Genomic DNA, 57671 nt, shown 5'->3' with positions numbered 1-57671 from the left:
CTGCGCCCATGAACTTCGACGTGAAAGCCCCGGCCCTGTTCTACAGCCGCCCCAAGGACACGTACGCCGGCAAGGATGCCCAGAAAATCATGCTGGACTTTTACCTTGTGAACACTACCCTGGCCCCCGATGGCAACAAGGTGCGCGCCACCATCAACGGCACCGAGTTCATGCTCGACCAGTGGATGCCCTACATGATGGAAGGCTTGCCCGCCGGCCAGGCCACCATTAAGCTGGAGCTGCTCGATAGCAGCGGCACCCTCATCCCCGGTGCCTACAACTCGGTAACCCGCACGATTACGGTAGCCCCGTAACATTACGGTATGCCTGTAAACAGGCTGACAAAAAGAACGTCATGCTGAGCTTGTCGAAGCATCTCTACCACGCCAGTCGGGTTACTAATCCTTTCGGCGTGGTAGAGATGCTTCGACAAGCTCAGCATGACGTTCTTTTTTACTTTGTTCATTTACTCAACTCTTTGTCAATCAATTCTTTAACTTCTGGCAATTCGTAATCAGCTTCCGTCTGAATAAGCGGCATCACCCGGGTCATAATGGCCTCCTGGCGCTGGCCGGCGGCCCAGGCCTCGGCATAGGAGGTATCGGGCGAGAACGTTACCCGTGAGTAGAGCGGCACCCACTGGCCGGGATACTGGGCGGCGATTTTGCTTTCGATGCGCTTTTGCAGCAGAAAGCGGGGGTCGGCCACGCGGTCGCGCATCTCCACGAAGTTGTAGAGTGCGAGGTCGGCCATGGCGTCGGTGTTGGGTTTACGCTGGTGTTCAAACTCATCCATCACCCGGTCCCAGTTGGCTTCGCCGTGCTGCTCCAGTAATTGGTTGAGCACGGTGCAGTCCTCAAAACCGGCGTTCATCCCTTGTCCATAAAATGGTACTATGGCGTGGGCAGCGTCGCCGAGCAGCAGCACCGTGTCGTGGTAGGCCCACGGGAAGCAGCGAATGGTCACCAAGGAGCCCGTGGGGTGGTCAAAAAACTCCTCCGTGAGCTGCGGCATCAGCGGCACCGCGTCGGGAAAAGTGGCGGCGAAGAAAGTGGCCACGTCGGCCGGCGTCTGGAGCGCCGCAAACGACTTGTCGCCTTCATAAGGAAAAAACAGCGTGGCGTTGAATGACCCATCGAGGTTAGGCAGCGCAATCATCAGAAAGTTGCCCCGCGGCCAGATGTGGAGCGCGTTCTTCTCCAGCTGCCACGCGCCGGCCGGGCCGGCCGCGATGGTCAACTCCTTGTAGCCGTACTCCAGGTACTGCTGCGAGTAGTCGGTGCGGTCGGTGCGCTGCAAGGCCGCCCGCACCGCCGAAAACGCCCCATCGGCCCCAAACAAACGCTCATAAGCCACCTCGTGGGCCTGCCCACTAGCCACATCCTGCAAGTGCAGGCGCCGGGCGGGCAAGTCGAGCTGCGTGAGCTTCTGGCCGAAGGTCACCTGCACATTTGCTTCTTTTTCAACAATATCAAGCAATGTACAGTTCAGGTTACCCCGGTTCACGGAGTAAATGGCCTGGTTGTCCTGCCCGTAAGGCTGAAAGGTGAGCTGGCCTTGCCCGTCGTGCATCACGCGGCGGTACATCGGGATGCCCACCTGCCGAATATCGTCGGCCACGCCCACGCCGGCCAGCGCCCGCCAGCCCCGGTCGCTCAGCGCCAGGTTGATGGAGCGTCCACCCAGCAGGCCCTGCGTGCGCGGGTCGGGCAGGCGCTCGAACACCTGCACCGGGTGGCCCCGCCGCGTGAGGTATAAGGCTAGCAGCGAGCCCACTAGGCCCGCGCCCATCACTACGAGCGGCTCGGTGACGGTGGAGGAAGTGGCGTTGAAAGAAGATTCCATACGAGCGTAAAAAAGCAACTTGCCGGACCTAGCGCAGGCTGTCGATAGAATAGGTGATGGTGCGGGAATCGGTACTTGAAGCAACTAAATAATCGTGCTGCTTTACTAGTGTCACGGTCATTAGCTGGTAGTCTTTCGGATTGTTTATGTTAGCTACCAGCAAGTGGGCCAATTTACGGGCACGATGTACCACACTATCAGGAGCGGCAGGCTGGCCCTGAGGGTTAACTACCACTAGCTCTAGCCAGTTGATGGCGAAATCGGCGCTTACTTGTGTAGCGTGAATCGAAAAGCCTACCTCCTTGGCATTCAGAAGCTTTTCCTGCTGCTTGTAGGCCTCATCATACCGATGTTGTGGCTGTATGTTCGGCGGCATTTTTAGTTGCTTGCCACAACCCGCCGCCATTCCGCTCGTCAAGTACAGCAGCCACAATCGCTTCTTCTCCATATGTTTATTTATAAAACAAACCAATTACTGCGACCATCAACTGTTTCAGAGCGGCGTAATCGCCGTAGCTGAATCTAGTGACTATTTTTTCTTAGCGCAGGCTGGCTATCGAGTAAATAAAGACCTGGGAGCTGGCGCTGGCACCGCTACTTCGCGAGAAAAAACTGGTTTTAAACGTCGCCTGGGCACTTATGGCCTGGTACTGGCCGGGGCGGGCCAGGTCGGCCACCAGCAGGTGAGCCAGCTTATGCATACGCTGTTTCAGGGTATCGGGCTGCTGCTCGGGCGCGGGCTGGGGGTTGATTACTTCCAGTGTGAGCACGGGCAGGGCAGGGCCACCGGGCGTGGCGGCCGTGGCCATTACCCGCACTTGCTCAGCTTGCAGCAGCTCTATCTGCCGCTGCATGGCCGCATCGTACTTGTGTTTCAGGGGTATTTCGGGCGCTACGTCCAACTGCCGGCCGCAGCCGGCCACTACCATGCTCAGCAGGCCTAGCCGCCAGATTTTCAGTGCTTTCATACTCTTTAAAACCAAGTGGCGGCCAGCGCCATCAGCTGCTCCAGCGCCGCCTGGTCGTCGTGGTCGAAGTCGTTGAGTTGGTCGCTGTCCACATCGAGCACGGCCACTACCGCGCCGTCTTTCAGAATAGGCACCACGATTTCCGATTTCGAATCGGAGCTGCACGCAATGTGGCCCGGAAACACCTCCACATCAGGCACTAGCACGGTGCGCGCCTCAGCCCAACTGGTGCCGCACACGCCCCGCCCCCGCCGGATGCGGGTGCAGGCAATGGGCCCCTGAAACGGCCCCAGCACCAGCTCCTCGCCCTGCACCACGTAGAAGCCCACCCAAAAAAAGCCGAACGCCTGCCGCAGTGCGGCGGCCACGTTGGCCAGGTTAGCAATGCGGTCGGGTTCGTCGGCGGTGAGGGCTGCCACCTGCGGGTGCAACTCAGCGTAGCGGGCGGCTTTGGGCACGCCCGGCGTTAGAAAAAGGGTTTCGGACATGAGCGCAACTAACTAAAAAGGGCCCCGACAAGCAAGAAAATCCACTAGCGGACTGCTACTACCGGGGCCGGCTGGTTATAAGTACCAAGCCAGCCCCAGGGTTTGAATTGGCCCGCAAAAGTACCGGTATCCGGCGGCCTACGCGGGCGCTGTCGCCACCGGAGCAGCAATGGCAAAGCTACCCCCCTGATGCTCAGTTGCTTCCAGCAAGCGGTAGTTCAGCGACTCCTTCACGTCCAGGTATTCGTCGTAGCTGGTGGTTTCCACGAAGTACTGCACCGTCACCTCCTTGCCCGAGGGCGAGATGCTGTTGAACTTCATTTGCACGTCTTTGGTCACGAGCGGGTGCGCCTCCATAGCTTCCACCGCTTCCTTGATAATGGCTTGCAGCTGCTCGCTGGTCGTCTTCTGGTCGAAGATGAGCGTGAAGCCCACCCGCCGCGCCGTGCGCAGGCTCAGGTTATCCAACGGTTTGTCAATCATACTCTTATTAGGCACCGTGAGGTAGCTTTTTTCGGCCGTGCGCAGGCGCGTGCTCCGAAAGCCGATTTTCTCTACCGTGCCGCTCACCGTGCCAGCCGTTACGAGGTCGCCCACCCCAAAGGGCTGGTCCAGGAAGATGGTGAACGAGGCCAGCAGGTTTTCCAGGCTTTCCTTGGCCGCAAAGGCTACGGCCAGCCCGCCAATGCCCAGGCCGCCTATCAGGGCCGTCACATTCACCCCAAATACCTGCCCCAGCGCCACCAGCAGCCCAATAACCACGATAAAAACCTTGAGCAAGTCCTTGGCAAAGGGCAAAAACTGGTTGTCGAGCCGCCGCGCGCCGGGCGTGGTGGTGAGCTCGGCGCGGCGCTGCACCACCAGCAGCGCAAAATCGACCAGCCGCGTAATCACCCACACAATAGTGGTAATCACGCCCAGGTGAAACAGCCCCAGTACCAGCACCTTCGGCCAGGGCTCCACACCCGCCACCGCCAGCGGGGGCATGGGGTAACGCAATACACTGAAGGCCAAGTAGAAAGAAATTAGAAACAACAGCGCGCCCAGCGGCTGAATCAGCAGCTCGTGCAGTTCTTCTTCCGTTACGCCAGCCGTGTAGCGCTTGGTAAACCGGAATAGCGCCTTGCTCAGCAGCCGCGACAGCACCCGGTTGAGCACGCTGCCCAAAAACATAATCACCGCCGCGATTAGGTACTCAACTAACTCGTTACCCAGCACCTCGCGGCGCAAAAAAGCAGGAACCTCCATTGAACAGCAAGTGAGCCGGGAAATTGCCGCCCACCCGCGCAAGTACGCAAGGCGCTGGCGGGCTGTTGGTGCGAGCTACCTTTTAGTTAGCTCACCGGAACTCGCAGATTAATACGGGCGAGTGCCCCCGGTAATGAGTAGGTTTTCATTTTAGGTTCATTAGCAAGCCAATTAAAGAACCGTCATTATAAAAAAACTTTGAATAATATAAATTTAGAAAAAGTGCGAAATCAGGCCCGCAGGGCAACAAATTGCACTTAGCCAAGTACTATGCCCGAATTTTATATGCGCTCACAATAGTGTACAATAGTATTCTTGCGTTTACTTTGCATTACCAAAACCCTAGTAATAGGGTAGCGGTTTCATTCTTCTATTTTCCCTTCTACCATTTTTCAATTTATTAACGCCATGAAACCTTTGCACACTCGCGTGGAGGCTGAGCAGTTGGACCGCGCCGCGGCCATGCTCAAAGTACTTTCGCACCCCAAGCGCCTCGCCATTGTTGACCTGCTTGGCAAGAGCAAAACCAAGGACCACCAGATGTCGGTTACCGAAATCTACCAGGCCCTCGACATTCCACAGGCTATCGCTTCGCAGCACCTCATCACCCTCAAAGACCGGGGCGTGCTGAAGTCGAGCAAAGTGGGCACCAAGATTTACTACTCGCTGGCCGTACCCCAGTTGCTGAAAATCATCGATACGCTGGAAGACTATTCCGGCCGTATCTAACCAGCTGCTTTACGCAAGTGTGCGTTGCGCCCTAGCCACTTACACTTGCGTAGAGCGCCTAGTATGCTCATGCTAAATCGTTTACTCGCTTCATCTGGTGGCGGCCCTATTATGTAGTTGGGTTCCAAATCAGACCGTTTCGGGACGAGCTAGCCGAGCTGACTCCATTATAAAAATCCTTGCAAAATGCTGATTATCAGCATTTTGCAAGGATTTTGCCGTTTTAATCAAGTAGCCGGGGCCGGGCTAGGCCGGTTGCGATTGCCGCTCTAAGTCAAACAAGTCGGTGAGCAGCGGCAGCAGCTGGTCGGCTTCGTCGCGGCGGCAAGCGGCTTTGAGGTGCAGCACGTGCTGCTTCAGCACTTTTTGCATAAAGGCGCGCGTGGCCTCATCCAGCAGCTTTACTTCGGCGGGGGTAGCTTTTTTCTGGAAGCGGTCGAGCTCCTGCTGGCGCATTTGCTCCAAGCCAGCTTTCATGCGCTGAATGAGGGGCGACACGAGCATTTCGCGGCTCCAGTCGGCAAAGTCGAGCAGGCTTTCGGTGATGAGAGCCTGCACCTGGGGCACGGCGGCCAGGCGCATTTCCAGCGCCGCCGAAGCCTTGCTCTGAATAGCGTCCACGTTGTAGACCAGCACGCCGGGCACTTGCTCCACATCGGCGGCTACGGAGCGCGGCACGGCCAAGTCGATGAAGAACTTGTAGCTCAGTACGTCAAGATGCGCTACTAGCTCGCGGGTGAAAAAGGGCGTGTCGCGGCTGATGGAGGAAATAACCACGTCGGCATCGCGCAAGGCAGCGGCCAGGTTCTCAAAGTCAGCAATGCGGAGGCGGCCGGGCGCAAACTCGGCGGCCAGCTCCTCGGCGCGGGCGCGGGTGCGGTTGCACAATGTCACGCTGGCGAAGCTCTTGCTGTCGGCCAAATGGCGGCACACGTCGCTGCCAATTTCGCCCAGGCCTACTACCAGTACGCGGGGGCTGGCCACGTCGGCCGTGAGCTCCTCTACCAGCTCCAGGGCCGCGTAGCTCATGGAGGCAGCCCCATCGCGGAAGCTGGTTTCCTGCTGCACGCGCTTATTGGCGAAGAAGATGGTGTGCAGCAAACGGTGCAGGAAGGGCCCGGCCGCGTCGGCGTCGGCGGTCCACTGGTAGGCCTGCTTCACCTGGCTGATAATCTGCATATCACCAACCACTTGGGCATCAAGCCCCAAGGCTACTTCAAACAGGTGGCGGGTGGCCGCTTCGGCCTCGGTATAGAGGTCAAAGTACGGGGCGAAGCGCAGGGCATCGGGCCGGTTTTTGAGCTCCCCCAGCGCCTGGATGATGGCGGCCGAAAAGTCGTCGTCGTGGGCGTAGTAGATTTCGGTGCGGTTGCAGGTGCTTAGCACCAATACATCGGCCAAGTGCAGCTCGGTGCGCAATTGCTGCACAAAGCGACGGCAGGCAGCTTCGTCTAGCGCCAGCAGCTCGCGGATGGCGAGGGGCGCCTTGCGGAAGGATAAACTAACAGCCTTAAACGAATGGGACATAGCACGGGCCGACCCAGGGTCGGCCTGCAAAATTACGGTATAAACAGCTGCGATAGAAACAGACTGACAAGCTATTGGGTTCGGCCGACTCGATAAATGCCCCAACCCAGCCTTTTCCTCGTTAAATGCGGCAACTTGCGCTCTGGGCTGCCCGCCCGACCTTTACTTTCTTATGCTTCTTCCCTTTTCGGACCAAAAATCGCGCATCAAGCTCTTGGTCTTGCTCATGGCCCTGCTCATTGCCGGGGCTACGGTGGTGTACACCAACGTGCTAGTACAACGCCTTTCGGAGCGCGAGCAGCGGCAGATTGACCTGTACGCCAAAACCCTACGCTACCTGATTAGCACCGAAGACACCAAAAACCTGCAATTTTTGCAAGAGCAGATTATTGAGGCCAACACCACCATCCCCGTTATTCTAACGGATGGCGGCAACATCATTGACGCCAAAAACCTGAGCATTCCCCCGCGCCTGCCACTGGCCGACTCGCTGCGGCGCTTGCAGGCCGTGCTGCTCGATATGCAGCAGCGCCACCCCCCCATTGTGATTGAGCTGGCGGGCGGCACCCGCAACTACATTTTTTACCAGGATTCGCGCCTACTGCGGCAGCTGCGCACCTACCCGTTGGCGGCGCTGGCCGTTATCGCCTCGCTGGCCATGATGGCCTACATTGCCTTCAGCTACTCGCGGCGCGCCGAGCAAAACCGGGTGTGGGTGGGCCTGGCCAAGGAAACGGCCCACCAACTGGGCACGCCGCTGAGTTCACTCGTGGGCTGGCAGGAGTACCTGCGGCAGTCAGAACGCTTTCACGATGAGCCCATTGTGGAGGAGCTGGGCAAGGATATCAAGCGCCTGGAAATCATTACCGAGCGCTTTAGCAACATCGGCTCGGTACCGGTGCTCAAGGCCGAAAACCTCTACCTAACTACGCGCAACGCCATTGCCTACCTTGAGAGCCGGGTGTCGCGCAAGGTGAAATTCACCATCGAAACCGACCTGCCGCTCGACACGCCGGCCTGCCTCAACGTGCCGCTTTTCGACTGGGTGGTGGAGAACATCTGCAAAAACGCGGTGGACGCCATGGACGGCCGCGGCTCCATCACATTGCGCCTGCGGGCCGTGAAACCCCGCCGGCAGTGGTGGCGTCGCCGCACCCCGCGCCCCCAGGTGGCCATCGATATCACCGATACGGGCAAGGGCATTCCGCGCAACAAGCTCGAAAACGTGTTCACCCCCGGCTACACCACCAAAAAGCGCGGCTGGGGCCTGGGCCTGGCGCTGGCCCGCCGCATCATCGACAACTACCACGAGGGGCGACTATTTGTGAAGTGGAGCGAGGTGGGCAAAGGCACCACGTTCCGGCTCATACTCAATCAGTAAATGAGTAGGTGAGTAAATGAGTAATGTTCTCCTAGCAGAGACTTTACTCATTTACTCACCTACTCATTTACCGTTTACGCGCCCATTACCAGCTGGTCGGGCAGGTTCATCAGGTAATCGCCATAGCCGCTTTTGCGCAGCGGGCCGGCAATTTTGCGGAGCTGGTCGGCATCGATAAAACCTTGGCGATAAGCAGCTTCCTCAATGGAGCCCACTTTCAGGCCTTGGCGCTGCTCCAGCACCCGCACAAACTCGCCGGCCTGCATCAGGCTTTCGAAGGTGCCGGTGTCGAGCCAGGCCGTGCCGCGGCCCAGGATACCTACTTTGAGCTTGCCCTGGCTTAGATACTCGCGGTTCACGTCCGTGATTTCGTACTCGCCCCGCGGGCTCATTTCCAGGTTCTTGGCAATCTCAACTACTTCATTATCATAGAAGTACAGGCCGGGCACCGCGTAGTTGCTCTTGGGTTTGGTAGGCTTCTCTTCAATGCTGAGAGCCACCTTGTTTTCGTCGAACTCAACTACGCCATAGCGCTCGGGGTCGTGCACGTGGTAGGCGTAGACCACGCCGCCGTCGGGGTCGCTATTAGCTTTCAGCAACTCTTCCATGCCTTCGCCGTGGAAGATGTTGTCGCCCAGCACCAGCGCCACCTTATCCTGGCCAATAAAATCGGCCCCGAGCACAAAGGCCTGGGCCAAGCCATTGGGCACTTCCTGCACTACGTACTGGAAGTTGCAGCCCAGGTTTTGGCCATCGCCCAGCAGCTTCTTAAACTGCTCCTGGTCGTGGGGCGTGGTGATGATGAGGATTTCGCGAATACCCGCCATCATCAGTATCGACAGCGGATAATAAATCATCGGCTTGTCGTAGACGGGCATAAGCTGCTTCGAAACAGCCAGCGTGAGGGGGTGCAGCCGGGTGCCGGAGCCGCCGGCCAGAATAATACCTTTCATAGGGAGAGTTTAACTCAGCGTTTTGTATTTGACTTTGGTAAACCCTGTTATCAGCCGCTTATCACCGCCAGCAGTTTATCAAATGATTGTTTTATGACCAGCGGCCGCTCGGCTTTGTAGGCCGGGTCCGGGTCTAAATCGTCAATAGTAGCCAGCCACTCAGCTAGGACAATATCCCGGCAAGTAGCAACTAATTGAGGCGTGAGGGCGGCACTGGAATAGTACTTTCCTAGCAAGGTCAATATTTCCACTGCCACCATGCACTCCACCCACCCATCTTCGTCAGCTTCGGCCAATGAGGGGTTTCCGACGATAGCCGTTAGCTTTTCAACCAGCGGCTGGCAGATGGTGGCCAGGTAATCTAAGGCGTGGTCGTTGCCGAAATTATCACTTCCCCAAGTTCCCATACCAATTTAGCCTAAGTAACTACTAAGCAATTAATTGCGCTCAGCAATAAAGTCCTGGTTGGCTTTAAACCAGCTCAGCGTTTGCTGCAAGCCCTCCCGAATGCGCACCTGCGGAGCGTAGCCGAGCCGGGTTTCGGCCTTGGTAATGTCGGCCAGCGAATCGCGGATGTCGCCGGCGCGGTTGGGGCCAAACTTGGGCTCTAGGGTCGAGTGGGCTTCTTCGCGCAGGATGTCGTACATCTGCACCAGCGAGGTCCGGTCGCCCACAGCAATGTTGTAGACCTGGCCCAGCGCCTCGGGGTTGGTGGTGAGCGCGGCCCGCATGTTGGCCTGCACGCAGTTGGCCACGAAGGTGAAGTCGCGGGTTTGGCCGCCGTCGCCGTTCAAAGTAGGCGCGTTTTCCTCCAGAATTGCGTCGATAAATAGCGGAATAACCGCGGCATATGCCCCACCAGGGTCCTGGCGCGGGCCGAAGATGTTGAAGTAGCGCAGGCCGATAATCTCCATGCCGTAGGTGCGAGCAAACACGTCGGCGTACAGCTCGTTGGCGTACTTAGTCACGGCGTAGGGCGAGAGTGGCTTGCCAATGCGGTCCTCCACCTTGGGCAGGCCGGGGTGGTCGCCGTAGGTCGAGGACGAGGCCGCGTACACGAAGCGCTTCACGCCGGCCTCCTTGGCGGCAAACAGGACTTTCACGAAGCCGCCCACGTTCACCTCATCGGTCGTAACGGGGTCGTTGATGGAGCGCGGCACCGAGCCCAGCGCCGCCTGGTGCAGCACCACGTCCATGCCCTGCACGGCACGCGCGCAGGCCTCTCGGTCACGGATATCGCCTTCCTGCACCTCCAGCGCCGCGTGGCCCTCAAACAGGCGCAGGTTTTTGCGGAAGCCGTTGGAGAAGTTATCCAGCACCCGCACTTTTTTGGCACCGTGCTTCAACAGGTATTCTACCAGGTTGGAGCCGATGAAGCCGGCCCCGCCGGTTACCAGAAAGTTGAGCTCGCCCAGTGGCTGGTCGGTGAAAGGAGTTTCGTACATCGTGGGAGTATTCAATCAGAACGTCATGCTGACGAAGGAAGCATCTCTACTGCGTAACTAATCATTATCGATGCAACGAAGCGGTAGAGATGCTTCCTTCGTCAGCATGACGTTCTCAAAACAAGATATTAGCGGCCCGCGTACTGCTTGGCGTTGTAGTCCTGGTAGGTGCCGCTGGTCACGTTGTCCAGCCACTCCTGGTTGGCGAGGTACCAGTCAACCGTTTGGCTGAGGCCCTGCTCGAAAGTCACGCTCGGCTTCCAGCCCAGCTCGTTCATGATTTTGCTCGAGTCGATGGCGTAGCGCATGTCGTGGCCGGCGCGGTCGGTTACGAACGTGATGAGCTGGCGCGAGGTGCCGGCGGGCTGGCCGGTTTTCTCGTCCACCACATCGCACAGCAGCTCAATAAGTTTGAGGTTCTGCCACTCGTTTACGCCGCCGATATTGTAGGTGTCGCCCAGCTTGCCGTTGTGAAACACCGCGTCGATGGCCGTGGCGTGGTCTTTTACAAAAAGCCAGTCGCGCACGTTCTCACCTTTGCCGTACACGGGCACTTTCTGGCCGGTGCGCAGGCGGTGAATGGCCAGCGGAATCAGCTTCTCGGGGAAGTGGTTAGGGCCGTAGTTGTTCGAGCAGTTGCTGAGCTTGATGGGCAGGCCGTAGGTGTGGTGCCAGGCGCGCACAAAGTGGTCGGAGCTGGCCTTCGACGCCGAGTAGGGCGAGCGCGGGTCGTACGACGTTTCCTCGGTAAACATCTCGGGGCCAAAGTCCAGCGAGCCGTACACCTCATCGGTAGACACGTGGTAAAACGTGTGGCCTTCAAAGCCTTTGGGCTTCCACAGGTTCTTGGCGGCGTTGAGCAGATTTACCGTGCCAATCACGTTGGTTTTCACAAACGCCATGGGGTCGGTGATGCTGCGGTCCACGTGGCTTTCGGCGGCGAGGTGAATCACGGCATCCGGCTCTTCGTTGGCAAACAGCTGGTCGATAAACGACTGGTCGGCAATGTCACCCTTGATAAACTGGTAGTTAGCCGCGTTTTCGATGTCGCGCAGGTTCTCCAGGTTGCCCGCGTAGGTAAGAGCATCGAGGTTGAGAATCTGGTACGCGGGGTACTTATTGACGAACAGACGCACCACGTGCGAACCGATAAAGCCGGCACCACCGGTGATGAGGATTTTCATGGATGTGCGGTAAGCTTCAGCTTGCCGTTATAAATTCCAAATAAGTTAATGCATTAGTAATCAATTAGCTGCACACACGGCAAGCTAAAGCTTACCGCACAAGCGTAAGCTGCCATTTCCAGGAGCTGGCCAGCGAGTCGAAGAGCGAAGTACTTGTTTTAAAGCCCAGTACCTCAGCTGCTTTGGTGGCATCGGCGTAGATGGCGGGCACGTCGCCGGGGCGGCGGGGGCCGATGGCGTAGTTGAGCTTTTGGCCGGTGGCCTGCTCAAAGGTTTGCACTACTTCGAGCACCGAGTTGCCGTGGCCGGTACCCACGTTGAAGGTTTCGACGGTATCGCTGGCTTTGCGGTCGAGCAGGCGCTGCACGGCGGCGATGTGCGCCTGGGCCAGGTCCACCACGTGGATGTAGTCGCGCACGTTGGTGCCGTCCACGGTGTCGTAGTCGTTGCCGAAAATGGTCAGCTTTTCGCGAATGCCGGCGGCCGTTTGCGTGATGAAAGGCACCAGGTTGTTGGGCGTGCCCAAGGGCAGCTCACCAATTTTGGCTGACTCGTGCGCCCCGATGGGGTTGAAGTAGCGCAACAAGATGGTGTACAGCTTATTACCGGGGGCAGCGGCCAGGTCGTGCACAATGTCTTCGCACATTTGCTTGGTGCGGCCGTAGGGCGACGACGCGGGCTTGGTGGGCGTGGCCTCCGTCACGGGCAGCGCATCGGGCACGCCATACACCGTGCAGGACGACGAAAACACAAGACTCTCTACGCCAAACTCGGGTAGCACTTCCAGCAGCGTCAGCAGCGAGCCCACGTTGTTCTGAAAGTATTTGAGTGGCTGGGCCACCGACTCACCCACCGCTTTAAAAGCCGCGAAGTGAATGACACCCTGCACGTTGCCTTCCTGCTTGAGCACCCCACGCAGCGCCTCGGCGTCGCCGCAGTCGATGCGGTGGCACGGCACGTCGCGGCCCAAAATAGCGCGCAAGCCCGCCAACACCGACTCCTGCGAGTTGCTGAAGTTGTCGATAATAACCGGCTCGTAGCCCGCCTGGGCCAGCTCAACCACGGTGTGGGAGCCGATGTAGCCGGCCCCGCCAGTAACCAGAATCTTTTTCATAGTGATTAATTTTTTAATGATTAATAGTTAATGGCTGACAATCAACACTCCTTCTTACAGGTTACGTTAACCATTGACCATTAGTAGATTAACCATTACCCTATAGGCTCCAGTAATGCAGCTCCTGCATGGGCTTGGCCCGGTAGAGGCCTTTGATATCGACCAGCACGGCGTTGTCGGCGGTGATGGACTGGAAGTACGCCTCGTCCTTATCAACGTAAGGTAAGTGACTGACGGCCACAATCACAGCATCATAATCGGTGCGGATTTTGTCGGCTGGCGTGAGGCGGAAACCGTATTCGTGGTGCAGCTCGTTGGAGTCGGCGTGCGGGTCCACGATGTCCACGTTCACGGAGAAGTTTTTCAGCTCCTGAATGACGTCGGCCACCTTGGAATTGCGGATATCCTCCACGTTTTCCTTGAAGGTAGCGCCCATCACGAGCACGCGGCTTTTGGCCACGTCCTTGCCGCGTTTAATCATCATCTGCACCGTTTTGCGGGCGATGTAGGCCCCCATGTTATCATTGGTGGTGCGGCCGCTCAGGATAACTTTGGCGTCGTAGCCCAGCTCTTTGGCCTTGTAGGTCAGGTAGTACGGGTCTACGCCGATACAGTGGCCGCCCACCAGGCCGGGGCTGAACTTGAGGAAGTTCCACTTGGTACCGGCCGCTTCGAGCACTTCGTAGGTGTTGATGTTCATGCGGTCGAAAATCATCGACAGCTCGTTCATGAGCGCAATGTTGACGTCGCGCTGGGTGTTTTCGATAATTTTGGCAGCCTCGGCCACCCGGATGCTGCTGGCGCGGTGCACGCCGGCATCCACCACCAGCTCATACACTTTGGCAACGGTGTCGAGGCTTTCGGCGTCGCAGCCGCTCACCACCTTCACAATGCGGCGCAGCGTGTGCTCTTTGTCGCCGGGGTTAATGCGCTCGGGCGAGTAACCAACTTTGAAATCACCTTTCTCAAAGCTCAGGCCCGAGAACTTCTCCATCACCGGAATGCAGTCTTCCTCGGTGCAGCCAGGATACACGGTGCTCTCAAACACCACGTAATCACCCTTTTTCAGCACCTTGCCTACCGAGCCCGAGGCTCCGAGCAGCGGCCGCAGGTCGGGCTGGGCGTGCTCATCGATGGGCGTGGGCACGGCCACGATGAAGAACTGCGCCTCGCGCAACACGTCCAGCGAATCGGTGAAGGTGATGTCGCAGCCGTCGAACGCCGCGCCGTCGAGCTCGCCGCTGGGGTCTTGGTGGTTGCGCATCATCTCCACCCGGCCGGCGTTGATGTCGAAGCCGATAACCGAGAGTTGCTTGGCAAATTCGAGGGCGATGGGCAGGCCCACGTAGCCGAGGCCAATCACGGCCAGCTTGGCTTCTTTGCGGAGGAGTTCGTCGTACACTTCGTTTTTAATTATGAGTTATGAATTATGAATTATGAGTTGACGCTGAGTGGCTTATAAAGCTGAGCACACCGAGCTAATCCATAATTAACACTGTTTTTTTATCGGGACTCAATTGGTAGTTCTCACCGCTTTCGGGGCAGGTGGCGCGGCCAGCTTCATCAAACGTGAGGCGGTGGCCGTGGGCGCTCAGCCAGCCGTGCTGCCGCGCGGGGTTGCCATATACCAAGGCAAAAGCGGGCACATTCTTGGTCACCACACTACCCGCACCCACAAATGCGTAGCGCCCCAGCCGGATGCCGCAGACAAGCGTGGCATTGGCCCCGATGCTGGCACCGCGCGCTAAGTGAGTGGGTTGGTAGTGGCCCTCACCGCGGCGCGGCACGGCGGCGCGCGGATTTTTGACGTTGGTAAATACCACCGAGGGGCCCAGGAAAACGTCGTCTTCGCACACCACGCCGCCGTAGAGGCTCACGTTGTTTTGCACCTTCACGTTGCAACCCAGCGTTACGCCGTCGGCCACAAACACGTTTTGGCCCAGCGAGCAGTTTTCGCCCAGTACAGCGCCCGCCGCCAGGTGGCAGAAGTGCCAGATGCGGCTGCCGGCCCCCACGCGGCAGCCCGCGTCGAGCACGGCAGTAGGATGGGCGTAAAAGTCGGCTGCGGGTTCGGCCACGGGGCGGGGTACGGTTTTGCGCTCGCAAAGGTAACAGGCTAAGCGGGGTTAGGCCACCTAGCCAGTATCGGGCCACTTAGGGCGCGGGCGGGCCGATGAGCAGCAGGCGCGCGCCTTCGGTAGCAGTTTCGCCCGCCCAAATGGCCCGGATGGTTTCGGCCTGGCCAGCCTCGGTGGCCAGGTACCAGCCCTGCGGATAAGTGGCCAGCGACACGCCCCGCGCCCCGGCCGGCTGAAAGTAAGTGTCGGGGTCGAGCTGCCGGATGCGGGCCTGGGCGTAAATCAGCCAACGGCTGCGATAAGCCGAAGGCTGGTTACCATACCACGATATTTCATCGCGGCCCCACACGGTGGGCCATTGCCCCGGCTGGTCGGGCGTGCCGGTGGGGCCATTGTCAAACTCGGCCTGGGCAGGCAGGTGGCGGCACAGCCAGCCGCCCGGCGCCCGCCCGCCCTTGCTGCGGCAAAAAATAGCCCCTGTGGGCCGGGCTTCGGGGTCTACGGCCAGGTAGGCGGCGTGGGTGCCCGCGCGCAGGGTATCGGCCTCGAAGGGCCGCAACGGGCACGAGTGAAAGTCGAACAGTAGCTGCCGGAGCGAATCGGGCAGCGGGGCGGCCGGGTTGGGGTCGTAGTACTCGCCGTGGGTATGGGCATCGCAGAGCACGAAGCCCCGGTTGCGGGTGCGGGCGTAGCGGCGCACCCGTTGCAGCAGGCTCCAGGCGGCGCGGTGGCCGGGGTCACGGTCGCCGAGCAGCATAATCTGGCCAAAATGCAGGGCCTCGCAACCCGCATTGAGCTGTAATACGGCGCAGTAGTAGTACCAGAGCTGGGTTTCGGAGCGGCTCAGGTCGGGCACGCCGGGGGCCTGGCCGGGGGGGCGCCCATCCCAGCGGTAGTGGTGGGTGTCGGTGGCCGCGTAATAATCGGGGTACATCATCTCCGCGAAGCGGAAATGGCGGCTTGGCGCGGCCAGGGTGTCCTCCCCAAACTCGGTGCGCAGGCGGTTGGGCACGGTCAGGTTGCTGACGTGGGGCTCTATTATTTCAAAAATGCAGCCTTGCACCACAATATCCGGCTTCAACGCGTGCAGTCGTTTCGCGTTAACGCGCACTGTATCAACAATATTCCGCACGACTTCGTCTGACGATGGCGTGGCCCACCAGCCGCCCTGCCGCCCGGCCAGGCGCATACCCGCTGTGGTAGCCCAACGCATCAGGGCCATGCGCCGCGCCATGGTCAGGTTGGGGGCATTGAGCACGGGCACTGAGAGCGAGCGCGCCAGGTAGTACCGCACCATTGCCTCCGATACGGGGGCCAGTGTGTCGGCCGGCGCGGCGGGGCGAGCCGCACCCGAGTAGGCTATTAGGCTGAGTACCAGACAACCTAGCGCTGCCCAAATGCGGGGTAGCCCCCACCCTGCCCACCGCCCGGCAGCCTGCACCTTTTTCACTTGATACCGCATAACCTGCTGTTTTTAGCCCGTAAACGCCGAAAACTGCCGGCCAGTGCGCAGCTGCTAGGCCAGGGGCCGCATGGGTGGCGCGGGCAGATTGCCCTCCGAAACGATGTAGAGGGGGCGCTGGCGCACGTTGGCCCCGAGGCGCGCCAGGTACTCGCCAATGATACCGATGGCAATCAGCTGCACCCCACCCAGAAACAAGATGCTCACCATCAGCGAGGCCCAGCCCGGCTGGTACTGCCGCACCACAAACCGCTCGTAGAGGGTGTAGAGAATGACGACGAAGGCCAGGCCCGACACGAAAAAGCCGCCCACGGTGGCCGCCTTCAGCGGCACGTCGGAGAAGGCCGTGATGCCGTCGAGGGCAAAGCGCAGCATCTTGGAATAGGTGTAGCCCGTGACGCCGCCGGCCCGCTCGGCGCGGTCGTACTCCAGGAACGTCTGGCGGTAGCCAATCCAGGAAATCTGGCCGCGCAAAAACTTGTTTTGCTCGGGCATCTGGCGCAGGGCCAGCACCACTTTGCGCGAGATAATGCGAAAATCGCCGGTATCGACCGGAATCTCAACGTGCGTCATGGCCCGTAATATTCGATAGAACAGCTTGGCCGTCATCTTCTTAGCCACGCTTTCGCCCTGGCGCGAGCGGCGCTTGGCGTATACCACCTCGTAGCCTTCGCGCAGCTTGGCGTAGAGGCCCGGAATCAGCTCGGGGGGGTCTTGCAGGTCGGCATCGATAATAACCACCGCATCGCCTTCGGCCCGGTCGAGGCCAGCCGTGACGGCAATCTGGTGGCCAAAATTGCGGCTGAAGCTAAGATAGCGCACGTGGCCGGGGTCGTGCTCGGCCAGCTGCATTAGCTGCGGCAGGGATGCATCGCGCGAGCCGTCGTTGACGAAAATAAGCTCGTAGCCGCCGGGCAGCGCCATGGGGGCCAGCAGGGCCGACAGCCGGCGGTGCAGCTCGCCAATGTTGGCTTCTTCGTTGTAGATGGGAATAACTACGGATAAGTCCATGCGGGTGCAAATAAACGAAAGGGCGGGTGGGAAGGCCGCCGCAGACTGGGCGGTGGGCCACTACTGACCAGCAGCAGCGGCCTTGACAACGCCAACCTCCCAGGCGTCGTTGGTAAAAATCACTTGTCGGGGCAGGCTGCCGTACTCGTTCTTGCGCGACAGGTAACCGTAGGCGCGGCCGGGCGGCAGCTCGGCGGCGGTGAACGCGTACCGGCCAAAGCGCCGCACCTGGTAGGTACCTCCGCTAACCTGCACCTTTACCTCGCGCTGAAACTGAGCCGGGGGATAGCGCAAATAAAACAAGGCGTAGACGTAGGGCAGGGGAATCTGGTCGGTGATGCGCACCTGGTCGAGGCCCCACATGCCCTCTACCGCGCCAAAGGCTTCGGCCAGGCCGTCGTTGAACTGTGCTTTGATGGGGCCATTGGGGTACTCGGTGAAATAGTACCGCACCGCCAGCCCGCCTTCCAGCAGCACCCAGGCCACTACGGCCAGGCGCAGGGCCGGCCGGGGCACACTGGGCAAAAAGCTATTGATGGTTAAGGAGATAGCCCAAACGGCCAGCGCCATGCACGGCAGATAAAAGTGATTGAACCGGTTGACGTTCAATTCTACCGTGCAAAACAAACCGAGCGCAGCCAGGCCCCAAGCCCCAAAGATGGTCAGCACGAGGCTGGCCGGCGAGCCAAACGCCCGGCCCCGCCGCCGCACGAGCTTCCAGCCGCCCACTACCCCGCCCACCAGCCCCCAGGGCAGCGTGAGGCTGAGGAGCAGCTTGTAGCCGGGCAGGAGGTTGTAGCACGTGCTATCGTCGAAGCTGCTCAGCAAAAAGCCCATGTTCTGCCCCACGATGTCAGTCCAGTGCGTGCCGGCCAGCTGGCTGATGCGCGTGGCGGGCAGCAGGGGCGTGGCAAAAAAGAGCCCATCGGTCCAGGCCAAGTTGCGGGCCACCACGTAGTTCTCCACAAAAAACAGCAAAAAGGGGCTGGCTACCAACCCGAAAAGAACCAGCGCCAGCAGCCAGCTCTGCCACTGCCGCCGCAGGTGGCCGAAGCCCAGCAGCGCCACCACGGCAAACATGCCCGGCAGCACCACCACCGTAGTACCGTAGGCGTAGAGGCTGAGCGCAAACGGCAGCAGGCAGGGCACAATCCAGCGCCGCCGCCCGGTGAGGAAGGCCCGCGACAGGCAAAAGCAGCCCAGCAGCATAAAAAACGGCACTAGATTACTTTCTAAGGCCCAGCGCGAAAGCATAAAATGCCAGGGGGCCAGCGCCAGCAGCAGCGTGCCCAGCAGCGCCGGAAAGCGCCCCACCGGCCGCAGGCTGAGAAAAAACAGCGGCAGCGTGAGCAGCCCCAGCACCAGCGGCACCAGCCGGGCCGAAAAAATATTCAGCCCCACCGCCTTGATTACGGGCACCGTGAGGTAGGCCAGCAGCACGTTCTGGCCGCTGCCCCAGGCCGGAAAATAGGCCGGCAGGGTGTTGCCCCACTTATCCTGGCCCGTTTCGGCCAGCGCGTAGGCCTCGTAGGCGCTGGCGGCTTCGTCTTGGTTGAAGCCGGGCGGATTGTGCGCAAGCTGCGCTACGCGCACGCCCCCGCCCAGCAGCAGCACCAAAGCCAGGAGCACCACCTGCCAGGAAGCTTGGGTAGTCAGGCGGAACCAAGCTTGTTTCATAAATTACTAACAATCAATATTTTATACTATAATTAGCCTTTCACCCAACGGTCTCCGGCGTGGTGAGCACCGGCCGCACCGCCGGGGGCCAAGCCCCCAGTTGCCCGGTGCGCCAGGGAGCCCGCCGGTATATCTTTAGGAGCACCAGCAGGATGGTTAGCCCAAACAAGCAGGCAATAAACCACTGCTGAAAGACCAGCGTGCCGTAGTTGAGCAGCTGCAAGTGGCGCAGAATGTTTTCCAGGTTGAGGAAGTAGGCCACCGATACCAGCACGTAGGGCAGGTAATCGCGGCGTAGAAAGCCATAGGCGGCCAAAAAAAGCACTGCCGCGTGCCAGTAGCGCTCGTGCATCTGGGTATTGAAAAAGGCAAACAGCAGCGGCACAATGCCGCAACTGAGCAGCACCAGCGGCATATCAGGGGCCGCTGGCCGGGCTCCGGTGCGGGGCACGCGCAAGCCTCGCACGGCCGCCATAAAAAGCGGCCATAGAGCCAGCGCCGAGGTGGCAAAGAAGAGCAGCAGCCCCCAATGGCGGTACGTGAGCCCCGCAAAAGGCAGCGTGTCGAGGGCAACCAACAGCTCACTATCGGGTATGAACAGGTACCAGAAGTTGTAGGCGTTCATCGAAATTTTGGGGTACATCTCGGCCGCGTTCAGGTTGATGGCGATAATGCGCGGCAGGCCGTTTTCCCACCCGCCCCAGATGAAGGGCGCCAGCACCAGTACGGCCAGCCCCGTGCCCGCCAGCGCGGCCCACACCAGGCCCCACGGGCGATGCCACCACTGCGGAGCCCACAGCAGCAGCAGCGGCGGCAAAAATATGATAGCCTGGGTTTTAGCTGCTAGGGCAAGCACAAAAAGCATAGCGCTGCCCACTGGGTGCCGCCGGGCGGCCAGCACCACCGCCCCAAATGCGAAGAAGGTGTAGATACTGTCTACCTGAATCCAAATCAGGGTGTTGTAGAGGTAGCCGATGTTGAAGAGCAGCAGCAGGGCCAGGCCAAAGCGCCGCTCGCGCTCCGGCACCAGCGAGGCGGCCCAAAACGCGCCGGCAAAATCAAAAATCAGCGTGAAGCCTTTCAAAAACCGGAAGTAGTACTGCACCTTTTCCAGGCTCCCCAGCAGGGCATCATACAGCCACAAGATGTAGTGGTAGAGGGGGTTATAGTTGTTGCTTTCCAGCTGATAAATATTACTGAGGCCGTGCTCGAAAATGTAGCTGCTCCAGGCGAGCCAGTAATTTCCATCGCCTTCGTTGCCCGCACGGGGCACCAGCAGCAGCAGCAGCACAAAAAGCAGACAAGCGTACGTCAGCTGCTGGCGAAGCGAAAAGGCACCCATTGTAACTAAAAATTATAGCGATTGGCAGACTTGTTTTAATTCGGCGGGCGCGATTTGCCCAGCGGCCCGGCACTACTTGGCGCGGGGCAGCAGCAGCACAGTTTGGCAGGGCGCTTCTTCGTGCAGCGGCACCAGGCGAAAAGTAGAGTCCAGCCGCGCCCGGAAGTCGGGGTTGCAAACGACCACGACCGAGCCCGGTGCCAGGGTGCGGGCCGTGGCACCAGGGCGGTTGTTGAGGCTGACACCCTGGGCCTGGTACGCAATCTGGTAGTAGCCCAGCATCCCGTTGTAGTTGCCTTCGTAGAGCACGGTCAGCTCCTTGAGCTGCGGCTGCGCCTGCACAACGGCCCCCAGGTAGTGGCCCAGGTAGCCATCGGGGCCGTTGCCGTAATTGCTGTGGCGCTCCCCGATAATCTGCTCCATAATAGCCTGGTAGGGCAGAAAAAACACGCCCAGCACCAGCGCCAGTTGCAAGGCACGGCCTTGCCAGCGGCGTAGCCAGGGCAGATAGAGCCCCATCAGGTCTTGGTAAAAAATGGCGAGGCCCAGCCCCACCAGTAGGGCCAGCGCCGGGTACAGGGGCGCGTCGTACCAGTCGTGCCGGCTGGCCGAAGCGCTCACCATTACCAGCCAGCCACCGCTAAACGAGGCCAGCAGCCACATGGCGCGCCGCACCAGCCCCGTGGCCCGCCACAGGCCCAGGGCCAGCGCCGGCCCAATGGCCCACAGCCACGGCGCAAGCGTGGTTTTCTGCATACTGCGCAGGTAGTAGTACCACGCGCTGCTATCGCCCTGATTCTCGAGGAATCTTCCACCTAAGTCATTGTATTTCACGGCTTTCCAATAGCCCGGGTCCAGCACCTCGCGGCCGGCATAGTACCCGATGATGATGGCCGCCCCCAGGCCCGCCGCCGCGTAGAGGCGCGGCTGGCGCAGCAGCCACAGCAGCTTACGCTGCCCCAGCGCATACAATACCAACCCCGGAATACCCAGCAGGCCCGCCGCGCTTTTGGTGAGCACGGCCGCCGTGAGGGCGGCGGCCAGCCAGTAGAGGTAGCGCGGCCGGCCATTTTCCAGGTATTGGAAAAAGCACGCCCATCCAATGGTTTCCCACAGCGTGAGCAGCGCGTCGTAGTCGCCGGTGCGCGCAACGTGCAGCTTCACAAACCCTGCGCAGGTGAGCAGCACCAGGGCCCCAAAAAAGCCGCCCAGTGACTGCCGCAGCACCCGCGCCCCAAAGCGGAACACGAGGAACACCGTGCCCACCGCGGCCAGGGCCGTAGGCAGGCGCAGGGCCCAGGTCGAATAGCCAAACAGCTTGATACCCAAGGCCTGCAGCCAGATGAGCAGCGGGGGCTTGGTGTTCCAGTGGTCGGGTTCCGGGCCGTAGTGGGGCACCAGCCAGTGGCCGTTAATTACCACATCGGCCGCGTTGAGGGCCAGGCGCGACTCATCCCAAAACTGCACTGGGTTGCGCCCCAACTCAAATAAAAGCGGAAAAAAAGCCAGTACCGCGAGCGCGAGCAGCAGTTGATTTTCGGACTGACTGCCCCACCGCCGCAGGCGGGCGGCGGCGGTAGCGGGCGGCTCCATAGTAGTGGGGCTGGGCATAAAACAAGCAAGGCGGAATAAAGCAGCGACGCGTAAAAGTAGCCGCTGCTTTTCGGCGCAAAGGACTGGCAATGGGGTAGTACCACCAACCGGGCTGGCGCAAAGATAGCCGGCCCGGTAGCCCGGCCCGAGCCCCGCCGCCCAGCCCGCCCCCGGCCGCCCCGGCCAGCGCGTATATCGGGCGGCGGCTACCTTCGGGGTTAGGCAGGCCACTTACCCGGCGCAGTTGGTGCTTCTATCCAATTGAGCTACCGGTAGTTGCGGGCCCGTTTGCTTTCCGATTATCATGCTTCCTTCTGCCTTTAGCACTACCCCCGCCGCTGACCGCCGCTACCGGCGGCTGGCGGGCATATTTTTTCTGGTAGTAGTGGCAGTGTATTACTGGCCTTCGCTGGGCTGGCTGCCGCGGGGCATTCACGAGTGGGCGCAGGCCGACCGGCTGGCCCTGGCCATTAGCTTCTACGACCACGGGCTGCACCTGCTGCGGCCCCAAACCCTGAGCCTGTCTTCGATTGATGGCGTGGTGGGGGTCGAGTTTCCGCTGCTGCCCTACCTGGCGGCGCTGGCGGCCAAGGTAGTGGGCCGGGCGGCGCTAGTGCCGCTCTACCGGCTGCTCACCATCACCACGGCCTGGCTGGCCTACTACTACCTGTTTCGGCTGGTGTTTGAGCGTACCCGGCAGTTTGCCGCCGCGCTGTTGCCGGGGGTTTTTCTGGCCGCTTCGCCCGTGTTTGCTTACTACGCCGGCAATTTTTTGCCCGACCCGGCCAGCGCCGCGCTCGTGGTGGTGGCTACGTATTACCTGCTGCGCTACCAGCCGGGCCAGCACTTTGGGGGCCTGGCCGGGGCCATTGCCCTTTTCACGCTGGCAGCCCTCATCAAAGTATCGGCCGCCATTTACCTAGTGGCGGCGCTGGGCACTTTTTTACTGTGGGGGTATTTGCAGCCGGCCATTTTTACGCTGCGGCAGCGCTGGCTCCTGCTGTTGCTGGCCGGGGCCAGCCTGAGCACCATAATAGGTTACACGCTTTATAATCAGCATCTTAACGAAATATACCAGTCGGGACTTTTTCTGGCCAAGGCCCGGCCATTCGAGTCGGCCGCCGAATACGATGCCGTGGTGCAGCGCATCCGGGATTCGTGGAGCCGGGAGTATTTTGTGCCGTTTCAGTACCAGCTGCTGCTGGCCAGCGCGCTGGTGTGCCTGCTGAGCGTGGGCCGCATCCTGCGCACCGAGTGGGTGTGGGCGGTGCAGCTGGGGTTGGCGGTGGTGGGCAGCGCGCTGTTTTTTTGGCTGATGGGGGCGCAGTTTTTCCACCACGACTACTACGTGCTGGCCTCGTTCTGGCCGGGGTTGGTACTGCTGGTGGCCCTGGCCACCAGCCAGCTGGCGCTGCGGCTGGCCGGCTCACCCCGCTTGTTGCGCCACGTGCTGTTTGGGGCGGCGGTGCTGGGGCTACTCGTCACTGGCCTGCGGCAGTATCGCACCCGCATGGCCGACCCCTACCTGGGATTTAGTGACTACTACACCTACCGCTGGATGCAGGGTGGGGCCGCGCAGCTGGCCGCCGCCAGGGTGCCAGCCCAGGCTACTGTTCTGGTCATTGGGGAAGAGGCGCCCAACCTGAGCCTGGTGTATTTTGACCGGCGCGGCTTGGTCTGGAACCCCGACCGCAGCCAACTACCCACCAGCGCGGTGCTGCAAAAAATGACGGAGGTCGGCCTCGACTACCTGATTATGCGCCAAGCGGTTTTTCAGGAGGTAGCGCGCCGCAACCAAAACCTGGATGCCGACTTCCGCCCGCTCATCAGCACCGAGCAGTACGTGGTGCTCCAGCGCCGCCACGCACCCCGGCACTGGTAGCAAGTGCCACTGCCCAACGCACCTACTTCCGACCACTGCCCTAAAGGCCCTAGTTTTACGTTGGTTTTCAGCGCTTATTTTCCACCTCTTTCCCTACTTTCTACTGCATGAAACAACTCCTGCTCGCCCTAGCCAGCGCAGCCAGCCTGAGCGCCTGCTCAAGCAACAACTCGGCAGCCCCGCTGGGTAAAGATGTGCTGATGCACAACGATTTTGAGTCGATGGCGGGCTGGATACCCGACCCCGTGGCCCTCACGCGCGACAAGGCCCACTCGGGCAATTACAGCATCAAGGTTGACCAGGACCATGAGTACAGCATGGGCTACAACTACTTGCTGGGCCAGCTCAGCCCCACCCGCCTGCGGGGGGTGCGGCTTGATGCGTGGGCCTACGCGCCCAACAAAGAGGTTACTGCGCAGCTACGGCTGGCCCTCAACGACGCCGTGGGCGGCAAGCCCATTATGGTGGAAGGCATTGATTACAGCGCCGCCACAAAAGACCCTGGTAAGTGGGTGAAAATCAGCAAGGAGTTTAATTTTCCGGCCAGTGCCAACTACTCCAACCAGCTGGTGGTGTACCTGTGGCGCGGCGGCACAAGCGGCACTGCCTACGTCGATGACGTGCAGATTACGGCCCTGCGCTAGGCGCGCAGCCAGCCGCTAGCTAGCAGCGCGGGCTCGCGGACGGGCAGTCGTTAAAAGAGGAATAATTAGGCGATAAAATTATGATAATCATAATTTTATCGCCTAATTATTCCTCTTTACTTTTTTTCTAAACTGGTTCTATCGGCTACCTACTGGCCCAGCAGCCCGTACTTGCCAATGCAGTAGAGCGCCCGAAAGCCATCGCGCCAGCCTATTTTTTTGCCCTCGGCGTAAGTGCGGCCGTAGTAGCTGATGCCCACTTCGTAGAGGCGCACGCCCGGCACGCGGGCTATTTTGGCCGTAACTTCGGGCTCGAAGCCAAAGCGCTTTTCCTCCAGGCGCAGGCCTTGCAGCAGGTCGCGCCGAAAGAGCTTGTAGCACGTTTCCATGTCGGTGAGGTTGAGGTCGGTCACCATATTCGACAAAAACGTGAGCACGGCGTTGCCGATGCTGTGCCAGAAAAACAGAATGCGGTGCGGCTGCCCGCCCATAAAGCGCGAGCCGTACACCACGTCGGCAAAGCCCTTGAGCACGGGCTTGAGCAGCAGGTTGTACTCCTCGGGGTCGTATTCGAGGTCGGCATCCTGCACGATGATGTAGTCGCCGGTGGCCTCCCGGATGCCCGTGTGCAGGGCCGCGCCTTTGCCCTGGTTGGTGGCGTGGCGCAGCAGGCGCAGCCGAAAAGCGGGGTAGCGGGCGGCGTAGGCCTCAATCACGGCCACCGAATTATCAGTCGAGCAGTCGTCCACCACCAGCAGCTCCTTGCCGATGCCGTTTACCAGCGTCAGCTCGCGTAACAGGTCCAGAATCTGGTGCACCGTGCGCGCCTCGTTGTACACGGGCATGACGATGGAGAGCGTATCGAACTTGACCAAGGCGAAAAACGAAGGCGGCGGCGAGGCCGCGCGGGTTGAAGCCCCAAAACTAGCCCCCGCACCGCCTGCGCGCCGCCGCCGGGCCCCAGGCGGCGGCGGCGCTTACTTTTGCCGGGTCGGGCTGGCTGCTTTTCGGAGGCCCGACCGGCTTTTCTCCACGTCTTTTTCCACTCGTCGCCATGCCCATCGCCCGCCCCTTCAATTTTCAGCAGTGGATTGCCGAGCACCGCCACCTGCTCAAGCCACCGGTTGGTAACCAACAGATTTTCAAGGACAACAAGGACTTCATTGTGATGGTGGTGGGCGGCCCCAACGCCCGCAAAGACTACCATGTGGACGAGGGCGAGGAGCTGTTCTTCCAGCAGGAAGGCACCATGACGGTCAAGATTATCGAGGACGGCCAGCCCGTAGATATCGAAATAAAGGCCGGCGAAATGTTTCTGCTGCCGCCTGGCGTGCCCCACTCGCCGCGCCGCCCGGCCGGCACCGTGGGCCTGGTGCTGGAGCGCTACCGCCAGCCCGGCGAGCTCGACGGCTTCCAGTGGTACTGTGAAAACTGCGGCCATCAGCTCTACGAGGAGTACGCCGAGATTACCGACATCGTGGCCCAGCTGCCGCCCATCATGAACCGCTTTTGGGCCAACGATGACCTGCGCACCTGCAAAGTGTGCGGCACCTACATGGCCGCGCCGGCTGCGGTGTCTTAACAAGCTAAGAAAGAACGTCATGCAGACCGTAGGGAAGCATCTCGTATGGGGCATTACTCTCAATCGTTCCACGAAGCGAGCGAGATGCTTCCCAGCGTTCTGCATGACGTTCTTTTCAAATTTCCACCTATCCCTACCCCCCAGCTATGACCCGGCTATTCGAAAAGCTTGCCTCTAAAAACCTCACCTTCAACCATGTGTGTGAGGTGGGCGTTTACATTCCCGAAACATCCAACATCATCGATTTTGTGCAGCAGGGCACGCGGGCTACGCTAGTGGAGGCTGACCCCGATGTGGCCGCCAAAGTAAAGGCCACCTTTGCGCCCTACAATGCCCAGGTGCACGCCGTGGCCGTGTGGGACACCAACGGCACGCTCAAGCTGTCGCGGGCCGCCTCGTCCACGTTTGCCACCGAGCTACCCACCAGCCCGGCCCTCGAAAACGACCGCTACCGCATCAGCGAAGAAAACACGTTTGAGGTGCCGTGCGTGCAGTTTTCGACCATTGATGACGGTACCATCGACCTACTGAGCATCGACATTGAGGGCGGCGAGTGGTACGTGCTCAAGCACTTGCGCAGCCGCCCGAAGGTGCTCAGCATTGAAACCCACGGCAAGTATTACACCAACCCGTTTCTCACCGAGATAACTACCTGGCTGACAGCCAATAGCTACGAGCTGTGGTATAAGGATGGCAGCGACAGCGTGTATATCAAGCAGGGTTTGTTTGCCGTGGGCCTGGCCGATGAGTTGGAAACCAAGCAGGCCGAGCTGCTGACTGGCTGGAAAAAGATGAAGCGCATTTTCAAGAAAAAATAGCCGGGCGGCCCGCCCGCAGCCCATGCTCAACTCTCTGATTAACAGCCTACGCCAGTTGAGCCGACGGGGCCGCCAGCCGCGCCAGCTGGCGGCCCTCAACCAAGCCGATGCGGCGGCGCTGGCTACCCAGGCCGCGCCCCAGGCCGCGCGGGTGTTGGTGGTGCGCCACGACTCTATCGGCGATTACCTGTTGTTTCGGCCGGGGCTGCGGCAGCTAGCGGCCGTGGTGCGCGGCCGGGGCCAGCACCTCACGCTGCTGGCCAATGCCCTGTGGGCCCCGCTGGCCCTGGCCTGGGACGCCGATTGCTTCGACGAGCTGCTGCCCCTGGAAACGGGCCGCTTTATAAAAGACCTGGCTTATCGCACTGACATCCTGCACTTTATCGGGCAGGCCGGGTTCGGCGAAGTTATCAATCCGCTGCACGTGCGCGAGCCGGCCGTGGAGAATTTCATCCGGTTTATGCGCGCGCCGGTGCGGGTGGCCAGCCAGGGCGCGCACCAGGTGAGCCCATGGTTTGCCATCCTCAACGCGGGCTACACCCAGCTACTGCCCAGCGCCCGCGAGGTACTGTTTGAGTACGACCGCAATCAAGAATTTTTTACTAATTGGCTGGCAAGTAGCAATATAAGCGAAATTATTTTTGCTCCGCCGCTGCCCAACGCACCTTTGCAGCTGCCCGCCAGCGTAGCAGCGGCCGCTACTGCCGAAGCCGCCGCCGGACCCTATATCGTGCTGTTTCCGGGGGCCAGCGCCCAGCAGAAGCGGTGGCCAACTGGCCACTTTGCGCAGCTGGCGCGGGCGCTGCACCAGCACTACGGCCCGCGCTATCGCCTGCTCATTGCCGGCAGCCCGGCCGATGCGGCGCATGCCCAGCGCATTGTGCAGCAGGCCGGGCCGGGCGTGCCCCTCACCAGCCGCTGCGGCCAAACCGACCTGCCCGGCCTGGCGGCGCTGGTGGCCGGGGCCAGCCTGCTCGTCAGCAACGACACGGTAGCGGCCCACCTGGCGGCGCAGGCCGGCACGCCCTGCCTGGTGCTGCTGATGGGCGAAAACTACGGCAAGTTTTTTCCCTACCCGCCCCGGCTACTACGCGCCGCCTGCCGCTGCCTGTTTCCGCCCAGCCAGGAGGCTCGCTTTGCGCAGGGCAATTTTAGCGTACCAGATAAAGACCCGGACATCAAGCAGATAACGGTAGCACGCGCGCTGTCGGCTATCCTGGATTTGCTACCCGTAGCGTAATCCGGTGCGGGGGACCGCCGCAATTGCCCGGCTGCGTGCTTGCTGCACGCATTACTTTTTGGCAGTCACCTTGGCAGGCTTGGGTACTGGGCCGACGGCCTCAAATGCGGTGCGCAGCTCGGCAGGCGTAAGCTCCGTGAAATCACGGATGATGAGCAGCGGGGCCTGAAAATCGCGGCCCGGCAGCGTCGAAGTCACGGCTACGCAGTGCATGTGGGCGCGGTAGGCGGCCTGCTCGCCTAGCAGCGCATCCTCAAACACCACGCAGTGGGCGGGCGCAATGCCCAGCTTGTGGGCCGTTACGGCGTAGGTATCGGCGTGGGGCTTGCCCTGTTCTACGTCGTCTTTGGTAACGACCACGTCGAAGAAGCGGCGCAAGTTGAGGTCGTCGAGAATGTAGCCGATGGTTTCTTGCCCCGAGCCGGTGCCGAGGCCGATTTTGAGGCCCGCGGCGCGGGCCGCTTCCAAAAACTCGACCAGGCCGGGCAGGGCGCGGCGGTCGTCCCAGTACAGGGTGCGGTACAGAAATTCACGCTGCCCGGCCAGCTCTTCGAGCTTATCGTCGGGCTGCGGATTTTCGGCGAAAGCTTCCTTCAGAATGTCGGAGGCCGGCGCGCCGTTGAGGCGGCGCAGCAGCTGGGTCGCATCAGTCTGCACCCCCTGGTCGCGGAACAGCAACTGGAAGGCGCGGGCCTGCACGGCCGTGTTATCGATGAGGACGCCGTCCATATCAAAGATGAGGGCCTGGAGGTCGGGCATGGGTAACAACAACTTAATAAGCAGCCCAAATGGGCCGCACGGTATCTTTGCCAGGCTTCTTTACCGGTTTTTGCATGAAAAAGATATTGTTGCTGTCCTTGCTGGCCCTGCCGGCGCTGGCGCAGAAAAAGGGCCCGGCCTTGGCGCGGCCCAAGCTGGTGGTGGGCATTGTGGTAGACCAGATGCGCTACGACTACCTGTATCGCTACTGGGATAAGTTCGGCCGGGGGGGCTTCCGGCGGCTACTGGGTGAGGGCTTCAGCTACGAAAGCTGCAACTACAACTACGTGCCCACCTACACCGGGCCGGGCCACACCAGCGTGTACACGGGTACTACGCCGGCCACCCACGGTATAGTGGGCAACAACTGGTACGAGCGCGAAACCGGCCGCACCACCTACGTGACGGAAGACAAAACCGTGCAGGCCGTGGGCGGCACAGCCGCCGCGGGCCAAATGTCGCCGCGCCACAACCTGACCACCACCATCACCGACGAGCTGCGGCTGGCTACCAATTTTCAGAGCAAAGTAATCGGCGTGTGCATCAAGGACCGGGGCAGCATCCTGCCGGCCGGGCACGCCGCCAACGCCGCCTACTGGTACGACGGCTCCAACGGCGGCTTCATTACGAGCACCTTCTACACCGCGGCGCTGCCCGAGTGGGTAGCCAAGTTTAATGCCGCCGGCCACGCCGCCGAGTATTTATCCAAGCCCTGGAACACGCTGCTACCGATTGAGCAGTACACCGAAAGCACGCCCGACGATGTAGCCTGGGAGGCGGCATTTAAGGGCGAGGCCAAGCCCATATTTCCGCACGACCTGCCCGCGCTGAGCGCCTCGCCGCCCGCCGCCGTGAAAGCCAACGAGCGGGCCTCGGGCGAGAAGCCGCCGGCCGCGCCCACCCGCAACCTCGACCTCATCCGGTCCACGCCCTTCGGCAACTCGCTCACCGCCGACTTTGCTATCGAAACCCTGCGCCAGGAGCTAATGGGCCAGCGCGGCCAAACCGACTTCCTGGCCCTCAGCTTCAGCAGCACCGACTACGTGGGCCACCAGTTTGGCACCGCCGCCATCGAAACCGAGGATACCTACCTGCGCCTCGACCGCGACCTGGAGCGCCTGCTCGACAACATCGACAAGCAAGTGGGTAAAGGACAAGCCCTTGTATTTCTGACCGCCGACCACGCCGCCGACCAGGCGGCCGGCTTCCTGGAGGCGCACCGCCTGCCGGGCGGTGGCCTGGGCACCAACCTCATGCGCGACTCGGTGCAGCGCGCCCTGGTGCGCCGCTACGGCGAGGGAAAGTGGCTGGTCGATTTTGAAAACCAGCAGGTGTACCTCAACCGCCCGCTGCTGCTGGAGAAAAAGCTGGAACTGGCCAAGGTCCAGAACGAGGTAGCCGAAATTCTGCGCCAGCAGCCGCACATTGCGCAGGCCATTTCGGCCACCGACTTGCAGCGCAACGCCTGGCCGGTGGGCCTGAGCATGTACCAGGCCAACGGGTTCTACGGCCCGCGCTCGGGCGACGTGCTGTTTGTGATGTCGCCGGGCTGGCTCGAAGCGTATTCCTACCCCGTGGTGAAGGGCACCACCCACGGCGCTTCGTGGGCCTACGACACCCACGTACCGCTGCTGTTCTGGGGCTGGCACGTGCCCCACGGCGAGTCGGCCGAGGCCGTCAAAATCGTGGACATTGCCCCCACCGTGGCCCGGTGGCTGCACATACAAGAGCCTAGCGGGTGCAGCGGCACGCCGCTGCTACGGGTGCTGGAGTAGGCTAATTCAGCCTTCGGCCGCATCTTTACGTTAATTTCTTATTTATCCCATTTCTCCCCACAAAGTGGCTCAATTCAACCCCTGGCATGACGTATCGCGCGGCGATAACCTCCCCGAATTCGTAACCGGCGTCATCGAAATTCCCAAAGGCAGCAAAGGCAAGTACGAGCTCGACAAAGAAAGCGGCATGCTCATGCTCGACCGAGTGCTGTTCTCAGCCGTGCATTACCCAGCCGCTTACGGCTTTATTCCGCAAACGTATTGCGACGATAAAGACCCGCTCGACATCCTGGTACTGTGCTCGGTCGACATCCCCCACATGTGCCTGGTGGAGGCCAAAGTAATCGGCGTAATGCAGATGCTGGACCAAGACGAGGAGGACGACAAAATCATTGCCGTGGCCGCCCACGACGTGAGCGTGAACCACTACAACGAGCTGGGCGACCTGCCGCCCTACATGATTCTGGAAATGCAGCGCTTCTTCGAAGACTACAAAGCCCTGGAAAAGAAGCACGTAGAAGTAAAGCAGTTCCTGGGCCGCGAAGATGCCTACCGCATCATCAACGAAAGCATCTCGCTCTACGAGAAGACTTTCGGTGACCGCGCCAAGTAAGCGTTACCTACGCCGCACAGCCCAAAAAGAACGTCATGCTGCGCTTGCCGAAGCATCTCTACCGCGCCGCTAGGGTTACTAACCTAACGATGCGGTGGAGATGCTTCGGCAAGCGCAGCATGACGTTCTTTCTCATACTAGACAGTTAACCAATATTTTACATGCCCGCCGCCCGCCGCGCCCTGCCCCTGCGCCTGCTCGATGCCCTGCTGTATAGCAGCGTGTGGCTGGCCCTGGCGGCGGCGGCCCAAACGGCGGCCGTGTTGCGCGGGCGGCCGGGCGGCTTTGGGCCGGCCGGGTGGCAGGCGGTGGCGCTGGTATTTGCCGTCACGCTGCTCACCTACAACCTCGATGCGGTGCTGCCCTTCAAGCACCGGCAGCCGGCCGGCACCTCGGGGCGTAAGGCCTGGCAGCACCGCCATCGTTGGGCCCTGGCGGCGCTGGCGGGCGCGGCGGCGCTGGCCGGGGCAGTGCTGCTGCTGCTGGGCGGCTGGCTGCACTACCTGCCGCTGCTGCTGCCGCTGGCGGCGCTAGCCCTGGGCTACTCGCTGCCGCTGCTGCCCTGGCGCGGGCGCTGGCGGGCCGTGCGCGAGGTGCCGCTGCTCAAGGTGTTTCTCATCGGGGGCGTGTGGGCAGCCGTGACGGTGGGGCTGCCCGTGCTGGCGCTGCACCGGCCGCTGGCCACGGCAGCGGGGCTGCTCGCGCAACGGTTTTGCCTGGTGTCGGCGCTGGCCATTGTGTTTGATATCCGGGACTTTAGCCGCGACCAGCTCACCCACCTGCGCACCATGCCGGTGGTGCTGGGCGTGGCCGGGGCCAAGGTAGTTTCGCTGAGCCTGCTGGCCGCCTCGGTAGCAATAGGACTGGCGCGCGGGGCCGCGCCGCTGGCGGTGCTGCTGCCGGCCGGGCTGGCCGCCTGGGTTATCGCCGTGGCCCGCGACACGCGGGGCGACTACTTCTTCGCCCTCGTGGCCGACGGCATGCTGCTGCTAGTGGCAGCGGCGTATTTTATATTTTGAGGGGTAGCAGTTGTAGGGTGCGGCCAGCATTTCTATGCGTTGTCAGTAACCGTCTGTTAAACGCAAAACCCTGCCTGATACAGGATAACGTATTTGTAATAAACGCATTATCTTAACATTTTACTTGGTGATTGGTCGAATTAGCCACAGAATCAGGTTCTTCCGGCGTGGTCAGTTGCAGGCTACCAGGTTGCGCCCGCGCAGCCAGCGTGGCACTGAGCGCCTGGGCATCAGCGACCACCTGCGCCGGGTAGTTCAGGCGCGCCAGCAACCGAATGGCGTTGCGCGTGGTGAGCGGCCCGGCTTTGAGGCGGTAGTCGAAATACCAGTCTTCCGCTGTGACTGTCTCGCAAAAGTGGTATTCGACATAGCTCGACTTCAAGAGCGCGCCCAACTCCCCGTCGTGGGTGGCCGCCACGACCCAACCGCGTGGCTGCAAGTAGGCCAGCACGGCCTTGTTGGCGGCGACGCGCTCCTGCGTATTCGTGCCTTTGAACAGCTCATCCAACAGCAGCAGGTAGCTGCCGGGGGCCGCGTCGCAGGCCCGCAGCAGCTGCCGCATGGTTTCGGCTTCGACCAGGTAATAGCTTTTGCCCGTGGGCAAGCTGTCGGCCAGGCTGAGGCTGGTGAGCACCCGACAAAAAGGGGCGCGGTAGGCGGTGGCCGGGCACGTAGCTACCGTTTGGGCCAGCAGGGCATTCACGCCCAGCGTGCGCATAAAGGTGGTTTTGCCCGCCATGTTCGAGCCGGTAAGCAGCACGCCCGGCCCGGCCAGGGTCAGGTCATTGGGCACGCACCCCGGCACCAGCGGGTGATACGCGGCTTGCAGTTGAATGCCCTCGGCCGCCGACCCAAACTGCGGCACGCAGGTGGCGTGGCGCTGGCGGAAGCTGGCCACCGCCAGGGCGCAATCGATGTAGCCAACGGCCTCAAAGACCGCCCGAATCGCGGGTGCGTGCTGCTGCACGGCTGCACGGCAGCGGTTATATACCAGCACATCGAGCAGCAGTAGCATCTTGAGTATGCTGAATACCAGCAATGGGTCTTGTAGCTGAAAGAAAGCTGCTTGCCACATAATGGACCTCAGCCGGGACAGGGGCGCGGCCAGCTGCTGCAGCGGCCGCAGGGGCAGGGACGCCCGCTGCAGCGCCTGGCCCGCCCGCCGCAAGCGGCCCAGTTGCAGCAGCGGGCGCATACAGTTCGTAATCCGCTTGAGCTGCCAGAAGTAAAACACGCCATTGGTGAGGGCAAATGCCCCCGTCACTAACCAAAGCACGGGGAGCCAGAAGCCCCCGAGCAACGTGGCCAGTAGTCCCAGTGCGAGCAGCGGCGCGAAGCGCGCGCCGGGTAGCGTGGGCAGGGGCTGCCCACTCAGCAAATCGGTCAGGTAGTACGTCTCGTGGGCCGTCAGCTGGTCGAGGGCGAGCAGGGCTTGCCCGCGAGCTACGGGTTGCTGCGCCAGCAGCGTCGCGGCGGCCTCAAACTCGTGCAGGGCGGCCTCATCGGCGAGCGGGCTGCGCAGGCGGTGGTAGAGGCATTGCTGGCCTACCGGGCTCACCGTTGCATCGAGCAGTCCGAAGAGCAAGTCGCCGTTCAGGTCCTCCCAGGTTTGGTCCGGTAGGCGCTGGTATGCGGGCTCGTGCTGCACGTGGTGGTAGTAGCGGGCCACCAAAGAGAAATAGGGGGAGCGCGCAGCCGGCTGGTGCCACGCCGCCTCCAGGCGGCGTAAACGCGTGCGGGAAGAAGTCCACATAAGAAACAAGGGTAGCTACCAGGACGTGGGCAGAGAAATAGCGTGCTTGCTACTTCGCACGGAGCGGCAAAATATTACAGCTATTGTAAGAGCGGTCGGATAAGTCAAGCTAGGTTAGACAAGCCTCCCGCTAAACAAGCTGCGGAGAACAACTTATTTAGCGAGAGGACTACCCGACACCTGTGCTAGTTGCCTAACATCAGGCAAACCGCTGACGCACTAAGCCGTGAGCGCCCGCAGCGCCGGCCCAATATGCGCCACCAAGTCGCCGGCCACCAGCCCCGCCTCCCCGGTTTGCTGGGCGGCGAGGTCGCCGGCGTGGCCGTGGGCCAGCACGGCGAGGCGCACGGCCAGCAGGGCATCGAGGCGCTGGTCGGCGCGCAGGGCCAGCACGAGGCCGGTGAGCACGTCGCCGCTGCCGCCAGTGCCCATACCGGGGTTGCCGGTGGTGTTGAAGTACACCTGGCCATCGGGCGCGGCTACGGCCGTGTACGCGCCTTTGAGTACCACTACGCACCGATGTTTTTGGGCAAATTCGCGCAGCAAGGCGAGGCGGTGGTAGTCGTCGGTGGTCTTCTCGGTGAGGCGCGCAAACTCGCCGAGGTGGGGCGTGAGCACCGTGTTTTCGGGTAGCAGGTCGAGCAGCTCGCGGTGCTGCCCGAGCAGGTTGAGGGCGTCAGCATCAAGCACGAGCGGTACCTTGGCTTCGCGCAGCAGTTTCTCCAGCACGGCGCGGCTGGCCTCCGCTTGCCCCAAGCCAGGCCCGATACCAATTGCTTGATAGGCTGTTAGTTCGGGCAACTCGCTAATGCAATCGGGCTGCGGGTCGGGCAGGCACATGGCCTCGGGCCGGGTTGTTTGCATGGTGCCGTAGCCCTCGCCGGGCACCGCTACCGTGAGCAATCCCACGCCGCCGCGCAGGCAGGCCCCGGCCGCCAGCACGGCGGCCCCTATTTTACCGCGGCTGCCGGCCAGCAGCAGGGCGTGGCCAAAGGTATTTTTGTAGGCAAACTTGCGGCGGCGGGGCAGGGTCACGTCGGGCTGCCGGGCGGCCAGCGCGGCATCGAAGCCCGGCCCGGCGGGCAGGCGCGTGAGGTGCCAGGGCGTGTCGGCCTGCGCAATAAAGTCGTGGCTCAGGTGAATGTCCACCACGTGCCACTCGCCCACATACTCCGCGTTTTGGGGCAGCAAAAACGCCAGCTTGGGCAGGCCAAAGCTTACGGTATGCTGGGCCCGCACCACGGGCGCGGCCGGGTCGGGCTGGGCGGCGTCGGCCAGCAGGCCGCTGGGTAGGTCCACGGCAATCACACGGGCTTCACTAGCGTTGAGGTGCTGCACCACGGCGGCGGCCAACCCATCGAGCGGCCGGCTGAGGCCAGTGCCAAACAGGGCATCAACCACCAGCGTACCGGGCTCAATAGCAGGCATTTTATCAGCAGCCAACTCCGTTATGGGGATGACCTTGGGCAACACATGGTGGTTGTACTCGTAGTCGTCGGCGTACTTGTCGGCGGGCAGCAACCCCAGGCGCACGGCGTAGCCCCCTAGGTAGAGGAGGCGGGCCAGGGCCAGGCCATCGCCGCCGTTGTTGCCAGGGCCGCACAGCAGCAGTATTTCGCCGGCCTCGGCGGGGGTGTAGCGGCGGTGCAGCCAGCCGGCCATGGCCGTGGCCGCTCGCTCCATGAGGGCGGTGGAGGTGGTGCGCTGCTCGGCGGTGGTGGCTTGGTCAAGCTCGCGGGTTTGGGCGGCAGAGAGGAGCTTCATAGTAAAGAAGATAACGCAGGAACGGGTAAAAAAGCTACTTTTGGCCATGCAAAGAACCACCCGCTTCTTCCTCGTGCCCGGCCTGGGCAGTTCGGGGCCCGACCATTGGCAGACGTATTTCGAGCGCCTGAACCCTGATTTTACGCGCATTGAGCAGCGCGAATGGGATGCCCCGGATAAGGACGAGTGGGTGGCTACCATCGAGCAGGCCCTGGCCGGCGAAGACCTCGCCCACGTGGTGCTCATTGCCCACAGCCTGGGCTGCGTAACGGTGGCGCACTGGGCCGCGGCCCACGGCCACCGCCTCAAGGGCGCGCTGCTGGTGGCCCCCAGCGACGTGGAAACGGCCCACTACGCCGCGTTCCCGACCACCGGCTTCGGGCCCATGCCGTTGCAGCGGCTGCCATTTCCGAGCAAAGTAGTGACGAGCACCAACGACGAATGGGTGAGCCTGGCCCGCGCTCGGCAGTTTGCCGAAGCCTGGGGCAGCGAACTGGTGAACATTGACGACGCCGGCCACATCAACGCGGCCAGCGGCTACGGCGATTGGCCGGCGGGCCTGGCCTTGCTACAAGACTGGGCCTAGCCCCACCAATTGAACCCTGCCGGGCCGGATGCGTTTTACCTATACCAAACCTCAACTGCTAGTTTTATGCAAACCTGGAACGACGTTATCCGCCTGGCCAACCACGCCCCCACCCCGCCCCGCCGCGTGGAAAAAACCGCCGCCGAGTGGAAAGCTCAGCTCACCCCCGAGCAATACCACGTAACCCGTGAGCACGGCACCGAGCGCGCCTTCACCGGCGAATACTGCGAGGCCCACGAAGCCGGCCTCTACGCCTGCGTGTGCTGCGGCACTCCGCTCTACGACTCGCGCACCAAGTTTGAGAGCGGCACCGGCTGGCCCAGCTTCACCCAACCCGTTGAAGAAGACGCCATTAAGTATAAGAAAGACACCAGCTACGGCATGACCCGCATCGAAGTGCTCTGCAACGTGTGCGATGCCCACCAGGGCCACGCCTTCCCCGATGGGCCGGCCCCCAGCGGCCTGCGCCTGTGCATCAACTCGGCCAGCGTGCAGCTGGTGACGGAGAAGGCCCCGGCCTAGTGAGTTCTTTTGAGTAAGGCACGAAGCCCTGGACAGCGCGAGCAGCCAGGGCTTTCTTATGCCCCACAGACTCATGCTGGCTCCCAACTCTCCCAGGCGGCTTCGGCCTGTAAACTGGCTAGTTGAGTAAGTACCTCGGTATCTGTCTTTTCTACGGCCAGTAGCAACGAGCCGGTCGCCATAAAATCAGTAGGTTGATAAACACGCCCGTGCAGCAGGCGGAAGTGGCGCGTCACAAAGTCTTCCAGGTTGCCAGCGGGCGGTGTGAGACGGTAGAAGCCATAGCGGCTCCGCAGCTCTGTCAGCAACTCTCGCCTAAATAGTGTGCGGGCTTGGGTGCGAAAGGTTGGCTGCTGCCGGCCGCGCACGTAGGCTGCCAGCACGAACAGAAAATTAATGTCATAGCGTTGCAGCAGCAGCGTATCGCGGTCGAACAAGCGGCCCCGGAAGTGGTAGCTGGGCTGGTAAGAATGCGTGCGGGTAAGGTGCGAGTGGCCCACGTCGCGCAGGTCGGCGGGTACGTAGGCACTGATGAAAAAATTGGGAGTCGGGTTATAGCCTTCGGTCAGTGGGTCGCGGTAGCGCAGGTGGTCTGGTAAACGGTGCTTGTTGAGGCGGCGAATGTTCTCCTGAATAACGTTGCGGGCGTAAGTGTACTGTTTGTAAATGGATTCAGTACTGACCCTGGCCCCGGTCTGGTAGTATTTGCTATCGGCGAGGTAAAAAATGCGGTCGGCGGGTGCCCCTAGCAGGGCAGCGTACTCATACAAGTGGTCCACTAGCTTGCCATCGCGCTGCTTGGTCAGGGCCGGGGGCTGGCGGGTGCTGGGCGGGTCCGAGAGTAGCGCGTCCACCATGTCTTCAAACACCCAGTCGAAGTCACGCACCAACAGGCGCTCAGGGCGGGTCTGGCGGGCTTTTTGGGCCTCTACCTGTTCGTAGTAGAGGTAGAGTAATTGCCAGAGCTGCACCAATTGGTCGCTGAAATAATTGCCCCGAATCTGCTTCAGCCGCCGCGTGGCCCCGCGCCGAAACTGCCGGAGCTCGGCCGCTGGCAGCGGGGCCAGCAAGGGGTTGAGCAGCAGCCGGAAGCCGTATTCCTGCTGCAAGTCGAGCAAGGTGCTGGCGAAGATGTTGAGTAGTTCCTCGTCATAGCGCAGGTGCGGCTGCTTCACTACGGGCTGCGCATACACGGGCCGGCCGCCTTGTAGCACCGGCTGCTGGCGGGCCACGGTGCGGGGCCAGCTCACGGCCCGCTGCTGGCTGCTGCCCAGCCGCCGCACCCAGGTAAAAAGGGCCGGGTTTTCCTGGTGAAACCGCAGCAGGCTCTGCACTATTTCCAGGGCCGAGCGGCCTGGCCCCGCGCCCCCCGTCACGGTAGCCAACCCGCTGGCTTCCACAATCGAGTTGCGGGGGTGCCGCTGTTGGTAGCGCCCAATGGCCTGGTGCAGCCACACGGCCGCCCGAAAAATAAAATCGAGTTGCCCGCCCTGCCGCAGCTGGTCGCGTAGCGGGGCATCGTGGGCCAGCCCCAGCAGCGCGGCCGGCGCAAACGCCCCAAATGCCAGCCCCTGCGCGTTTAGAAAAGCCTTGGGTAGGATGATAACCGCCGCCCGCCCTTCGGCCGGCCCCAGGTAGCCCAGCACCGTGGCCCGCGCCGCGCCGCTCGGCTGCTGCTCCTGCACGTAGGCAGCAGGCAACGCCGCCAGCAGGGTGGCGGCCGGGTAGTCAGCCCCTTCAAATACGACGGTCATACCGGGTCGGTAGCATCCGCATCTACGTCGGCTTCGGCGGCGGCCGGAGCGGCAGGCGTAGCCTCTACCCACAGCGGCACCGCCAGCAGCGCCAGAAACGAAGGCAGAATTGCCGCGTCCTGCGCTTGCCCGAACAGGTCGGCGTAGGAAAACGGCACCGGGTCGGTAGCCCCCGCTGGCTGGTAATAGAAAATGCTGTCCGGGTTTTCTATTTCCAGCTTATACACGTCCGACCACAGGTAGAACAGCACTTTGGCCTTGAACGTGGCCAGACTTACCACGCGCCCACCGGCCCCCGCCACCGGGTTCACGAAGCGATTGCCGAGTTGCTTGTCCTCACTTTTGAGCAAGTCGTAAATGCGCTTGTTCACGGCCCCAATAAACCCGCCCCAATTGTAGCGTCCCACCGGCCCCAGGTCCAGCATTACCTCAGAGGCATCAGCGTAGTCTATCGGCACATACTCCCATTCCCAGCGCCGCTTGAAGGCCGAATCCATCGGAAACAGCGATTGGTCGGACGTATTCATGGTGGCGTAGAGGCAGAGATTGGGTGGCAGCAGCAGCCACTGCCCGGCCTCAGCGGGGGTGAGGGTGGCCTTGTGCGCGTGCAGGGCGGCCACGTAGCGGGCGCGCAGGTCGGAGCCCGCCGCGTCGGCCTCGGCCAGATGTGCACTCAGCCACTGCGCCAGGTCGGCATCGGCCCGCCCGGCGTAGGCCGAGTAGTGGGCCGCGTCGCGGTCGAGCAGCTGAAACAGGTCGCCGAAAATCTGGGCGCAGTTGCCCCGGTTAATTTCCTCGATTACCAGAAAAAATATCTGCTCGGGATGCTGCCAGGCCGCCCAATACGTTTGGGCAAACACCTGAGACCGAAACTGATACTCGATTTCATTCTTCGCATTCATCACCGGCTTGTAGGCCCCCACGAAGCTGGCGTAGTCGGTATCGGGGTGAAAGGTGGTGCGGGCGAGCTGGTGGCCGGCGGCATACACGTGCTCGATGCGGTGCGACTTGCCGGTACCAGGCGGGCCAAAGAGGATTTTCTGACGGGGAAGGTTGGCGGGCAGGGCACTGACTGGTAAGCTGGCCGTTGGCTTAATTTCGGCCACTGCATCCGCTCCGTACAGTTGTTGCACTACTTCAATAGCTCCTTCGCGCAGGGTTTTCATTAGGTGTAGCGTGGGCTGGGTGAGGGCGGGAAGTTTTAGTAATTCAGGCAGCAGGCCAATGATGTCAGGAGCTTCCTGGCTGGGGTCCTTATACAGCAGTGACCTGAAAGGCTCCGGCGTAGCTGTTATGGCTTGGCGCAACAGTTTAATTTCCTCAGTTGCAAACACCGCAATGAACTGTGCCGCACTCTTTTCAGCCAGCGAATAATTTCCCCTAGGGTCAGGAGTTTTGCCAATCCAGTAGTTGAGCGAACGAGCAGGCTTCAACTCATCAAAATCGTTACTTCCAACAAGATTGTCAGCTAAGTTATTATTTGTCAGAGCTACTACTCTTCCGTCGAGCCAGACAAGCGAAAGGCGAGGGGCTACCACATCGGCAAGCAGGTCGGCGAGCAAATCATCGCTACTTGGGATTCTGTATGTTGTGCAGAACATAGCAGCGGCCAATGTTTGCATCCAGACAAGACGCGACGCATCAATCGGACAGGGAAATTTCTGCTTGAGCCATTCAAAGACAGCAACGTAGGATATTCGTGGCCCAGCACTCACCTCAACGTACCACTGGCAGGTTAGCAATGCGGCCAGCGCCGATTGTGCCTGGAAGACAGTTGAGGAAGGATTTGGTAATTCTTGATTAAGCAACCATTCCAGATAGCCCAACGGCGTATGTACGTGCTCATCAGTACCTAATAACTGCCAGCCAGTAGCTGATGGTGGCGTAAGACGGCCACGCAGCAAGCCGTATTTATACATTTCCGTTGCCCTTGAACGACCATCGGCTGGTGGGGCGGAATTGCCAGGATACAACAGTGCTTCAAAGTCTGCCGGTTGAGCAACTGCATCTGGCTGGTGAGTCAAGTAATCATTCGTCCACTCGGCCCATCTAGTAGCCAGCGTGTCCAGATAATTGTGCGGCTTAAAACGGTCTGGCATACTCCTACTCTGGTTTTTGTAGCGTTACCACGTGTTCCACCTCAATCTTGCCACCCGTTGCGTTATTCTGGCGCGGAATGGAAAGCCGGTGGTCTTTCAGCTTGTAGCGGAAATAGCCGGCCCAGGCAAAGCCCATATCCTGGCCCATTTGGGCCACTAGCTCGTGGGTGGGTATTTCTACGCCGCGCAGGTTGCTGTTGCCGATGATGAGGTGGTAGCTGCCACCGGGCCGCAGCGCGGCCCAGGTGCTAGCCAGGTTGTGCCGCATATCATCGAAGTAGTGGGCGGCAATATTGGCGCGGCGCGGGTCTTGCGCGGCCAACTGGTCGAGGTAAGGCTGCACGGCAGGCGCGGCGGGTAGCGTCGGGGCCTTGCGGGTTTCGTCGCCAATCTGCCCGTTTTTTATTTGCTTGATGATGGCATCATCGGCGCAGTCGAGCCAGGCGCTTTCGATTTTGATGCAGCGCGTGTAGTCAATCGAGTTCAGGTAGGGCGGTGAGGTAATGGCCAGGTCGGCGGGGCGCGGGGTACTAAAGCGTACCGCATCGTTCCCGGCCCAGGCAAAGCTGGCCGGCCGGCCGGCTACCTCTTGGCTAAACTCGGCCAGCGCCGTGTAATAGCTTTCAAAGCTTTTCTGAAACGTCGGCCCCACCGCGGAGGGCGTTTTGGGGTGCTTTTTGGAAATGTAAGGCTTAAGCGTCTGGCGCTCAGCCAGCGAACAAGGCCGAATGATATCGCCCAGCACGAGGCGAAAGAAGTTCAATGCCGCTGGAGCTTCGCATACCTGGTAAATGGCTTTTTTCAGGCGCAACAAATCCTGAAAGCTGGTTTCTGAAAACCAGTAGTCCACGTTGTTTAGCCGGGGTCGCAGGGTTTCATCGAGTGGAGCGGCGGGCCAGTAGGCGGCTATCTCAGTAAACTGCTGACGCAGGTCGGCCAGCTCGTCGCGGGTGAAGGGGGTAGTACTTACCTCCGTAACGAGGCGGGCAAACGGGTCTATTTCAGTGCCCAGTACCGAGAAGCCCGCCAGCAGCCCCTCAATGGCCGTGGTGCCCGACCCCATAAACGGGTCGAGGACAACGCCCAATCCATGCGCCTGCTTGTAACTGTGCAGCAGTTGCCGAGGCACCAGATTAATGCTACGGGCCGGGTAGCGGTTGAAAATTTTGTGGGTGTAGAGGCGCTGGGTGCGGGTGGTGGGGTAGGCCAGCGTGTCGCCCCAGGCCGGGGCAGCCGCTTCGGCGAAGGGCAAAATCAATTCCATACAAACTTATTTTTTACGTAGCACCACCAAGCTTTCACGCATGTACTTGCGGTCGAGGGCACGGGTAAACTGCTGCGACGATACGACGACGTTGCGATACACATTGATTTCAACCGGCTCAAACCCGTGCTGCCGCCCTAGCATACTCAAAATCAGGTCGGTGGCAATGGGCAGCGAGCCGTAATAGGAATTACCCACTACCAAGCCCACTACCGCGCCGGGGTTGCAGCGCTCGGCCAATAGGTGCAGCAGGTAGCCCATATCGGCAAAATACCCCACCAGCATGCTGGGAATCTGGTTTGACCACAACGGCTGGGCCTTGAGGTAGTCGTATATCGGGCCGTTTACCAGCGCGCTACCGTAGTCGGTATGCCGGGCTGCCCAGCGAGCATGCACGTGGGACCGCAACGACTGCGCCCGAAAATCGACCTGGCTTTGCTTCTCGGTAAAAAAGTCGCCCATCCACAGTTCTACCAGATATATCTTGCTGTAGTCAAAGCAGTTGGCGTAAGGGGGTGAGGTGAGTACGGCATCAAAGCGCACGCCGGCCGGGTAGTTTTCGGCGGCTAGGCACGAGCCAAGGGTCAGCTGAAACGGGCGTAGCACCGGCTCCACTGTCAGGTCCACGCGAAACCGCTGCACGTCGCGCAGCACGGTGTGGCGCAACTGTTCGATGGGAGTTTCCAGGGTAGCCGCATAAGCCAGACTGGTTTTACGCTTGACACCGTTGCCCGCCTTACGGTGGGTAGAAAACTTCTCCAGGCAATTTAAAAAAGCCAGCTTAAAAAGCTGCTGGACTTCGGGCGTTTCAATGGCTAGATAAAAAGCCTTGATGCGCAGCAACGCTTCCAGGTAGGCTGGCTCGAAGTACGATATTACCGTGGCATTGTCAGGCGCAGGTGCCAATGCGGCAAGCGCATCCGCTTCAAAGCGAGCTACGCAGGCATCCAATTCAGCCACCATGTCCGGCGTGAAGGACGCCCCCTTAGCTTGGGCTATGCTGTGGCTCATTGGGCTTACCTCGAAGCCGTAGGCATCCAGTCCCAATCGACTGCTTTCGAGTAAAGTAGTGCCTACTCCCCCAAACGGGTCAAGTACGTGTTGAGTACCAGTTGGGGCGTAGTCCTGTAAAAACGAGCGCACAAAGCTCGGCGAAAAGCCCTCTTTGTAAGGAAACCAGCGATGTCGGGGGCTTTGCATCGACTCCCGAAAATTTACCGGCGAGTCATATGTCACTTTGTCGAATAGATAGGCTACGGATACGCGAGCTTCTTCCGCTTCATAAGCCGCCGTTATATGCCTATAAGGAGATGCCTTTGGTACATCTTTTTGGAAATACTCCCCAAACAGCGCCAACTGCATTTCCTCCGCCGTGGTAGGCGCTATGTCAGGGGGCAGGTACTCATTCATGCTATATTTTTAGACATCCTATACTAATGTTGTTGGCTAACAGAGCCAGCAGCATACCAAAGTAGCAAGATAAGGCAGGAACGGCCAGCCGGGTGGCTGCCGGGTGGACTTAGGAGCTAGTTGACGAAGCAAAATGACATGGCTATTACCTTTAATCTCCCATTGGCACCGGGGTGGCCGCCGGTGCCAGCCACCTGCCTTATTCACGCTTTTCTAATATTCATAATGTCGCTCTTATTCACCGATTTTGCTTCCTGGCAGGCGCACTGCGCCGCCACCGGCGAGCCGCTTTACCAGCCCGTGCTGGCCTACGAAATCGAGCAAAAGGGCGCGACGGAGGAAGCTATCTGGCCCACGTTGCAGCGGGCCTACGACGTGATGCGCGACGCCGTGCACGAGGGCCAGACCGGCAACATGACCTCGCGCTCGGGCATGATTAATAATGGGGCCAAGAAGATTGCCGCCTCACCCATTACCGTGCTTTCGCCTGAGTTTAAAGAACTGGTAATAAGTGCATTAGGAGCTAAGGAAGTAAACTCCTGCATGGGCCGCGTGGTGGCCGCGCCCACGGCCGGGGCGTCGGGTATTTTGCCGGGCGTGCTCACTACCATTCAGCGCATCCACCAGCTCAGCGACCGCAAGATTTTGGAGGGCCTGCTGGTGGCGGCGGGCGTGGCGCTCATCATCGAGCAAAACGCCTCGCTGGCCGGGGCCGTGGGCGGCTGCCAGGCCGAAACCGGCTCGGCCGCCGCCATGGGCGCGGGGGCCATTGTGTACTGCCTGGGCGGCTCGGTGGAGGAAACGTTTGCCGCCGTGGCCATCACCATTCAGTGCATGCTGGGGCTGGTGTGCGACCCCGTAGCGGGCCTAGTGGAGGTGCCGTGCGTAGTGCGCAACGCCTCGGCGGCGGCTATCGCCTTCTCCTCGGCCCAGATTGCCATTGCGGGCGTCGACCCCGTTATTCCCGTGGACCAGTGCGTGGCGGCCCTCGGCGAAGTGGGCCAGAGCATGGAAACCCGCTATAAGGAAACCGCCCTCGGTGGCCTGGCCAACACCCGGCGCGGCCGCGAAATCGAAAAAATGGTGCTGGTGCAGGATGTGAACATTCTGCCCGACGAATAAGCCAACTACTTATCTAAAAGCACTTTACTTAATAGTTGGCGGGGTCATCAGCAGCGCGCCCAAAAATTTGAGGGAGGGCTCGTAGCGCACGCGGCGCTCTGAGTAGTGCTGCCAGGCTAGCTCTTCATCAGGCCGCAGGGCAAAGCCCGCGGCCTGCATGGCCTGCCAGGCCTCGGCAAACTCGGCGCGGCCTGGCGTAGTGGCCGCCATTTCTTCGGGAGTGCGCAGCTCGGCGGGCGAGGTTTCAGACTTATCGTCGAAAAAGCGGTGAATGCGGTTCAGCGCCAGCACGCCAGCCTTAAAGGTGATTTCTACCTGGCGCGAGTGCTGCACATCCAGCGCCGAGAATAGCAGGTTGGCCGCGTCCAGGATGAGGCCGGCCGCCAGCACCCACGAGCGCCCCGCTTGCGGCGAGCGGAAAAACGCCAGCACTGGCAGCGACGTGTGGCTTTCGTCGAGCTCCACCAGCCACTGCTCCCAGACCAGCCACTGGGTATCGTCGTTGCTGAAATCTTCGTCCTGGCCCAGCCATTGTATCAGGCCGTGCGGCGTGGCCGGCACGCCGGCCCGCAACTCCAGCTGCGCCACCACCAGCTCGCGCCGCGAAAACGCCTGATAAATGGTGGGAATGTAGGAAATGAGCAGCGTGAGCAGCAGCAGCCCCAACGTAGCCTCCGAGTAGCTGAATACATTGACTATCAATCCATTCTGCTTGGTAGTACCCAGCGTGAGCAGCGAGCTGCCGCTCAACTCATAGCTTTTGGTGAAGCCATCAACGCCCAGCGCCCAGTAGATGCCGGTGTAGCCCAGCCCTACCAGCGCTAGCCAGCCAATGGGCAGCGCCACAAGTCCCACGGGCGCATAATGGGCCAAGATGCGGTCGCGGCGGGCGTAGTTGTTGGCGCGCCGCGCCGCAAAGTCGAACAAGGCCCGCAGGCCCCCAAATACGAACGCGTTGAGCCGCACCGACTCGTTGCGCGGCAGCACAAACGAGCGGATGGCCCCCGACACGGTAGTGATAACCAGCCAGCCGCCGGCCAGCCCGGCCAACAGGCGCAATCCATATTCAACCGATGATGACATGGGCCGTGTACGGACGAGCCCCATCAAATGGTGCTAGTGGCTAGCCTGCCACAATTCGCGAAACGACTTATCGGCCACCTTCAGGCTCTCGCGGCGCTTGCGCCAGCCGGCCTGGTCGAGCAGGTAGCCGAGGCTGAAGTCTTTGAGGCGGCCGGGCAGCACGTCGAGCGCCCAGCGGTGGCGCATGCTCCAGCGCCAGAGGCCAATGGCGACCTTTTCGATGGCGTTGTTGTGGCCTTCGCGCACGCTCTCCTGGCGGTTGAGCAGCAAAAGGTTGTGCAGGTTGATGCGCACCGGGCACACGCTGGTGCAGGCCCCGCACAGGCTGCTGGCAAAGCTCAGGTGCTGATGCTCCTTCAAGCCACTGAGATGCGGGCTGATAACCGAGCCGATGGGGCCCGAATAAGTAGTTTCATACGTGTGGCCGCCGATGTTTTTGTACACCGGGCACACGTTGAGGCAGGCCCCGCACCGGATGCAGCGCAGCGCCTCGCGGCGGTCGGGCCGGGCCAGCAGGTTGGTGCGGCCGTTATCGAGCAGGATAACCACCATCTCGGTGGGGCCGTCGGTTTCGTCGGGCTGGCGCGGGCCAAAATACACTGTATTATATACGGTCACTTGCTGGCCGGTGCCGCTGGTGCTCAGCAGCGGCCAAAACAGGTCAAGGTCAGTGAGTTGCGGAATAATTTTTTCAATGCCCACCACCGCAATGTGCAAGCCCGGAAACGTGGCCGAGAGGCGAGCGTTGCCCTCGTTCTCGGTTACGGCCACGGCGCCTTCTTTGGCCAGCAGGAAGTTGCCGCCCGTGATGCCCACCTCGGCGGCGGTGTACTTATCGCGCAGCAGGTGGCGGGCCGTGAGCACGAGCGCCTGGGCATCATCGGTACTTTCGGTACCTAAGTGCTTGACGAATATATTGTTGATATCGGCCTTGCTCAGGTGCATGGCGGGCGTCACAATGTGGTAGGGCCGCTCGCCATTAAGCTGCACGATGTACTCGCCTAGGTCGGTTTCCACCGACTCCACGCCCCGGCTTTTGAGGTACTGGTTGACGTGGATTTCCTCGGTGGTCATGCTCTTGGCCTTCACCACCGTGCGGGTGTGGCGCGCCTCGGTGAGCCGGCCGATTTCGGCCAGGGCTTCCTCGGCGGTGTTGGCCCACACCACGCGGCCGCCGCGGGCGGTGAAGTTTTTCTCGAACTCCAGCAGGTAGGTGTCCAGCTTTTCGAGCACCTGGGCCTTGAGATAGGCGGCGCGGGCACGGGCCAGGTCGTGGTTGGCGTAGTGCTGCATGCCCAGCGTCACGGCCGCGTCGTACTTGCCGATGTTGAAGCGGATTTTGCGGCGGTGCTCAAGGTCGAAGGCCTTTCTGTCCGCGTCGGTTTGGAAATTCTGGGCTTTCGTCATCTTTTTAGCGCGAAGTTTCGCGAAGTTGAGCGCGAAGTTTTGTAAAGCCGCTTCTTACAGCTTATTGACTACGCGGTGAATGTGCTCACGGAGCGAAGCCACGTTGAAGTTAATCAATAAGCCCAACTTGCAGCCAGTGAGGCCCAGGTAGTTTTGAAGCTGCTTGAAATGGACGGGGGCCAATGCTTCTACCGATTTCAGCTCAATAATAACCTTCTGACCAACCAGAATATCGAGTCGGTAGCCAATATCCAGTTGCAAGCCATCATACACTACGGGCACGCCTACTTCGGTAGCTACCACCAGGCCGGCTTTGCGCAGCTCGTGGGCCAAGGCCAGTTTGTACACGTTTTCCAGCAAGCCTGGCCCCAGCACGGTGCTCACCTTAAACGCCGCAGTGCGAATATGGCCATCAATATCGTTCTCGTGCATAAGGAAGCGGCTTTACAAAACTTCGCGCCCAACTTCGCGAAACTTCGCGCTAAAAACTACGGCTTATTAGAATCCACCACTACCCGCTCCTCCCGGTTGGCCAACTCCCAGGCGGTATAAAACACCAGCCGCGCCCGCGCCTCCAGCTTCTCAAACTCGATTTTGGAAATCTCGTCGCTCGCCTCATGGTAGTCGGGGTGCACGCCGTTGAAGAAAAACGCCACCGGGATTTTATGTACCGCGAAGTTGTAGTGGTCCGAACGGTAGTAGAAGCGGTTGGGGTCGTTGGGGTCGTTGAAACGGAAATCGAGGTCGATGTTACCGTGGGCACGGTTGGCCTCCTGCAACACGCTGTGCAGCTGCGACGACAGCTTGTCGCTCCCGATAACATACACGTAATCAGGCTTATTCAAGTGCGCCTCATCGCTGCGGCCAATCATGTCGATGTTGAGGTCGGCAATGGTGTTGGCCAGCGGAAACACCGGGTGGCTGGTATAGTACTCCGAGCCCAGCAGGCCCTTTTCTTCCCCCGTATTTGCCAAAAACAACACGCTGCGGCGCGGCCCGTGCCCGGCGTGCGCCGCTTTGGTGAAGGCCTGCGCAATGGCCAGCATTCCCACCGTGCCCGAGCCATCGTCGTCGGCCCCGTTGTACACCTCGCCGCCGATGATGCCCAGGTGGTCGTAGTGCGCCGACACCACCAGCACCTCATCCTTTTTATCTGTGCCCGGCAAGAAGCCCAGCACGTTTTCGGTGCCCACGTCGCTGCGCTCCTGCGGCGCGCTGACACTGAATTTCACCGGCTTCAGCTTGTTGGCGACTGGCTGCTTGGCGGCGGCCGTGGCCACCTCGTAGGCGTGGATGGTAGCCTCGTTGGTGCCCAGCAGCTTCAGGGCAAGGGCCGGCGCTACGAAGAACGACGGCGCCCGCCCGCCCGCCGCATCGGCGGCCGCAATGGTGGGCTGCATCACGCGCGGGGCCAGCCGGGCCGCCACTTTGCCGAAGTCGCTTTTACCCGAAAAATCGACGAAGAACACGCTGCGGGCACCCTTTTGGGCGGCCAGCGCGGCCTTGGCCCGGAAATCGACGGCCCACTTGGTGGCGCTGCCATCGGGGCTGAGCACCGACTTGCCGTCGGCGGTGTGCGGCTCACCCAGCAACACGATGACATCCTGGCCCTTCACGTCGCGGCCGGTGTAGTCGGAGTACGTGCCCTGCTCGATGCCGTAGCCCACAAACACCGGCTGCACCGCCGTGGCCTGCTGAAACGGCGAGCGCCCGAAGGCGTAGAAATCTTTCAGCCACTCGTAGGCCTTGCCGCCCACCGTGAGGGTGCCGCCCGGCTGCCAGGCACTACGCTCCAGGTTGAAGGTTTGCAAATACGGGTTGGCGGCGTTGCTAGTTACCGGAGCCGTGAGGCTGTCGGCGGCAAACTGCTGGCTGATGTAGGCGGCAGCCATTTTCTGGCCCTTGGTGCCGGTTTCGCGCCCCTCATACTCATCCGAAGCCAGCACGCCGAGGTCGCGCCGCAGGTGCTCCTTCGTGATGTAGCGGGTGGCGTACAGGGCGGCATAGTCAGCCGGCGATGCGGGTTGGGCGGAGGTGGGGTTGCTGTCCTTTTTAGCCGGGGTGCCGGGCTTAAACTTGGTTTTAACCTTGGTGGGCGTTTGGGCTAGCAGCGGCGCGGGCAGGGCCAGCGCGGCCAGTAGCAGAGCAGTGTATTTCATAAATAGCAAGCGGGAAGGCGGAAAAAAGCAAAGAGATTAAGCCTTATAAATGAGCACGGTAGCATAAGCGGCCACGCCCTCGCGGCGGCCCACAAAGCCCAGCTTTTCGGTGGTGGTGGCTTTAATGGAAATCAAGTCTTCTTCCATGCCCATTACCTCGGCCAGCACGCGCTGCATGGCTGGTATGTGCGGGTTCACCTTTGGCTGCTCCAGGCAGATGGTGGAATCGATGTTGCTGATTTCGTAGCCCTTAGCGCGCAGAATTCGCATTACCTCGGCCAACAGGCGCTTCGAGTCGATGCCCTTGTACTGGGGGTCGGTATCAGGGAAGTGGAAGCCAATATCGCGCAGGTTGGCCGCGCCCAGCAGCGCATCGCAAATAACGTGGATGAGTACGTCGGCATCGGAGTGGCCGAGTGCGCCGTGGGTGTGCGGCACCTCGATGCCGCCGAGCCAGAAGGGCAGGCCGGGCTGCAATTGGTGAACGTCGTAGCCGAAGCCAACGCGGATTTTCATAAGCGCAAAAAGAAAAGGAGAAAAACTACTCCGCCACGAAAGTAAAACCGCCGGCTGCTCGTCATGCCCTAGCGCGGCCCAACCGGGGAAGCTGATGCGACAAAAGAAACTTTGGAAACTTTGAACTCACCCAAAGTTTCCGGCGTATCTTTGCCGTGTTAAACATGGAACCCAAAGACCGCATCATCACCCGCGCCGCCGCCCTCTTTATGCGCAACGGCATCAAGAGCGTGAGCATGGACGACATTGCCGCCGACCTCGGCATGTCGAAGAAAACGCTGTATAAAACCTTCACCAACAAAGATGAGATTGTGCTAGGCGTGATGTCGGGCCACCTCTGCCAGGCGCAGGGCGAGTGTGCCCGGGTAGCCAGCACGGCTGCCGATGCCGTGCAGGAAATGCTCACCATCGCGGCCTGGGCCGACCAGCAGTTCAGCAACATTCACCCCAGCATTTTCCACGACCTGCGCAAGTACTACCCCGCGGCCTGGGCGCTGCTGGCCGAGCACAAGAGCACGTTTATCCTCGATCAGATAACCCAAAATCTGCGCCGGGGCATTGCCGAAGGGCTATTTCGGGCCGACCTCGACGTGGAAGTGCTGGCCCGCCTCAACCTGGCCCAGATAGAGTTGGCCTTCGACCCCGACCTCTACCCTCCCACCCAGTTTGCACCCATTCGGGTGAATAAGGTATTCGACGAGCATTTTTTGCTGGGCGTTGCCACGCTCAAAGGTCACCGGCTATTTAATAAGTATCAACACATTACGGAAGAGGAATAAGCTGGTTATAAGCTAGTTTTAACCTGCTCCTCGTGCACCAACCCATGAAAAAAAGTACTCTGGGGGTTTTGCTGGCGGCTTCGGCGCTGGCGCTGGGCCCGTGGGCCCCGGCCCTGGCCCAAACGCCGGCTGCCCTCCCTGCCCCGCCCCTCGCTGGCCCCATGGCCCTGAGCCTGCAACAGGCCGTGCGCTACGCCGTGGCCAACAAGCCCAGCCTGCTGAGCACCCGCCTGGCCGAGCAAACCGCCCACGCCAAAGTAGGCGAGGTGAAGGCCCAGGGCCTGCCGCAGCTGAACGTGGCCGCCAACGTGGCCGACAACTTCAAGCTGCAAAAAAGCCTGCTCGACGCGAGCGCTTTTAGCGGCGGCGCGGGCACGCTCAATGGTACCACGCTCACGCAGCGCGACATTGCCGCCGCCCAGGCGGGCCAGGCCGTAACCCTAACGCCCGCCTACGCCCCGGCCGTGCCGCTACCGCCCCAGGCCATTGCCTTCGGCCTGCAGTACGCAGGTAATTCGTCGCTCAACTTCTCGCAACAGCTTTTTGATGGCTCGTATCTTATTGGCCTCAAGGCTTCTAAGGTGTATGAGGAGCTGAGCCACAAGCAAACCCAGCAGGCCGAAATCGACGTGGTGGAGCAGGTGAGCAAGGCCTATTACAGCACGCTGGTGGCCCGCTCGCGCCTCACACTGCTGGCCCGCAACGTGCAGCGCCTCGACACGGTGCTCTACCAAACCAACCAGACCTTCAAGGCCGGCTTTGCCGAAAAGCTCGACGTGGACCGCCTGCGCGTGCAGCGCAACAACCTGGTAGTGGAGCAGCAGAAAGCCCTGCGCCTCACCGAGTTGAGCATTGCCCTGCTTAAGTTTCAGATGGGCCTGCCCCAGAGCCAGCCCGTGCAGCTCACCGACTCGCTCGGCGCGGCCGTGGTGGATGCCGGCACCCTGCGCCGCAACCTAGGCACGGCCAACTTTAGCACCGGCGGCGGGGTCGATGGCCTCGGCGGCGTGCCCACCGCACCCCTCAGCACCCCCACCGGTGCCCCCACTAGCACGCCCGGCCTCAACAACAACAACGGCCAGCCGGTGCAAGCCCAGGCGGCGTTCAACTACAACAACCGCATCGAGTTCTCGACGCTGCAAACCCAGCAGGCGCTGGCGGGCCTCGACCTGCGCAACCGCACGGCGGGTGCCTACCCGCGCCTGGCCCTCACGGCGGCCTACGGCTTTTCGGGCTCGGCCAAATCGGTGAGCGAGCTGTTTGCCTTCCGCGGGCCCGACTCGCGCAACTCCAACGGCTTTGCCAACCAGAACTGGTTTGGCTTTGGCAACGTGGGCCTGGCCCTCAACGTGCCGGTGTTTGACGGCTTCCGCCGCCGCTACCAAGTGCAGCAGGCCCGCATTGCCCAGCAAACCATTGAGAAGGGCATGGAAACCCTGCGCCAGAGCATCGACTTGCAGGACACGCAGAGCCGCACCACGCTCGTGAACGCCCTCGATGTGCTTGACAACCAGAAGGCTAACTTGGACCTGGCCGCCGACGTGGCCCGCGTCACCCGCATCAAGTTCAACGCCGGCGTGGGCTCCAACATCGAAGTTATCACGGCCGAAACCTCGCTGCGCGAGTCGCAAACCAACTACTACGCCGCCATCTACGACGTGCTGGTGGCCAAGGTAGACCGCGACAAAGCCACCGGCGAGCTGTACTCGCAAGCCAAATAAACTTAGCTTTTAGCTGATAGCTACTAGCTGTTAGCCCTTTTGAAGACCCCTTCTTTATTATGCAATTCTCCTTTTCGAAAGCTATCAGCTATCAGCTAGTAGCCAGCAGCTTCCTCTTGGCTTCCTGCGGCGGCGGTGCCAAAGACCCCAACGCCGAGCTGGTGAAGCTGAAGGCTGACCAGGCCGCCACCCAGGCCAAAATCGCCGACCTCGAAGCCAAAACCGGCTCGGGCAAAGCGGCCGAGGCCGCCGGGGCCGTGCCGGTATCCATCCTGAAAGTGGCCCCCGAAAACTTCGCTGGCTACCTCGAAGTACAGGGCCGCGTCGATTTTGACCAAAACGCCACCGTGGGTGCCCGCTCCGCCGGCACGCTCACCAGCGTGCGCGTGCAGCGCGGCGACCGCGTGCGCAAAGGCCAGGTATTGGCCACCGTGGATGCCAGCATCCTGGATGCCAACATTGCCGAGCTGCGTACCCGTATGGACCTGGCCCGCATCATCTACCAGAAGCAGGCCGGCCTGTGGAAGCAGCAGATTGGCACCGAAGTGCAGTACCTGCAAGCCAAGAATACCTACGAGGGCCTGCAACGCAACCTCAGCACCCAGCAGCAGCAGCGTGCCCTCTATAATGTAGTGGCCCCCTACGCCGGCGTAGTCGACAACGTGCTGCCCAAGCTCGGCGAAACGGTGTCGCCCGGTATGCCCGTGGTGCAGCTCAACAGTGGCCAGGGCGGCAAGGTACTGGCCGATGTATCGGAGGCTTACGCAGGCAGCATCAAGGCCGGCGACAAGGCCCTGGTATCGTTGCCTGACCTAGGTAACGAGCAGATTGAGAGCACGGTACGCACCGTGAGCCGCACCATCTCGGCCACCAGCCGCACGTTTACCGTGGAACTGCGCCTGCCCAGCACCCAGGCCAGCAAGCTGCGCCCCAACATGGTAGCCACCGTGCGCATCCAGAACTACGGCAGCAGCAACGCCACCGTGCTCCCCGTGGACCTGGTGCAGCACGACGAGGAAAATGCCTACGTGCTGGTAGTCAACCGCAACGGCGGCAAAACGGTGGCCGCCAAGCGCATCATCAAAACCGGCCAAACCTACAACGGCAAGCAGGAAATAACCAGCGGCCTCAAGCCCGGCGACGAGGTAATCTCGGCCGGCTACCAAAACCTGAACGAAGGCCAGCTGGTGAAAATCAGCTAAGGATGTACCGTGGACTCTGCGAGTCCGCGAGTAGGTACAGCCGAACGATAATTCGCGCGGACTCACAGAGTCCACGGTACACCCAGCACTAGCAACTACCTGTTATGCAAGACATAGAAAAAGAATTTGGACCCACCAGCTGGTCCATCAACAACAAGACGAGCATCTACATCATCACCCTGATGCTGACGATTGCCGGCTTGTTTGCCTACGTGAAGCTGGGCAAGGAGAAATTCCCCGACATCGTGATTCCGCGCATCATCGTGGCCACAGTGTACCCCGGCACCTCGCCCACCGACATCGAGAACCTGGTGACCCGCCAGCTCGAAAAGGAGATTAAGAGCGTGAACGGCGTGAAGAAGATTAACTCGACTTCCAACCAGGATTATTGTATTGTGGACGTGGAGTTTAACTCCGGCGTCGATGTGCAAGCCGCCAAGCAGCTCATCAAAGATGCCGTGGACAAGGCCAGCACCGAGCTGCCCAACGACCTGCCCAGCGCCCCGCTGGTGAAGGAAGTCAACATCTCGGAGCAGCCCATTATGTACGTCAACCTGAGCGGCAACCTGCCCGCCGCCCAGCTCAAAAAGCTCGCCGACGACTTCCAGGACAAGATTGAGGCCCTGCCCGAAATCACCCGCGTAGACATTGTGGGTGCCCTGGAGCAGCAGGTAAACGTGGACGTGGACCTATACAAGCTGCAAGCTTCGCAGCTGAGCTTCACGGATATTGAAGGCGCTATTGCCCGCGAAAACATCACGGTATCAGGCGGTTCCATCGACGTGGGCGCGCAGAAGCGCGCCGTGCGCGTGGCCGGCCAGTACGTGAACGCCGCCGACATTGCCAACATCCAGCTCAAGAACCTGCGCGGCGCGCCAGTGCGCCTCGGCGACATCGCCACCGTGCAGGACGGCTTCAAGGACCGCGAAAGCTTCGCCCGCCTCGACGGCCAGTCGTCGGTGGCCCTCAACGTGGTGAAGCGCCAGGGCGAGAACCTGCTCGACGCCTCCGACAAGATTCACCAGTTGGTGAAGGACTCGGAAGCCAGCCTACCGAAAGGGCTGAAAATCACCATCACCGGTGACTCGTCGAACGAAACCCGCACGACGCTTAATGACCTGATTAACACCATCATCATTGGCTTTTTGCTGGTGACGCTGATTCTGATGTTCTTCATGGGCACCACCAACGCGCTCTTCGTGGGCTTGTCGGTGCCGCTATCGATGTTCCTGGCATTCATTATGTTGCCACTGTTTGGCTTCTCGCTGAACATGATTGTGCTCTTCGCCTTTTTGCTGGCGCTGGGCATTGTGGTGGACGATGCCATCGTGGTAATCGAAAACACCCACCGCCTGCTGCACGAGCACCCCAACCTGAGCACCGCCAAGGCGGCCAAGTTTGCGGCCGGTGAGGTATTTATTCCCGTGCTGGCGGGCACGCTCACTACGGTAGCGCCGTTTGTGCCGCTTATGTTCTGGCCCGGCATTGTGGGCTCGTTCATGTTCTATCTGCCGGTTACGCTCATTCTCACGCTGGGCGCGTCGCTCATCGTGGCCTTCGTGATGAACCCCGTATTCGCCGTGAGCTTCATGCAGCGCGAGGAGCACCTGGATAAGGTGGAGAAGCCTCAGCTGACCCGCAACTTCCTGCTGGGCATGGGTGGGCTGCTGCTGGTAGCCATCGGCGGCTACTTGTCGGGCTCCACGTTCCTGGGCAACCTGATGCTCACCATCATTGCCCTCTGCTTCCTCGATAAGTACGTGTTTGTGTACATGATAGCCGGCTTCCAGCGCAGCTTGTTACCCCGCCTCCAAAACGGCTACGCCCGGCTCGTGGAGCTGGCTGTGGGCGGCACAGTGTGGCGGCAGCTCGCCATTGTGGGCGGCCTGGTAGTGCTGTTCGTACTCAGCATTGTGGCCGTGGGCGCGCGCAAGCCCAAGGTAGACTTCTTCCCCAGCGGCGACCCCAAGTTCATTTATACCTACCTGCGCATGCCGGTGGGTACCCGCGTAGAGGTAACCGACTCCATCACCCGCATTCTCGAAAACCGGGTGTATAAGGTGATTGGCCGCAACAACCCCGACGTAGAATCGGTGATTACCAACGTGGCCATCGGCGCCGGCGACCCCACCGAGGCTACGGCTGCCGGTACGTCGCAGTCGCACCTGGGTAAGGTGGGCGTGGCCTTCAAGGAGCTGGCTAACCGCAAGGGCCAGGCCACCCACGTCTACATGGATGACATTCGGCAGGCCGTGAAAGGAATTCCCGGCGCCGAAGTTTCGGTAGACCAGGAGGCCAGCGGCCCGCCCCAGGGCAAGGCCGTGGCCATTGAGGTAAGCGGCGACGACTACCCCAAGCTGGCCTTGCTGTCGAAGAAAGTGGAGCACTACATCGACTCGCTCAAGATTGGCGGTATCGAGGACCTGCGCTCCGACTTGCAGGACCGTAACCCCGAAATCGGGGTGAGCATTAACCGCACCCGTGCCAACCGCGAGGGCATCAGTACGGCCCAGATTGGCGGCGAAGTACGCACGGCCATCTACGGCTTCGAGGCCAGCAAATTCAAGACCCCGGATGATGAATACCCCATTCAGGTGCGCTACGCCAAGCCCTACCGCGACAACGTGAACGCCATCGTGAACGCGCCGCTCACCTTCCGCGACGCCACTGGCTCGGTGCGCCAGGTGCCCATCTCGGCCATTGCCGACGTCACCTACGGCACTACCTACGGCGGCATCAAGCGCAAAGACACGCACCGCCTCATCACCATCAGCTCCAACGTGCTCAACGGCTTCACCGGCCCCGACGTGGTAGCCAACGTCGAGCGCGCCCTCAAAAGCTTCCCCACGCCGCCCGGCTACACCGTGCGCATGGGCGGGGCCCAGGAGGACCAGAAGGAAACCAGTGACTTCCTCGGCATTGCCGCCGTGGGCGCTATCGGCCTCATCTTCTTGGTGTTGGTTACCCAGTTCAACTCGGTGAGCAAGCCGCTCATCATCCTCTCCGAAATCATTTTCTCGATTATCGGCGTGATGCTCGGCCTGGCCATCTCGGGCATGAACATCTCCATCGTAATGACGGGCGTGGGCGTAATCGCGCTGGCCGGCATCGTGGTGAAGAACGGCATCCTGCTGGTCGAATTCACCGACATGCTGCGCAGCCAGGGCATGGGCCTGCACGACGCCATTGTGCTGGCCGGCCGCACGCGCCTCAACCCGGTTATCCTCACGGCTACGGCCGCCACGCTGGGCCTCATTCCGCTGGCCATCGGCCTGAACATCGACTTCTACGAGCTCTTCAACTCGGGTCATCCCAACTTCTTCCTGGGGGGCGAGTCGGTGGTGTTCTGGGGTCCGCTGGCCTGGACGATTATTTTTGGGTTAACGTTTGCAACCCTTATCACGCTGTTGGTAGTCCCGGTGATGTATCTCCTCAGTGAGAAACTAAGTGCCAAAATCTCGGGCCGCGACTACAACTCCCCACCCCCCACCCAGGAGGTGGACCAGGAGGAAGTAGAGGCCGCCACGCCCGCGGTACTGGCCTAAAGTTTGCGACGGCTCGCCGGTTGCTACCGGCCACTCAACGAGTGCCTGGTAGCAACCGGCGATACCCCGCCTTCCCCGCACCCCTCACCTCCTTACTTCTCTGTTATCGCAAAAAGTTTTATGCTCACCGTTACCTCTACTCCCGCCCCCAAAACCATCGAACAGCAGGTGCTGCGCATCATCAGCAAGCGCAAAGCCATCAAGGCCGTGCGCCTGCGCCGCACCGCCAGCCTCAGCCGCGACCTGCGCTTCGACACCGTCGATTTAGTGGACATCATCTTGGAGCTGGAGCGCAGCTTCCACATCACGGTGCCCGATGAAGTACCTTTCTACACGGTCGGCGACTTTGTGCGCTACGTCACGGCCCACGCCGCCTAGCGCGCTCATCCAGCCCCACAAAAAAGCCCTGACTTCTTGCTGAAGTCAGGGCTTTTTTGCGGGGGTTATTACCTACTACCGCACGTTGCCGCCAGTAGTGGTACGGCCGTCGTTGCCGTCGCGCGAGCCCTCGGTGGTATTGCTGGGGGCATCGCCGCGGTAGGCGGTGTCGTGCCCGGCATCGGGGCCGGCTTCGTGCACGGGGCGAGTAGTGGAGCTGCTGGGCGAGC

50 protein-coding genes (1 of these 50 cut by a window edge) are annotated in these 57671 nt (G+C 61.0%); 19 read left to right on the top strand and 31 right to left on the bottom strand.

All coding sequences use genetic code 11. The features are described 5' to 3' along the window. Positions 1–314, top strand: partial view of a hypothetical protein gene (locus ACYVGC_RS05020; RefSeq protein ID WP_460582695.1) — the 3' portion only. The gene continues 556 nt to the left of window position 1, outside the view; only the last 314 of its 870 coding nucleotides appear in the window; its start codon lies off the left edge, out of view; it ends in the stop codon at positions 312–314. 148 nt (positions 315–462) lie between these two features. Here ACYVGC_RS05020 and ACYVGC_RS05015 read toward each other — a convergent pair whose 3' ends face one another. The 5 genes from ACYVGC_RS05015 to ACYVGC_RS04995 form a co-directional block, all read right to left on the bottom strand. Next, the gene (locus ACYVGC_RS05015) at positions 463–1845 is read right to left on the bottom strand and encodes an FAD-dependent oxidoreductase (RefSeq protein ID WP_460582694.1); all 1383 of its coding nucleotides are present in this window, start codon (positions 1843–1845) and stop codon (positions 463–465) included. 28 nt (positions 1846–1873) lie between these two features. Next, positions 1874–2293 carry a hypothetical protein gene (locus tag ACYVGC_RS05010; protein ID WP_460582693.1) on the bottom strand — a complete coding sequence of 140 codons (420 nt, stop codon included), beginning with the start codon at positions 2291–2293 and terminating at the stop codon, positions 1874–1876. Between the two features lie 91 nt (positions 2294–2384). Beyond that, a complete protein-coding gene (locus ACYVGC_RS05005; RefSeq protein WP_460582692.1) occupies positions 2385–2813 on the bottom strand; it encodes a hypothetical protein in 429 nt (142 codons plus the stop codon). 5 nt (positions 2814–2818) lie between these two features. Then, positions 2819–3301, bottom strand: a complete 483-nt coding sequence (locus ACYVGC_RS05000; RefSeq protein ID WP_460582691.1) for a GAF domain-containing protein — start codon at positions 3299–3301, stop codon at positions 2819–2821. 138 nt (positions 3302–3439) lie between these two features. Then, positions 3440–4549: a mechanosensitive ion channel family protein gene (locus tag ACYVGC_RS04995; RefSeq protein WP_460582690.1), complete on the bottom strand. Its 1110-nt coding sequence runs from the start codon at positions 4547–4549 to the stop codon at positions 3440–3442. Positions 4550–4957: 408 nt separating this feature from the next. Between ACYVGC_RS04995 and ACYVGC_RS04990 the strand changes: the two genes are divergently transcribed. Beyond that, positions 4958–5278 (top strand): ArsR/SmtB family transcription factor, encoded by a 321-nt coding sequence (locus tag ACYVGC_RS04990; protein ID WP_460582689.1) that lies wholly within the window; start codon positions 4958–4960, stop codon positions 5276–5278. A gap of 246 nt (positions 5279–5524) precedes the next feature. On the opposite strand, the gene hemA is transcribed toward ACYVGC_RS04990, so the two are convergent. Next, a complete protein-coding gene (gene hemA, locus ACYVGC_RS04985; protein ID WP_460582688.1) occupies positions 5525–6805 on the bottom strand; it encodes a glutamyl-tRNA reductase in 1281 nt (426 codons plus the stop codon). Between the two features lie 172 nt (positions 6806–6977). Here hemA and ACYVGC_RS04980 point away from each other — a divergent pair, with 172 nt between their 5' ends. Beyond that, on the top strand, positions 6978–8186 hold the full coding sequence (locus ACYVGC_RS04980) for a nitrogen regulation protein NR(II) (RefSeq protein WP_460582687.1): 1209 nt from the start codon (positions 6978–6980) through the stop codon (positions 8184–8186). Between the two features lie 74 nt (positions 8187–8260). Here the strand turns inward: ACYVGC_RS04980 and rfbA are convergent, their stop codons facing one another. The 12 genes from rfbA to ACYVGC_RS04920 all read right to left on the bottom strand — a co-directional run bounded on the left by rfbA (position 8261) and on the right by ACYVGC_RS04920 (position 22063). Further along, a complete protein-coding gene (rfbA, locus tag ACYVGC_RS04975) occupies positions 8261–9139 on the bottom strand; it encodes a sugar nucleotidyltransferase (protein ID WP_460582686.1) in 879 nt (292 codons plus the stop codon). Between the two features lie 50 nt (positions 9140–9189). Next, a complete protein-coding gene (locus ACYVGC_RS04970; RefSeq protein ID WP_460582685.1) occupies positions 9190–9546 on the bottom strand; it encodes a hypothetical protein in 357 nt (118 codons plus the stop codon). 30 nt (positions 9547–9576) lie between these two features. Next, on the bottom strand, positions 9577–10584 hold the full coding sequence (locus ACYVGC_RS04965) for an SDR family oxidoreductase (RefSeq protein WP_460582684.1): 1008 nt from the start codon (positions 10582–10584) through the stop codon (positions 9577–9579). Between the two features lie 128 nt (positions 10585–10712). Further along, complete coding sequence (rfbB, locus tag ACYVGC_RS04960) at positions 10713–11768, bottom strand: dTDP-glucose 4,6-dehydratase (protein WP_460582683.1); 1056 nt, start codon at positions 11766–11768, stop codon at positions 10713–10715. Between the two features lie 91 nt (positions 11769–11859). Continuing rightward, positions 11860–12882: an NAD-dependent epimerase/dehydratase family protein gene (gene galE, locus ACYVGC_RS04955; protein WP_460582682.1), complete on the bottom strand. Its 1023-nt coding sequence runs from the start codon at positions 12880–12882 to the stop codon at positions 11860–11862. A gap of 100 nt (positions 12883–12982) precedes the next feature. Further along, the gene (locus tag ACYVGC_RS04950) at positions 12983–14284 is read right to left on the bottom strand and encodes a nucleotide sugar dehydrogenase (RefSeq protein WP_460582681.1); all 1302 of its coding nucleotides are present in this window, start codon (positions 14282–14284) and stop codon (positions 12983–12985) included. Between the two features lie 76 nt (positions 14285–14360). Continuing rightward, positions 14361–14960, bottom strand: coding sequence for an acyltransferase (locus tag ACYVGC_RS04945; RefSeq protein ID WP_460582680.1), 600 nt, complete (start codon positions 14958–14960; stop codon positions 14361–14363). A gap of 76 nt (positions 14961–15036) precedes the next feature. Then, the gene (locus ACYVGC_RS04940) at positions 15037–16422 is read right to left on the bottom strand and encodes a hypothetical protein (protein WP_460582679.1); all 1386 of its coding nucleotides are present in this window, start codon (positions 16420–16422) and stop codon (positions 15037–15039) included. 54 nt (positions 16423–16476) lie between these two features. Next, a complete protein-coding gene (locus ACYVGC_RS04935; protein ID WP_460582678.1) occupies positions 16477–17433 on the bottom strand; it encodes a glycosyltransferase family 2 protein in 957 nt (318 codons plus the stop codon). Positions 17434–17493: 60 nt separating this feature from the next. Next, a complete protein-coding gene (locus tag ACYVGC_RS04930; protein ID WP_460582677.1) occupies positions 17494–19110 on the bottom strand; it encodes a glycosyltransferase family 39 protein in 1617 nt (538 codons plus the stop codon). A 40-nt stretch (positions 19111–19150) separates the two neighbouring features. Next, entirely contained in the window at positions 19151–20452 is a 1302-nt protein-coding gene (locus ACYVGC_RS04925; protein ID WP_460582676.1) for a hypothetical protein, read from the bottom strand. Between the two features lie 72 nt (positions 20453–20524). Further along, entirely contained in the window at positions 20525–22063 is a 1539-nt protein-coding gene (locus tag ACYVGC_RS04920; RefSeq protein WP_460582675.1) for an ArnT family glycosyltransferase, read from the bottom strand. A gap of 286 nt (positions 22064–22349) precedes the next feature. On the opposite strand from ACYVGC_RS04920, the gene ACYVGC_RS04915 reads away from it, so the two are divergent. Together ACYVGC_RS04915 and ACYVGC_RS04910 are read left to right on the top strand one after the other, a co-directional pair. Continuing rightward, positions 22350–23927 (top strand): glycosyltransferase family 39 protein, encoded by a 1578-nt coding sequence (locus ACYVGC_RS04915; RefSeq protein WP_460582674.1) that lies wholly within the window; start codon positions 22350–22352, stop codon positions 23925–23927. 107 nt (positions 23928–24034) lie between these two features. Beyond that, positions 24035–24571: a carbohydrate binding domain-containing protein gene (locus ACYVGC_RS04910; protein WP_460582673.1), complete on the top strand. Its 537-nt coding sequence runs from the start codon at positions 24035–24037 to the stop codon at positions 24569–24571. A gap of 149 nt (positions 24572–24720) precedes the next feature. Here ACYVGC_RS04910 and ACYVGC_RS04905 read toward each other — a convergent pair whose 3' ends face one another. Next, the gene (locus ACYVGC_RS04905; protein WP_460582672.1) at positions 24721–25446 is read right to left on the bottom strand and encodes a glycosyltransferase family 2 protein; all 726 of its coding nucleotides are present in this window, start codon (positions 25444–25446) and stop codon (positions 24721–24723) included. A gap of 179 nt (positions 25447–25625) precedes the next feature. Here ACYVGC_RS04905 and ACYVGC_RS04900 point away from each other — a divergent pair, with 179 nt between their 5' ends. The 3 genes from ACYVGC_RS04900 (at position 25626) to ACYVGC_RS04890 (ending at position 28211) form a co-directional block, all read left to right on the top strand. Further along, positions 25626–26153 (top strand): 3-hydroxyanthranilate 3,4-dioxygenase, encoded by a 528-nt coding sequence (locus ACYVGC_RS04900; RefSeq protein ID WP_460582671.1) that lies wholly within the window; start codon positions 25626–25628, stop codon positions 26151–26153. A gap of 146 nt (positions 26154–26299) precedes the next feature. Next, entirely contained in the window at positions 26300–26971 is a 672-nt protein-coding gene (locus ACYVGC_RS04895; RefSeq protein ID WP_460582670.1) for a class I SAM-dependent methyltransferase, read from the top strand. A 22-nt stretch (positions 26972–26993) separates the two neighbouring features. Beyond that, positions 26994–28211, top strand: a complete 1218-nt coding sequence (locus tag ACYVGC_RS04890) for a glycosyltransferase family 9 protein (RefSeq protein WP_460582669.1) — start codon at positions 26994–26996, stop codon at positions 28209–28211. Positions 28212–28262: 51 nt separating this feature from the next. Here the strand turns inward: ACYVGC_RS04890 and ACYVGC_RS04885 are convergent, their stop codons facing one another. Then, a complete protein-coding gene (locus ACYVGC_RS04885) occupies positions 28263–28970 on the bottom strand; it encodes an HAD family hydrolase (protein WP_460582668.1) in 708 nt (235 codons plus the stop codon). A 74-nt stretch (positions 28971–29044) separates the two neighbouring features. On the opposite strand from ACYVGC_RS04885, the gene pafA reads away from it, so the two are divergent. From pafA to ACYVGC_RS04870, 3 genes are all read left to right on the top strand, one after another. Then, a complete protein-coding gene (gene pafA, locus ACYVGC_RS04880; protein ID WP_460582667.1) occupies positions 29045–30745 on the top strand; it encodes an alkaline phosphatase family protein in 1701 nt (566 codons plus the stop codon). 64 nt (positions 30746–30809) lie between these two features. Then, positions 30810–31358 carry an inorganic diphosphatase gene (locus ACYVGC_RS04875; protein WP_460582666.1) on the top strand — a complete coding sequence of 183 codons (549 nt, stop codon included), beginning with the start codon at positions 30810–30812 and terminating at the stop codon, positions 31356–31358. A 161-nt stretch (positions 31359–31519) separates the two neighbouring features. Continuing rightward, a complete protein-coding gene (locus ACYVGC_RS04870) occupies positions 31520–32377 on the top strand; it encodes a UbiA prenyltransferase family protein (protein ID WP_460582665.1) in 858 nt (285 codons plus the stop codon). Positions 32378–32489: 112 nt separating this feature from the next. Here the strand turns inward: ACYVGC_RS04870 and ACYVGC_RS04865 are convergent, their stop codons facing one another. Then, positions 32490–34130 carry a P-loop NTPase family protein gene (locus tag ACYVGC_RS04865; protein ID WP_460582664.1) on the bottom strand — a complete coding sequence of 547 codons (1641 nt, stop codon included), beginning with the start codon at positions 34128–34130 and terminating at the stop codon, positions 32490–32492. A 219-nt stretch (positions 34131–34349) separates the two neighbouring features. Continuing rightward, positions 34350–35894, bottom strand: coding sequence for a bifunctional ADP-dependent NAD(P)H-hydrate dehydratase/NAD(P)H-hydrate epimerase (locus tag ACYVGC_RS04860; protein ID WP_460582663.1), 1545 nt, complete (start codon positions 35892–35894; stop codon positions 34350–34352). Between the two features lie 46 nt (positions 35895–35940). On the opposite strand from ACYVGC_RS04860, the gene ACYVGC_RS04855 reads away from it, so the two are divergent. Continuing rightward, positions 35941–36480 (top strand): RBBP9/YdeN family alpha/beta hydrolase, encoded by a 540-nt coding sequence (locus ACYVGC_RS04855; protein WP_460582662.1) that lies wholly within the window; start codon positions 35941–35943, stop codon positions 36478–36480. 66 nt (positions 36481–36546) lie between these two features. Further along, positions 36547–37002 (top strand): peptide-methionine (R)-S-oxide reductase, encoded by a 456-nt coding sequence (gene msrB / locus ACYVGC_RS04850; protein WP_460582661.1) that lies wholly within the window; start codon positions 36547–36549, stop codon positions 37000–37002. 71 nt (positions 37003–37073) lie between these two features. On the opposite strand, the gene ACYVGC_RS04845 is transcribed toward msrB, so the two are convergent. From ACYVGC_RS04845 to ACYVGC_RS04830, 4 genes are all read right to left on the bottom strand, one after another. After that, positions 37074–38756 carry a hypothetical protein gene (locus ACYVGC_RS04845; protein WP_460582660.1) on the bottom strand — a complete coding sequence of 561 codons (1683 nt, stop codon included), beginning with the start codon at positions 38754–38756 and terminating at the stop codon, positions 37074–37076. Then, positions 38753–40189 (bottom strand): McrB family protein, encoded by a 1437-nt coding sequence (locus ACYVGC_RS04840; protein ID WP_460582659.1) that lies wholly within the window; start codon positions 40187–40189, stop codon positions 38753–38755. Before ACYVGC_RS04840 ends, ACYVGC_RS04845 begins: the two co-directional genes overlap by 4 nt. 670 nt (positions 40190–40859) lie before the next feature. Further along, entirely contained in the window at positions 40860–42119 is a 1260-nt protein-coding gene (locus tag ACYVGC_RS04835) for a hypothetical protein (RefSeq protein ID WP_460582658.1), read from the bottom strand. 6 nt (positions 42120–42125) lie between these two features. Then, positions 42126–43529: a hypothetical protein gene (locus ACYVGC_RS04830; protein ID WP_460582657.1), complete on the bottom strand. Its 1404-nt coding sequence runs from the start codon at positions 43527–43529 to the stop codon at positions 42126–42128. A gap of 225 nt (positions 43530–43754) precedes the next feature. On the opposite strand from ACYVGC_RS04830, the gene sdaAA reads away from it, so the two are divergent. Further along, complete coding sequence (gene sdaAA / locus ACYVGC_RS04825) at positions 43755–44651, top strand: L-serine ammonia-lyase, iron-sulfur-dependent, subunit alpha (RefSeq protein WP_460582656.1); 897 nt, start codon at positions 43755–43757, stop codon at positions 44649–44651. A gap of 24 nt (positions 44652–44675) precedes the next feature. Here sdaAA and ACYVGC_RS04820 read toward each other — a convergent pair whose 3' ends face one another. The 5 genes from ACYVGC_RS04820 to ispF are packed head-to-tail and all read right to left on the bottom strand — an operon-like array spanning position 44676 to position 49816. Further along, entirely contained in the window at positions 44676–45734 is a 1059-nt protein-coding gene (locus tag ACYVGC_RS04820) for a hypothetical protein (protein WP_460582655.1), read from the bottom strand. Positions 45735–45767: 33 nt separating this feature from the next. Then, complete coding sequence (locus tag ACYVGC_RS04815; protein ID WP_460582654.1) at positions 45768–47141, bottom strand: lactate utilization protein B; 1374 nt, start codon at positions 47139–47141, stop codon at positions 45768–45770. Positions 47142–47195: 54 nt separating this feature from the next. Beyond that, positions 47196–47573, bottom strand: coding sequence for a GxxExxY protein (locus ACYVGC_RS04810; RefSeq protein WP_460582653.1), 378 nt, complete (start codon positions 47571–47573; stop codon positions 47196–47198). Positions 47574–47629: 56 nt separating this feature from the next. Beyond that, positions 47630–49300 (bottom strand): M28 family peptidase, encoded by a 1671-nt coding sequence (locus tag ACYVGC_RS04805; protein ID WP_460582652.1) that lies wholly within the window; start codon positions 49298–49300, stop codon positions 47630–47632. A 36-nt stretch (positions 49301–49336) separates the two neighbouring features. Further along, positions 49337–49816, bottom strand: a complete 480-nt coding sequence (ispF, locus tag ACYVGC_RS04800) for a 2-C-methyl-D-erythritol 2,4-cyclodiphosphate synthase (protein WP_460582651.1) — start codon at positions 49814–49816, stop codon at positions 49337–49339. Between the two features lie 164 nt (positions 49817–49980). Between ispF and ACYVGC_RS04795 the strand changes: the two genes are divergently transcribed. The 5 genes from ACYVGC_RS04795 (at position 49981) to ACYVGC_RS04775 (ending at position 57441) form a co-directional block, all read left to right on the top strand. Continuing rightward, the gene (locus ACYVGC_RS04795; RefSeq protein WP_460582650.1) at positions 49981–50595 is read left to right on the top strand and encodes a TetR/AcrR family transcriptional regulator; all 615 of its coding nucleotides are present in this window, start codon (positions 49981–49983) and stop codon (positions 50593–50595) included. Positions 50596–50639: 44 nt separating this feature from the next. Further along, the gene (locus tag ACYVGC_RS04790) at positions 50640–52316 is read left to right on the top strand and encodes a TolC family protein (protein WP_460582649.1); all 1677 of its coding nucleotides are present in this window, start codon (positions 50640–50642) and stop codon (positions 52314–52316) included. A gap of 59 nt (positions 52317–52375) precedes the next feature. After that, positions 52376–53518 (top strand): efflux RND transporter periplasmic adaptor subunit, encoded by a 1143-nt coding sequence (locus ACYVGC_RS04785; protein ID WP_460582648.1) that lies wholly within the window; start codon positions 52376–52378, stop codon positions 53516–53518. A gap of 104 nt (positions 53519–53622) precedes the next feature. Then, complete coding sequence (locus ACYVGC_RS04780) at positions 53623–57063, top strand: efflux RND transporter permease subunit (protein WP_460582647.1); 3441 nt, start codon at positions 53623–53625, stop codon at positions 57061–57063. Between the two features lie 120 nt (positions 57064–57183). After that, positions 57184–57441, top strand: a complete 258-nt coding sequence (locus ACYVGC_RS04775) for an acyl carrier protein (RefSeq protein WP_460582646.1) — start codon at positions 57184–57186, stop codon at positions 57439–57441. Positions 57442–57671: the final 230 nt, after the last annotated feature.

The organism is Hymenobacter arcticus, assembly GCF_054779975.1.
Note: the sequence above shows the minus strand (reverse complement) of the source record. Positions and strands in the feature narration are given on the sequence as shown.

Bases quoted from the DNA above. Each gene is read 5' to 3' on its own strand.
- ACYVGC_RS04995 (WP_460582690.1), bottom strand. From the start codon at position 4,549: ATGGAGGTTCCTGCTTTTTTGCGCCGCGAGGTGCTGGGTAACGAGTTA.
- ACYVGC_RS04915 (WP_460582674.1), top strand. From the start codon at position 22,350: ATGCTTCCTTCTGCCTTTAGCACTACCCCCGCCGCTGACCGCCGCTAC.
- rfbB (WP_460582683.1), bottom strand. From the start codon at position 11,768: ATGAAAATCCTCATCACCGGTGGTGCCGGCTTTATCGGTTCGCACGTG.
- ACYVGC_RS04790 (WP_460582649.1), top strand. From the start codon at position 50,640: ATGAAAAAAAGTACTCTGGGGGTTTTGCTGGCGGCTTCGGCGCTGGCG.
- ACYVGC_RS04830 (WP_460582657.1), bottom strand. From the start codon at position 43,529: ATGAATGAGTACCTGCCCCCTGACATAGCGCCTACCACGGCGGAGGAA.
- ispF (WP_460582651.1), bottom strand. From the start codon at position 49,816: ATGAAAATCCGCGTTGGCTTCGGCTACGACGTTCACCAATTGCAGCCC.
- ACYVGC_RS05005 (WP_460582692.1), bottom strand. From the start codon at position 2,813: ATGAAAGCACTGAAAATCTGGCGGCTAGGCCTGCTGAGCATGGTAGTG.
- ACYVGC_RS04990 (WP_460582689.1), top strand. From the start codon at position 4,958: ATGAAACCTTTGCACACTCGCGTGGAGGCTGAGCAGTTGGACCGCGCC.
- ACYVGC_RS04785 (WP_460582648.1), top strand. From the start codon at position 52,376: ATGCAATTCTCCTTTTCGAAAGCTATCAGCTATCAGCTAGTAGCCAGC.
- rfbA (WP_460582686.1), bottom strand. From the start codon at position 9,139: ATGAAAGGTATTATTCTGGCCGGCGGCTCCGGCACCCGGCTGCACCCC.
- ACYVGC_RS04900 (WP_460582671.1), top strand. From the start codon at position 25,626: ATGCCCATCGCCCGCCCCTTCAATTTTCAGCAGTGGATTGCCGAGCAC.
- msrB (WP_460582661.1), top strand. From the start codon at position 36,547: ATGCAAACCTGGAACGACGTTATCCGCCTGGCCAACCACGCCCCCACC.
- ACYVGC_RS04865 (WP_460582664.1), bottom strand. From the start codon at position 34,130: ATGTGGACTTCTTCCCGCACGCGTTTACGCCGCCTGGAGGCGGCGTGG.
- ACYVGC_RS04870 (WP_460582665.1), top strand. From the start codon at position 31,520: ATGCCCGCCGCCCGCCGCGCCCTGCCCCTGCGCCTGCTCGATGCCCTG.
- ACYVGC_RS04860 (WP_460582663.1), bottom strand. From the start codon at position 35,894: ATGAAGCTCCTCTCTGCCGCCCAAACCCGCGAGCTTGACCAAGCCACC.
- ACYVGC_RS04970 (WP_460582685.1), bottom strand. From the start codon at position 9,546: ATGGGAACTTGGGGAAGTGATAATTTCGGCAACGACCACGCCTTAGAT.
- ACYVGC_RS04810 (WP_460582653.1), bottom strand. From the start codon at position 47,573: ATGCACGAGAACGATATTGATGGCCATATTCGCACTGCGGCGTTTAAG.
- ACYVGC_RS04910 (WP_460582673.1), top strand. From the start codon at position 24,035: ATGAAACAACTCCTGCTCGCCCTAGCCAGCGCAGCCAGCCTGAGCGCC.
- ACYVGC_RS05015 (WP_460582694.1), bottom strand. From the start codon at position 1,845: ATGGAATCTTCTTTCAACGCCACTTCCTCCACCGTCACCGAGCCGCTC.
- hemA (WP_460582688.1), bottom strand. From the start codon at position 6,805: ATGTCCCATTCGTTTAAGGCTGTTAGTTTATCCTTCCGCAAGGCGCCC.
- pafA (WP_460582667.1), top strand. From the start codon at position 29,045: ATGAAAAAGATATTGTTGCTGTCCTTGCTGGCCCTGCCGGCGCTGGCG.
- ACYVGC_RS04780 (WP_460582647.1), top strand. From the start codon at position 53,623: ATGCAAGACATAGAAAAAGAATTTGGACCCACCAGCTGGTCCATCAAC.
- ACYVGC_RS04885 (WP_460582668.1), bottom strand. From the start codon at position 28,970: ATGCCCGACCTCCAGGCCCTCATCTTTGATATGGACGGCGTCCTCATC.
- galE (WP_460582682.1), bottom strand. From the start codon at position 12,882: ATGAAAAAGATTCTGGTTACTGGCGGGGCCGGCTACATCGGCTCCCAC.
- ACYVGC_RS04925 (WP_460582676.1), bottom strand. From the start codon at position 20,452: ATGGGTGCCTTTTCGCTTCGCCAGCAGCTGACGTACGCTTGTCTGCTT.
- ACYVGC_RS04940 (WP_460582679.1), bottom strand. From the start codon at position 16,422: ATGCGGTATCAAGTGAAAAAGGTGCAGGCTGCCGGGCGGTGGGCAGGG.
- ACYVGC_RS04965 (WP_460582684.1), bottom strand. From the start codon at position 10,584: ATGTACGAAACTCCTTTCACCGACCAGCCACTGGGCGAGCTCAACTTT.
- ACYVGC_RS04890 (WP_460582669.1), top strand. From the start codon at position 26,994: ATGCTCAACTCTCTGATTAACAGCCTACGCCAGTTGAGCCGACGGGGC.
- ACYVGC_RS04820 (WP_460582655.1), bottom strand. From the start codon at position 45,734: ATGTCATCATCGGTTGAATATGGATTGCGCCTGTTGGCCGGGCTGGCC.
- ACYVGC_RS04835 (WP_460582658.1), bottom strand. From the start codon at position 42,119: ATGGAATTGATTTTGCCCTTCGCCGAAGCGGCTGCCCCGGCCTGGGGC.
- ACYVGC_RS04980 (WP_460582687.1), top strand. From the start codon at position 6,978: ATGCTTCTTCCCTTTTCGGACCAAAAATCGCGCATCAAGCTCTTGGTC.
- ACYVGC_RS05010 (WP_460582693.1), bottom strand. From the start codon at position 2,293: ATGGAGAAGAAGCGATTGTGGCTGCTGTACTTGACGAGCGGAATGGCG.
- ACYVGC_RS04795 (WP_460582650.1), top strand. From the start codon at position 49,981: ATGGAACCCAAAGACCGCATCATCACCCGCGCCGCCGCCCTCTTTATG.
- ACYVGC_RS04855 (WP_460582662.1), top strand. From the start codon at position 35,941: ATGCAAAGAACCACCCGCTTCTTCCTCGTGCCCGGCCTGGGCAGTTCG.
- ACYVGC_RS04920 (WP_460582675.1), bottom strand. From the start codon at position 22,063: ATGCCCAGCCCCACTACTATGGAGCCGCCCGCTACCGCCGCCGCCCGC.
- ACYVGC_RS04935 (WP_460582678.1), bottom strand. From the start codon at position 17,433: ATGGACTTATCCGTAGTTATTCCCATCTACAACGAAGAAGCCAACATT.
- sdaAA (WP_460582656.1), top strand. From the start codon at position 43,755: ATGTCGCTCTTATTCACCGATTTTGCTTCCTGGCAGGCGCACTGCGCC.
- ACYVGC_RS04775 (WP_460582646.1), top strand. From the start codon at position 57,184: ATGCTCACCGTTACCTCTACTCCCGCCCCCAAAACCATCGAACAGCAG.
- ACYVGC_RS04930 (WP_460582677.1), bottom strand. From the start codon at position 19,110: ATGAAACAAGCTTGGTTCCGCCTGACTACCCAAGCTTCCTGGCAGGTG.
- ACYVGC_RS05000 (WP_460582691.1), bottom strand. From the start codon at position 3,301: ATGTCCGAAACCCTTTTTCTAACGCCGGGCGTGCCCAAAGCCGCCCGC.
- ACYVGC_RS04815 (WP_460582654.1), bottom strand. From the start codon at position 47,141: ATGACGAAAGCCCAGAATTTCCAAACCGACGCGGACAGAAAGGCCTTC.
- ACYVGC_RS04805 (WP_460582652.1), bottom strand. From the start codon at position 49,300: ATGAAATACACTGCTCTGCTACTGGCCGCGCTGGCCCTGCCCGCGCCG.
- ACYVGC_RS04845 (WP_460582660.1), bottom strand. From the start codon at position 38,756: ATGACCGTCGTATTTGAAGGGGCTGACTACCCGGCCGCCACCCTGCTG.
- ACYVGC_RS04895 (WP_460582670.1), top strand. From the start codon at position 26,300: ATGACCCGGCTATTCGAAAAGCTTGCCTCTAAAAACCTCACCTTCAAC.